Annotated in this window: 50 protein-coding genes (2 of these 50 running past the window's edge); 25 read left to right on the top strand and 25 right to left on the bottom strand. The window is 60.4% G+C overall.

What is annotated here, in order from left to right:
* Positions 1–506, top strand: the 3' end of a protein-coding gene (locus E3O56_RS01910) for a cation:proton antiporter (RefSeq protein WP_248127720.1). The gene continues 1258 nt to the left of window position 1, outside the view; the window shows 506 of its 1764 coding nt (coding positions 1259–1764); its start codon lies beyond the left edge, outside the window; its stop codon occupies positions 504–506.
* A 16-nt stretch (positions 507–522) separates the two neighbouring features.
* Here the strand turns inward: E3O56_RS01910 and E3O56_RS01905 are convergent, their stop codons facing one another.
* The 3 genes from E3O56_RS01905 to uvrD form a co-directional block, all read right to left on the bottom strand.
* Positions 523–930 carry an SMI1/KNR4 family protein gene (locus E3O56_RS01905; protein WP_032878652.1) on the bottom strand — a complete coding sequence of 136 codons (408 nt, stop codon included), beginning with the start codon at positions 928–930 and terminating at the stop codon, positions 523–525.
* Positions 931–1065: 135 nt separating this feature from the next.
* Complete coding sequence (locus tag E3O56_RS01900) at positions 1066–1935, bottom strand: Tim44 domain-containing protein (RefSeq protein ID WP_032878653.1); 870 nt, start codon at positions 1933–1935, stop codon at positions 1066–1068.
* Positions 1936–2208: 273 nt separating this feature from the next.
* Positions 2209–4392, bottom strand: coding sequence for a DNA helicase II (uvrD, locus tag E3O56_RS01895; protein ID WP_032878654.1), 2184 nt, complete (start codon positions 4390–4392; stop codon positions 2209–2211).
* A 279-nt stretch (positions 4393–4671) separates the two neighbouring features.
* On the opposite strand from uvrD, the gene E3O56_RS01890 reads away from it, so the two are divergent.
* From E3O56_RS01890 to E3O56_RS01880, 3 genes are all read left to right on the top strand, one after another.
* Entirely contained in the window at positions 4672–7545 is a 2874-nt protein-coding gene (locus E3O56_RS01890; protein WP_248127717.1) for an EAL domain-containing protein, read from the top strand.
* 163 nt (positions 7546–7708) lie between these two features.
* A complete protein-coding gene (hexR, locus tag E3O56_RS01885) occupies positions 7709–8575 on the top strand; it encodes a transcriptional regulator HexR (protein ID WP_003177007.1) in 867 nt (288 codons plus the stop codon).
* Between the two features lie 211 nt (positions 8576–8786).
* Positions 8787–8984 (top strand): hypothetical protein, encoded by a 198-nt coding sequence (locus E3O56_RS01880; RefSeq protein WP_078822668.1) that lies wholly within the window; start codon positions 8787–8789, stop codon positions 8982–8984.
* Here the strand turns inward: E3O56_RS01880 and E3O56_RS01875 are convergent.
* Positions 8914–9888: a LysR family transcriptional regulator gene (locus E3O56_RS01875; RefSeq protein WP_032878656.1), complete on the bottom strand. Its 975-nt coding sequence runs from the start codon at positions 9886–9888 to the stop codon at positions 8914–8916. The two genes, E3O56_RS01880 and E3O56_RS01875, sit on opposite strands and share 71 nt — an antisense overlap.
* Before the next feature lie 196 nt (positions 9889–10084).
* On the opposite strand from E3O56_RS01875, the gene E3O56_RS01870 reads away from it, so the two are divergent.
* Together E3O56_RS01870 and oadA are read left to right on the top strand one after the other, a co-directional pair.
* Complete coding sequence (locus E3O56_RS01870) at positions 10085–11500, top strand: acetyl-CoA carboxylase biotin carboxylase subunit (RefSeq protein ID WP_003195732.1); 1416 nt, start codon at positions 10085–10087, stop codon at positions 11498–11500.
* A gap of 11 nt (positions 11501–11511) precedes the next feature.
* On the top strand, positions 11512–13320 hold the full coding sequence (oadA, locus tag E3O56_RS01865; RefSeq protein ID WP_248127715.1) for a sodium-extruding oxaloacetate decarboxylase subunit alpha: 1809 nt from the start codon (positions 11512–11514) through the stop codon (positions 13318–13320).
* Positions 13321–13387: 67 nt separating this feature from the next.
* Here the strand turns inward: oadA and E3O56_RS01860 are convergent, their stop codons facing one another.
* The 4 genes from E3O56_RS01860 to E3O56_RS01845 all read right to left on the bottom strand — a co-directional run bounded on the left by E3O56_RS01860 (position 13388) and on the right by E3O56_RS01845 (position 17953).
* Positions 13388–14779, bottom strand: coding sequence for a hypothetical protein (locus E3O56_RS01860; protein ID WP_103734121.1), 1392 nt, complete (start codon positions 14777–14779; stop codon positions 13388–13390).
* 125 nt (positions 14780–14904) lie between these two features.
* Positions 14905–16200, bottom strand: a complete 1296-nt coding sequence (locus E3O56_RS01855; protein WP_032878658.1) for an autotransporter outer membrane beta-barrel domain-containing protein — start codon at positions 16198–16200, stop codon at positions 14905–14907.
* A gap of 164 nt (positions 16201–16364) precedes the next feature.
* The gene (locus E3O56_RS01850; protein ID WP_032878659.1) at positions 16365–17135 is read right to left on the bottom strand and encodes an amino acid ABC transporter permease; all 771 of its coding nucleotides are present in this window, start codon (positions 17133–17135) and stop codon (positions 16365–16367) included.
* Complete coding sequence (locus E3O56_RS01845) at positions 17132–17953, bottom strand: ABC transporter substrate-binding protein (protein ID WP_032878660.1); 822 nt, start codon at positions 17951–17953, stop codon at positions 17132–17134. Before E3O56_RS01845 ends, E3O56_RS01850 begins: the two co-directional genes overlap by 4 nt.
* Before the next feature lie 114 nt (positions 17954–18067).
* On the opposite strand from E3O56_RS01845, the gene E3O56_RS01840 reads away from it, so the two are divergent.
* On the top strand, positions 18068–18970 hold the full coding sequence (locus E3O56_RS01840; RefSeq protein WP_032878661.1) for a homocysteine S-methyltransferase family protein: 903 nt from the start codon (positions 18068–18070) through the stop codon (positions 18968–18970).
* Between the two features lie 42 nt (positions 18971–19012).
* Here the strand turns inward: E3O56_RS01840 and E3O56_RS01835 are convergent, their stop codons facing one another.
* From E3O56_RS01835 to E3O56_RS01825, 3 genes are read right to left on the bottom strand one after another with little or no spacing between them, the layout of a single operon-like run.
* Positions 19013–19684, bottom strand: coding sequence for a GNAT family protein (locus E3O56_RS01835; RefSeq protein ID WP_032878662.1), 672 nt, complete (start codon positions 19682–19684; stop codon positions 19013–19015).
* Between the two features lie 10 nt (positions 19685–19694).
* Entirely contained in the window at positions 19695–20141 is a 447-nt protein-coding gene (locus E3O56_RS01830; protein WP_032878663.1) for a GNAT family N-acetyltransferase, read from the bottom strand.
* Positions 20138–20776, bottom strand: a complete 639-nt coding sequence (locus tag E3O56_RS01825) for an FMN-binding negative transcriptional regulator (RefSeq protein ID WP_103734125.1) — start codon at positions 20774–20776, stop codon at positions 20138–20140. The genes E3O56_RS01830 and E3O56_RS01825 overlap by 4 nt, the downstream gene beginning before the upstream one ends.
* An 88-nt stretch (positions 20777–20864) precedes the next feature.
* Between E3O56_RS01825 and E3O56_RS01820 the strand changes: the two genes are divergently transcribed.
* On the top strand, positions 20865–22403 hold the full coding sequence (locus E3O56_RS01820) for a PLP-dependent aminotransferase family protein (RefSeq protein WP_248127713.1): 1539 nt from the start codon (positions 20865–20867) through the stop codon (positions 22401–22403).
* Between the two features lie 19 nt (positions 22404–22422).
* Here E3O56_RS01820 and E3O56_RS01815 read toward each other — a convergent pair whose 3' ends face one another.
* The 7 genes from E3O56_RS01815 to aspA form a co-directional block, all read right to left on the bottom strand.
* Positions 22423–27030 carry a DUF6543 domain-containing protein gene (locus E3O56_RS01815; RefSeq protein ID WP_248127711.1) on the bottom strand — a complete coding sequence of 1536 codons (4608 nt, stop codon included), beginning with the start codon at positions 27028–27030 and terminating at the stop codon, positions 22423–22425.
* 151 nt (positions 27031–27181) lie between these two features.
* Positions 27182–28273, bottom strand: coding sequence for a polyamine ABC transporter substrate-binding protein (locus tag E3O56_RS01810; RefSeq protein WP_148853780.1), 1092 nt, complete (start codon positions 28271–28273; stop codon positions 27182–27184).
* The gene (locus tag E3O56_RS01805; protein WP_103734128.1) at positions 28270–29304 is read right to left on the bottom strand and encodes a histone deacetylase family protein; all 1035 of its coding nucleotides are present in this window, start codon (positions 29302–29304) and stop codon (positions 28270–28272) included. Before E3O56_RS01805 ends, E3O56_RS01810 begins: the two co-directional genes overlap by 4 nt.
* Positions 29305–29436: 132 nt before the next feature.
* Positions 29437–30429 carry an AraC family transcriptional regulator gene (locus tag E3O56_RS01800; protein ID WP_032878669.1) on the bottom strand — a complete coding sequence of 331 codons (993 nt, stop codon included), beginning with the start codon at positions 30427–30429 and terminating at the stop codon, positions 29437–29439.
* A 49-nt stretch (positions 30430–30478) separates the two neighbouring features.
* On the bottom strand, positions 30479–31456 hold the full coding sequence (locus tag E3O56_RS01795; protein WP_248127709.1) for an asparaginase: 978 nt from the start codon (positions 31454–31456) through the stop codon (positions 30479–30481).
* A gap of 76 nt (positions 31457–31532) precedes the next feature.
* Positions 31533–32978 carry an alanine/glycine:cation symporter family protein gene (locus tag E3O56_RS01790; RefSeq protein ID WP_248127707.1) on the bottom strand — a complete coding sequence of 482 codons (1446 nt, stop codon included), beginning with the start codon at positions 32976–32978 and terminating at the stop codon, positions 31533–31535.
* 392 nt (positions 32979–33370) lie between these two features.
* Entirely contained in the window at positions 33371–34795 is a 1425-nt protein-coding gene (aspA, locus tag E3O56_RS01785) for an aspartate ammonia-lyase (protein ID WP_032878672.1), read from the bottom strand.
* A gap of 183 nt (positions 34796–34978) precedes the next feature.
* Here aspA and E3O56_RS01780 point away from each other — a divergent pair, with 183 nt between their 5' ends.
* The 5 genes from E3O56_RS01780 to E3O56_RS01760 all read left to right on the top strand — a co-directional run bounded on the left by E3O56_RS01780 (position 34979) and on the right by E3O56_RS01760 (position 38914).
* Positions 34979–35887 (top strand): LysR substrate-binding domain-containing protein, encoded by a 909-nt coding sequence (locus E3O56_RS01780; RefSeq protein WP_032881175.1) that lies wholly within the window; start codon positions 34979–34981, stop codon positions 35885–35887.
* A 472-nt stretch (positions 35888–36359) separates the two neighbouring features.
* Complete coding sequence (gene purE, locus E3O56_RS01775; RefSeq protein ID WP_003195648.1) at positions 36360–36851, top strand: 5-(carboxyamino)imidazole ribonucleotide mutase; 492 nt, start codon at positions 36360–36362, stop codon at positions 36849–36851.
* Positions 36852–36862: 11 nt separating this feature from the next.
* A complete protein-coding gene (locus E3O56_RS01770; RefSeq protein WP_032878674.1) occupies positions 36863–37945 on the top strand; it encodes a 5-(carboxyamino)imidazole ribonucleotide synthase in 1083 nt (360 codons plus the stop codon).
* Positions 37946–38054: 109 nt separating this feature from the next.
* On the top strand, positions 38055–38300 hold the full coding sequence (locus E3O56_RS01765) for a GlsB/YeaQ/YmgE family stress response membrane protein (RefSeq protein WP_005792540.1): 246 nt from the start codon (positions 38055–38057) through the stop codon (positions 38298–38300).
* A gap of 77 nt (positions 38301–38377) precedes the next feature.
* Positions 38378–38914, top strand: coding sequence for a DUF3299 domain-containing protein (locus E3O56_RS01760; RefSeq protein ID WP_103734131.1), 537 nt, complete (start codon positions 38378–38380; stop codon positions 38912–38914).
* A 117-nt stretch (positions 38915–39031) separates the two neighbouring features.
* Here the strand turns inward: E3O56_RS01760 and E3O56_RS01755 are convergent, their stop codons facing one another.
* Together E3O56_RS01755 and E3O56_RS01750 are read right to left on the bottom strand one after the other, a co-directional pair.
* A complete protein-coding gene (locus E3O56_RS01755; protein WP_103734132.1) occupies positions 39032–39931 on the bottom strand; it encodes a D-hexose-6-phosphate mutarotase in 900 nt (299 codons plus the stop codon).
* A gap of 59 nt (positions 39932–39990) precedes the next feature.
* Complete coding sequence (locus E3O56_RS01750; RefSeq protein ID WP_003176975.1) at positions 39991–40395, bottom strand: acyl-CoA thioesterase; 405 nt, start codon at positions 40393–40395, stop codon at positions 39991–39993.
* A 405-nt stretch (positions 40396–40800) separates the two neighbouring features.
* Here E3O56_RS01750 and E3O56_RS01745 point away from each other — a divergent pair, with 405 nt between their 5' ends.
* The 9 genes from E3O56_RS01745 (at position 40801) to E3O56_RS01705 (ending at position 51097) form a co-directional block, all read left to right on the top strand.
* Entirely contained in the window at positions 40801–42090 is a 1290-nt protein-coding gene (locus E3O56_RS01745) for an MFS transporter (protein ID WP_248127705.1), read from the top strand.
* A gap of 172 nt (positions 42091–42262) precedes the next feature.
* Complete coding sequence (locus E3O56_RS01740; RefSeq protein ID WP_005792536.1) at positions 42263–43249, top strand: phosphate ABC transporter substrate-binding protein PstS; 987 nt, start codon at positions 42263–42265, stop codon at positions 43247–43249.
* Between the two features lie 417 nt (positions 43250–43666).
* Positions 43667–45700 (top strand): ABC transporter permease subunit, encoded by a 2034-nt coding sequence (locus E3O56_RS01735; protein ID WP_179119858.1) that lies wholly within the window; start codon positions 43667–43669, stop codon positions 45698–45700.
* 15 nt (positions 45701–45715) lie between these two features.
* Positions 45716–47386 carry a phosphate ABC transporter permease PstA gene (gene pstA / locus E3O56_RS01730; RefSeq protein WP_032878679.1) on the top strand — a complete coding sequence of 557 codons (1671 nt, stop codon included), beginning with the start codon at positions 45716–45718 and terminating at the stop codon, positions 47384–47386.
* 164 nt (positions 47387–47550) lie between these two features.
* A complete protein-coding gene (pstB, locus tag E3O56_RS01725; protein WP_005792533.1) occupies positions 47551–48384 on the top strand; it encodes a phosphate ABC transporter ATP-binding protein PstB in 834 nt (277 codons plus the stop codon).
* A gap of 70 nt (positions 48385–48454) precedes the next feature.
* Positions 48455–49216: a phosphate signaling complex protein PhoU gene (gene phoU, locus E3O56_RS01720; RefSeq protein ID WP_017528598.1), complete on the top strand. Its 762-nt coding sequence runs from the start codon at positions 48455–48457 to the stop codon at positions 49214–49216.
* A 167-nt stretch (positions 49217–49383) separates the two neighbouring features.
* On the top strand, positions 49384–50283 hold the full coding sequence (locus tag E3O56_RS01715; protein ID WP_248127703.1) for a response regulator: 900 nt from the start codon (positions 49384–49386) through the stop codon (positions 50281–50283).
* A gap of 186 nt (positions 50284–50469) precedes the next feature.
* Positions 50470–50793, top strand: coding sequence for a type II toxin-antitoxin system RelE/ParE family toxin (locus E3O56_RS01710; protein WP_005792530.1), 324 nt, complete (start codon positions 50470–50472; stop codon positions 50791–50793).
* Between the two features lie 4 nt (positions 50794–50797).
* Positions 50798–51097 (top strand): XRE family transcriptional regulator, encoded by a 300-nt coding sequence (locus E3O56_RS01705; RefSeq protein WP_005792529.1) that lies wholly within the window; start codon positions 50798–50800, stop codon positions 51095–51097.
* A 62-nt stretch (positions 51098–51159) separates the two neighbouring features.
* Here E3O56_RS01705 and E3O56_RS01700 read toward each other — a convergent pair whose 3' ends face one another.
* From E3O56_RS01700 to phoB, 3 genes are all read right to left on the bottom strand, one after another.
* Positions 51160–52500: a hemolysin family protein gene (locus E3O56_RS01700; protein ID WP_005792528.1), complete on the bottom strand. Its 1341-nt coding sequence runs from the start codon at positions 52498–52500 to the stop codon at positions 51160–51162.
* A 208-nt stretch (positions 52501–52708) separates the two neighbouring features.
* A complete protein-coding gene (gene phoR / locus E3O56_RS01695) occupies positions 52709–53995 on the bottom strand; it encodes a phosphate regulon sensor histidine kinase PhoR (protein ID WP_236648093.1) in 1287 nt (428 codons plus the stop codon).
* 81 nt (positions 53996–54076) lie between these two features.
* Complete coding sequence (phoB, locus tag E3O56_RS01690; RefSeq protein ID WP_005792526.1) at positions 54077–54766, bottom strand: phosphate regulon transcriptional regulator PhoB; 690 nt, start codon at positions 54764–54766, stop codon at positions 54077–54079.
* Between the two features lie 154 nt (positions 54767–54920).
* Between phoB and E3O56_RS01685 the strand changes: the two genes are divergently transcribed.
* Positions 54921–55304 carry a hypothetical protein gene (locus E3O56_RS01685; RefSeq protein WP_103734134.1) on the top strand — a complete coding sequence of 128 codons (384 nt, stop codon included), beginning with the start codon at positions 54921–54923 and terminating at the stop codon, positions 55302–55304.
* A gap of 108 nt (positions 55305–55412) precedes the next feature.
* On the opposite strand, the gene ubiA is transcribed toward E3O56_RS01685, so the two are convergent.
* Complete coding sequence (ubiA, locus tag E3O56_RS01680) at positions 55413–56303, bottom strand: 4-hydroxybenzoate octaprenyltransferase (protein WP_148853784.1); 891 nt, start codon at positions 56301–56303, stop codon at positions 55413–55415.
* Entirely contained in the window at positions 56303–56866 is a 564-nt protein-coding gene (locus E3O56_RS01675) for a chorismate lyase (protein ID WP_103734136.1), read from the bottom strand. Before E3O56_RS01675 ends, ubiA begins: the two co-directional genes overlap by 1 nt.
* 195 nt (positions 56867–57061) lie before the next feature.
* On the opposite strand from E3O56_RS01675, the gene E3O56_RS01670 reads away from it, so the two are divergent.
* Positions 57062–57229 carry a rubredoxin gene (locus E3O56_RS01670; protein WP_002555879.1) on the top strand — a complete coding sequence of 56 codons (168 nt, stop codon included), beginning with the start codon at positions 57062–57064 and terminating at the stop codon, positions 57227–57229.
* 36 nt (positions 57230–57265) lie between these two features.
* Positions 57266–57671, top strand: partial view of an FAD-dependent oxidoreductase gene (locus E3O56_RS01665; RefSeq protein WP_103734137.1) — the beginning only. 743 nt of this gene lie beyond the right edge of the window; 406 of the gene's 1149 nt are visible here — the first part of the coding sequence; its start codon is at positions 57266–57268; its stop codon lies off the right edge, out of view.

Here is a 57671-nt window from a genome sequence, read left to right as displayed (position 1 = left end):
CGATGATCCGCAAGATCATCCTGCAAGTCGGGGTGAATCTGGCACTGGTGATCGCGATCTTCTTCGCCGGCAGTTTTTTCGCGGCGCGCATCGGCGGGTATCTGGAAGGCTGGATCAGTGATCAGAGCTGGCAGAAGGCGTTGATCTGGGGCGGGGCGCTGCTGTTGTCGCTGCCGTTCCTGATTGCGGCGTATCGCAAGCTCAAGGCGCTGTCGATGTTGCTGGCCGAGATGAGTGTGAAGCCGGAGATGGCCGGGCGGCATACCCAGCGTGTGCGAAGGGTGATCGCGGAGCTGATTCCGCTGCTCTCGCTGCTGATGATCTTCCTGCTACTGGCAGCCTTGTCGGCCAGCATTCTGCCGACCAACAAGTTGCTGGTGCTGATCGCCGTGGTCACGGCGGCTGTGGCTGCGGTGCTCTGGCGCTGGTTTATCCGGGTGCATACGCGGATGCAGGTGGCCTTGTTGGAAACATTAGATAACCACAAGGATACGCCGGAGCACTAAAGGTTGGGTGTGGGACTCAGCTTTCCAGCCAGACGTCCCGCGCCCAGTGCCACACCGATTCCCAGGATTCTTCGGTGACGATTTCTTCTTCGCCAGACCACAGCACCACGGTGCCGTCTTCTTCGACGCAGTAGTAGTCGTCACCGTCTTGGCAGATTGGGATCAGCTCACGAGGTACACCAAGGTCCCAGGCGTTTGCAGCCACTTCAGGCAGGTAGGTATGGGAGCCCGGGTCAGTAATGGTCACTGGCTCCAAGCTGCCGTACACCACATCACTGACGGTCAGCAGGAATTCCTTAAAGACGAACGGAATATTGATGAACAGCTGTTCTTCAACTTCCACCAGTTGGTCTTCGTCAGGCAGCTCCAAAGGAACCGGGACCGGTTCGTTGGCTTCACGCAATTGTTCGATGATTTCTTCCACGGCCGGGATCCTCTTGCTAGATGGCGCGGTTTATAGGGGCGTTTTATACAGTAGCTCGCTATAAGTGCAACCGTGAAATAGAAAACCCCGGACATGTCCGGGGTTTTTGTTACCGCTTGCTCAAACGCGTGAGTATCAGCTGTTCTGGCGGATACCGGCGACCAGCCATGGCTGGTTCTCGCCCTGAGCACGTTCCATGTTCCAGCTTTCGCTGAACACTTCGCCCTGGTCGAAACGCGACGACTTCGACACGCCGCTGAAGGTCAGGGTGGCGATAGTCTTGTCGGCACGATCATCCACACCTTCAAGCTGTACGCGCAGGTCGTCGATGTAGGTCGACTGGAACGCGTCGCCGATCTCGGCGCGTTCGCGCTTGAGGAACTCCAGCAGTTGCGGAGTCACGAACTCGGCAATCTTGTCCATTTCGTTAGCGTCCCAGTGCTGTTGCAGGGACTGGAAGTGGCTGCGGGCCGCTTCGACGAAACGCTCTTCGTTGAACCAGGCCGGAGCATTGATCACCGGACGGGCGGCGGCAGGTGCTGCCGAACCACCGAAGATCGAACCCATGGCTGGCTTCTGCTCGAACACTTCACGCTGCATCGGCGCGCCGGCTGGAGCAAGGTGCTCCTGCTGCTTGCGGCGACGGGCAGCGATAAAGCGGAAGATCACAAAAGCGATGACGGCCAGGATCAGGATGTCGAAGATCTGCATGCCCTGGAAGCCGCCGCCCATGAACATGGACGCGAGCAGGCCACCGGCGGCGATACCGGCCAGAGGGCCCAACCAGCGCGAAGCACCGCCGGCCTTGGCAGCAGCGCCAGCCGCACCGGCTGCACCCGCAGTTGCGGCAGCACCGCCGGCACCGGCGGAGGGAGCCATTTGACTGGTTTGGTGAGTCGGCGCTGCGCCAGAGCTTTTGCCGCCACCGAAGCGTTTGGCGTTGGCGTCCAGGCTCATCGTCAAGCCGATGCACAACGCCATGGCGATGCTAAGAAAACGTTTCATAAAGGGAATTCCCATTTGTGGATTGCACGCGCGCCATGTTGCACAGGTGTCGTGGCAGTGGCTAGCGGCATAATGTTTCGGGCTTTTGCGTAAGACCAAATCCGAAGGGTCTGTAGGACTAACTACAGATATTGGCCCGTGCTCTTCTAAAACAAGGGTGGGCCAATAATCTTCATGTTACGCAGTGTTTCTTATGGCGAGGGAGCTTGCTCCCGCTGGGCTTCGCAGCAGCCCCAAAAAACGGGCGAGCTGCCTCGCCACAAACAGCTCGCTTCAGACCGCTTCGAGCTTCGCGTAACCCATCATCAGCCACTTGCTGCCTTCGGCGAAGTTCACCTGCACCCGGGCCTGTGCACCGGCGCCTTCGAAATTGAGGATCACACCTTCGCCGAAGATCGCATGTTTGACCTGCTGGCCAAGGCTGAACGGGGTTTCAGGAATCTCGGAACCGGCAAACATAGTGCTGGAGTTCTGCTGCTGGCCGCCCCCGAACGGGCGACTGACGCTGTTGGACAGGCGCACTTCCTGGATCAAGCCTTTCGGCACTTCACGTACGAAACGCGACACCTTGTTGTAGGTCTCGCTGCCATACAGGCGCCGGGTCTCCGCGTAGGTCATCACCAGGTTCTGCATTGCCCGGGTAATGCCCACGTAGGCCAGGCGGCGCTCTTCTTCAAGGCGGCCGGGCTCTTCCAGGCTCATCTTGTGGGGGAACAGGCCTTCTTCCATGCCCACCAGGAACACATAGGGGAATTCCAGGCCCTTGGCGCTGTGCAAGGTCATCAACTGGATGCTGTCTTCATGCTCATCGGCCTGGGTATCGCCGGCTTCCAGTGATGCATGACCCAGGAAGGCGGCGAGCGGCGTCAGCTCTTCATCTTCCTCGGTGTTTTCAAAGGCGCGGGCAGCGCTGACCAGTTCCTCAAGGTTTTCTACCCGGGCCTGGCCTTTCTCGCCTTTTTCCGCCTCGTGGTAGGCGATCAGGCCGGACTGCTCGATCACGGTCTGGGTCATCAGGTGCAGGGGCATTTCTGCGCACTTGGCGGCCAGGTTCTCGATCAGCTCGACAAACACACCCAGCGCCCCGGCCGCACGGCCGGTCAAGCCTTTGTTGGCGATGAGCAAACGCATGGCTTCCCACATCGACACATCGGCATGGCGTGCATGGTCGCGGATCGCTTCAACGGTTTTCTCGCCAATGCCGCGGGCCGGGATATTGATCACCCGCTCCAGCGCCGCGTCGTTACCACGGCCTTCGAGCAAGCGCAGGTAGGCCATGGCGTTCTTGATTTCGGCACGTTCGAAGAAACGCTGGCCGCCGTAGATGCGGTACGGGATACGCTCGCGCAGCAAGGCTTCTTCCAGCACCCGCGATTGGGCGTTGGAGCGGTACAGAATCGCGATATCGCTACGGGCCAGCCCGGTTTTCAGCGCGCTTTCGATGGTTTCCACCACGTAGCGTGCTTCATCGTGTTCGTTGAACGCGGCATACAGGTTGATCGCTTCGCCTTCGCCGCCATCGGTCCACAGCTCTTTGCCCAGGCGCCCGGTGTTGTTGGCGATCAAGGCGTTGGCGGCCTTGAGGATCCCGGCGGTGGAGCGGTAGTTCTGCTCCAGACGGATGGTCACCGCGTCCGGGAAGTCCTCGGAATACTGATAGATATTCTCGATTTTCGCGCCGCGCCAGCCGTAGATCGACTGGTCGTCATCACCCACCACCATGAGGCTGTCGCCGCCCTTGGCCAGCAGGCGCAACCAGGCGTACTGCACGGCGTTGGTGTCCTGGAACTCGTCCACCAGGATGTGGCGGAAGCGCTTCTGGTAATGGGCCAGCAAACCGGGGTTGTCACGCCACAGGTCCAGCGCGCGCAGTAACAGTTCGGAGAAGTCGATCACGCCGGCGCGTACGCAGGCCGCCTCGTAGGCTTCATAAATGCTGCGCATGGTGGCCAGGAACAGGTCGCCGCTGGCCTGGATATGTTGCGGGCGCAGGCCCTCGTCTTTCTGGCCGTTGATAAACCACTGGGCCTGACGCGCCGGCCAGCGTTGTTCATCCAGGCCCAGTTCGCGGATCACCCGTTTGACCAGGCGTTGCTGGTCATCGCTGTCGAGGATCTGGAAGGTCTGGCTCAGCCCCGCTTCCTGCCAATGGGCTCGCAACAGGCGGTGCGCCAGGCCGTGGAAGGTACCCACCCACATGCCGGCCGGGCTGATGCCCATCAACTGCTCGATGCGATGGCGCATCTCGGCAGCGGCCTTGTTGGTGAAGGTCACCGACAGGATGGAATGCGGGGACGCGTTTTCGACCTGGATCAACCAGGCGATACGGTGCACCAGCACTCGGGTTTTACCGGAGCCAGCACCGGCCAGGACCAACTGACGGCCAACGGGGGCCGCTACGGCCTGGCGTTGGGCATCGTTGAGGGAGTTCAGCAAAAGAGAGAGATCATCGCGCATCGACGCATTCTATGGGCCTAAAGGGGCTCGGGCAAATCCCAATGCCCGGTGGTCGACGCAAAACACTTCGCACACCACCCAGCGGGCAAAAATTCTGTCGTGCGGGATGACCGGTTGGTCATGGGCCGCAGCCCGCGCCGCGTCTTGCTCGAGCTGTCTGGGCCAAAGGTTTGCGGCCCATTGCAGGCGGTTTTTTATGACGTGGGGCAGTTTGGCCCAGGCGCTTGCTTGTGTATGCTCCGTCGACGTTTCGGGCTCACCATTATAAGAACATCGCCTATGACCCTTAGCACTGATCTGTTTGGCCCCTCAGTGGCGCCCGCGCAGGTCATCCGCAAACACTATGCAACCCAAATGGCGGTCGAGCGCACACGCCTGCTGTATCAGGGCTCGTTGCTGCCGACGCTGCTGATGCTGGTCAATGGCCTGGTCTGCGCCTGGTTGTTGTGGAATCCCGAGCACTACCTGCTCGACAGTCTCTGGTTGCTCTGGTTACTCGCTCTGGTGGCGATGCGCGTGATCCAGGTGGCGGCTTTTGATTCGGCCATGCCCAGCCGCCAGGCCCAACCGGTGTGGCGGCGTATGTTCATGCTCGGCTCAGCGGTCAGCGGCCTGACCCTGTCCATTGCCGCCATCGCCCTGGTACCCGCCGACAGTTTCATGCATCAGGCCTGGGTGTTCGGCCTGATCGGCGCCGCTACCTTGTCGGCCAGCGTGGCCTATGCCGTGAGCCTTTGGGCCTTCCTGTCATTTGCCTTGCCCTGCCTGTTGCCGGCCATTATTTATCTTTTCTGCAATGGCACCCCACAGCAGCAGGGCTGGGGCGTGCTTGGCCTGATCCTGCTGGCGTCCCTGAGCCTGGTGGCGTGGCAGGTCAACCGCTTGATCCAGCGCGGGCTGTTGCGTCGCTTCCAGAACCAGGCCCTGATCGAGCACCTGCAGCAGGCCCGGCAGCGCAGTGAGCAGCTGAACCTGGAGCTGGTGCGTGAAGTCGAGCAGCGCCGCCAGGTCGAGCAGGACCTGCGCGAAGCCCAAATCGGCCTGCAAGACCGCGTGGCGCAACGCAGCCAGGAACTGGATGCCGCCAGCCTCGCCCTCAATACCAGCGAAGCGCGCCTGGCCATGGCCCTGCAAGCCAGTGAACTGGGCCTGTGGGACTGGAACCTGCAAACCGACGAAGTCCATCACACTCAGCTCAAGGAGCTGTTCGGCCTGGAGCCTGAATACGTCAAGGCGATGCTCAGCCACCTCAAGCCGCGCCTGCACCCCGACGACCTGCCATTGCTCAAGCACGCGCTGGTGGAGCACTTGAAAGGTCGCAGTGAGGATTATCAGGTGGAATACCGGATACGTCATGGCGATGGACATTGGATGTGGATCCAGGACCGTGGGCGTGCGGTAGAACGTGCGCCCAATGGCCGCGTCGTGCGGATGCTCGGCACGCGCCGCGACATCAGTGCCAGCAAGGCGCTGGAAGAACAGCAACGGCTCGCCTCGACGGTGTTCGAGGCGGCCAGCGAAGGCATCGTGATCCTTGATCCCGAGTACGCGCTGATCGCGGTGAACCAAGCGTTCAGCCGTGTCACCGGTTTTGACATCGACGACATGCTTGGTCGCAATGTCGTGGAGCTGCCCAGCAGTCGCGATGCGCGGCGCCACTTCCCGATGATCCGCCAGGCCCTGCTCAGCCATGGCACCTGGCAGGGCGAGCTGGTAGAAACGCGCAAGAACGGCGAGCTCTACCCGCAGTGGCTGCAATTGAATGTGGTGCGCGATGTTCGGGGAAACGTCAGTCATATTGTAGGCTTTTTCGCCGATCTGTCGGCACGGCGCGAATCCGAAGAACGTATGCGCTACCTCACTCACTATGACGAGCTGACCGGCCTGGCCAACCGTTCGCTGTTTCGCGAACGGCTGCACGAAGCCCATCAACGCGTGCGCCAGGGCGGGCGCAGCCTGGCGCTGCTGCATATCAACCTGGACCGCTTCAAGTTGCTCAATGACAGCCTGGGCCATGAAGTGGCCGACCAGTTGTTACAGAAAATGGCCCGGCGTTTGATCAATGCGCTGCCCGAAGCCGACACCATTGCGCGCTTGTCCGGCGATGAGTTCGCGGTGCTGTTCGATGCCTACGGCAATTTGTCGAGCCTGGCGCGCGTGGCGACGCGGCTGTTGGCGAAACTGCGGGTACCGGTAACGGTGGAGGGGCACGAACTGGTGGTCAGTGCTTCTATGGGGGTCAGCTTGCTGCCGGATAATGCGCGGGAGATCTCTGCGTTGGTCAGCCAATCGAATATGGCCATGCAGCACGCCAAGCATCTGGGCGGCAATAATTTCCAGTTTTACACCGACAGTTTGCAAGCCAGCACCCTGGAGCGTCTGCAGTTGGAAAACCACCTGCGCAAAGCGATCGAGGAGCGCCATCTGAGCGTGTTCTACCAGCCGAAGTTGTGCCTGGCGACCGGCAAGCTGAATGCCGCCGAAGCGCTGATTCGCTGGGAGCATCCGCAGTGGGGCATGGTGCCGCCGGGGGACTTTATCGGCCTGGCTGAAGAAACCGGCTTGATCGTGCCGTTGGGAGAGTTCGTGCTGCGCCAGGCGTGCTGGCAAGCTTGCGAGTGGCAGCGCCAGGGGCTGGCGCCGATTCGCGTGTCGGTGAACCTGTCGGTGCATCAGCTGCGTCAGGGCAAGCTGGTCAGCCTGGTGCGTCAGGTTCTGGAAGAGACCGGGCTGGACCCGCAATACCTTGAGTTGGAACTCACCGAAAGCCAGTTGCTCGATAGCGTTGAGCACATCATCGCCACTTTCCAGCAGTTGCGTGACCTGGGGGTGAAGCTGGCCATCGACGATTTTGGCACCGGTTATTCGTCCCTCAGTTACCTCAAGCGTATTCCTGTGGATTACGTGAAGATCGACCAGGCCTTTATCCGTGGCCTCGGTCAGGCGCGTGAGGATGCCGCTATCACGCGGGCGATCATCGCCATGGCCCATGGGCTGGCGCTCAAGGTGGTGGCCGAGGGCGTGGAGGATCAGCAGCAGCTGGATTTTCTGCGCGGTGAACAGTGCGATGAGGTGCAGGGTTATCTGATCAGCCCGCCAATGCACGCCGAAGGGCTGGCGGATTTGTTACGCAAAAATGCAGATTTTTCTTAACGCCGCGTTGGCCGCCTTTATGGCTACATGGCGTCTGCCTGCTGAAACCAGAGGGGAGCAGGGCGATTTAGTGATGCATCGAACGGGCAAAACGACAATTCTTGTAGTATAACTACAAGCTTGCTACATCCCTGGCACCTGCCAATAACAAGAGTCCTGCCCTTTGAACCTGTTGCAACATATCGCCCAGTCGCGCCACCTGTTACGCAAATCGGAACTCAAGGTTGCCGATCATGTGCTGCTTGACCCTGCGGCCGTGATGCACAGTTCCATGGCCGATCTGGCTCACAGCGTGGGTATCAGCGAGCCGACCATCGTGCGCTTCTGCCGCGCCATTGGTTGCTCCGGGTTTCAGGATTTGAAACTCAAGCTGGCGCAAAGCCTGGCGGCCGGCGCAAGCTTCGGCCAGTTTGCCATCCATGAAGACGACTCCGTCGCCGACTACAGCCTGAAAATCTTCGACACCACCCTGCACACCCTGATGGAAGTGCGCGAGAAGCTCGACCCGGTGGAGCTGCAAAAGGCTGTGACCGCGATGTCCCAGGCCCAGCGCGTCGAGTTCTATGGCTTTGGCGCTTCCGGCGCGGTGGCTGCCGATGCCCAGCACAAATTCTTCCGTCTGCTGCTGACGGCCGCGGCCTACAGCGACCCGCACATGCAGGCGATGTCGGCAGTGACGTTGAAGCCCACTGACGTGGCCATCTGTATTTCCCAGTCCGGTCGCTCCAAAGACCTGCTGATCACCGCCAACCTGGTGCGTGAAAGCGGCGCTTCGCTGATCACCCTGTGCCCGAGCCAGACGCCATTGGCGGAGCTGTCCACGGTTAACCTGGCGATCGACGTGCATGAAGACACCGAAATCTACACACCGCTGACCTCGCGTATTGCCCACCTGGTGGTGATCGACGTGTTGGCGATGGGCGTGGCCATGGCTCGCGGCCCGAGTCTGGTCAACCACCTCAAGAGCGTTAAACGCAGTTTGCGCAGCCTGCGTCTGTCACCCAAGTCCGTCAAAGCCCTGGACGACTAAATACCTGCACACAGAACTCAATGTGGGAGGGGGCTTGCTCCCGATAGCAGTAGGTCAGTCAATGAATCTGTGACTGAAACTCCGCTATCGGGAGCAAGCCCCCTCCCACATTAGATTCTCCATGCATCCAGAATCTTCATGAGGCTGTCATCCCCCCGTCATCCGTCGCGCCCATCCTGTACTCCCCCGTACTCGCATTGGGAGACTCCACATGACTCGGCATTACGAAGACAGCAACAGCACCGTCAAGACCCGTCGTCAGCAGGAAGACCAGCGCCGCATGGCGTTCCGTCGCGCCATCGAAGACCGTTGCGAAGAGCGCCAGTTGCTCCAGAGCATCAGTGACTACCCGGAACTCCATTGGCAGGCACCCGTGGCTGCCCAGCGAAACGCTCAGCCAGTGCGCTGATCTGCACCCGTTCGCTGCGGATAAAGCCCAGGAACGCATGGGCCACCGGTGACAGGCGTTTGGCCTTGGCCTGCACCAGGCACCAACTGCGGTACAGCGGCAGTTCTTCCACCGGCAGCTCTTTGAGCCCGCCGGTGGCCAGTTCCAGGTTCAAGGCGTGGCGCGTCAGCAGCGCCACACCCAAACCTGCGACCACGCACTCTCGTTGCGCCTCGGCCGAGGCCACTTCCACGGTCTGTGTGAAGTGCACGCGTTTTTCCTTGAAGTACTCTTCGCACGCCAGCCGCGTGCCGGAACCCGGCTCGCGGATAAGTAGCGTGTAAGGCTCCAGGTCTTGCAGGCGCAGCGGCCCTTGCAGGCTCAACGGATGATCCGGCAGCGCCACCGCGACAATTGGATTATTGAGAAACGGCAGGAATTCCAGGCCCATGTCCTGGGGCACCATGGACATGATCACCAGATCATCGCGGTTATCCGAAAGCCTGCGGATTACCTGGGCACGATTGACCACGGTCAGGTGCAGTTGCACTTCCGGGTGCTGGCGCTTGAAAGCCGCAAACAGGTGCGGCACGAAGTACTTGGCGCTCGATTCCACCGCCAGCTTCAGTTGGCCCTGCAGTGAGCCCTGCATATCCGATAGCTGCATATCGAGGTTTTCCAGGCGCCCGAAAATATCGCGACTGGCCCGTTGGAGGGCTTCGGCGGCCTCGGTCATGTAGAGCTTCTTGCCGACGTAATCGAACAGCGGTTGGCCGATCAGTTCTTCCAGCTGGCGGATTTGCAGGCTGACGGCCGGTTGCGTCAGGGACATTTCCTCGGCGGCACGGCTGTAAGAGCGCAAATCGCACACCTCATGAAAGATCTGAAGTTGCCTTAATGTCAGCCTCATCAATGACTTACGCATTATTTATCCCCTCTCAACCCCGGCCATACCGTCAACTATAAGTCTTTGCTTATGCATGACCCAATAATTATTGATTTTTGTTAATCCCTTGGCGGGCTTAGTGTGTGTCTCGCGACTGTCATGAAACATTTGGTCACGCGCCGACCCACCTCAAGCGGGTCGAAGAACGCAGCAATCGGCTCAAGGGAATTTCCAAGTGATAAAAAAGATCCTGATCGCCAACCGTGGTGAAATTGCCGTACGAATCGTGCGTGCCTGCGCCGAGATGGGCATTCGCTCGGTCGCGGTTTACTCGGACGCCGACCGCCACGCGTTGCACGTCAAACGTGCCGACGAGGCCCACAGCATTGGTGCCGAGCCCCTGGCCGGCTATCTCAACCCGCGCAAGCTGGTGAACCTGGCGGTGGAAACCGGTTGCGACGCGCTGCATCCCGGCTACGGCTTCTTGTCGGAAAATGCCGAGCTGGCGGATATCTGCGCCGAGCGCGGCATCAAGTTCATTGGCCCTTCGGCCGAAGTGATTCGCCGCATGGGCGACAAGACCGAAGCGCGCCGCAGCATGATCAAGGCCGGTGTGCCGGTCACTCCCGGCACCGAAGGCAACGTCGCGGATATCCACGAAGCGCTGACCGAAGGCGACCGCATTGGTTACCCGGTGATGCTCAAGGCCACTTCCGGTGGTGGCGGGCGCGGTATCCGTCGTTGCAACAGTCGCGAAGAACTTGAACAAGCCTTCCCCCGCGTCATTTCCGAGGCCACCAAGGCGTTCGGCTCGGCGGAAGTGTTCCTGGAAAAATGCATCGTCAATCCCAAGCACATCGAAGCGCAGATCCTGGGTGACAGCTTTGGCAACGTGGTGCACCTGTTCGAACGCGATTGCTCGATCCAGCGTCGCAACCAGAAGCTGATCGAAATTGCCCCCAGCCCGCAATTGACGCCTGAACAGCGCGCCTACATCGGCGACCTGTCGGTGCGTGCGGCCAAGGCCGTGGGCTATGAGAACGCCGGTACCGTGGAGTTCCTGCTCGCCGAGGGCGAGGTGTACTTCATGGAGATGAACACCCGGGTGCAGGTGGAACACACCATCACCGAAGAAATCACCGGCATCGATATTGTCCGCGAGCAGATTCGCATCGCCTCGGGCCTGCCGCTTTCGGTCAAGCAGGAAGATATCCAGCACCGTGGCTTTGCGTTGCAGTTCCGTATCAACGCCGAAGACCCGAAGAACAACTTCCTGCCCAGCTTCGGCAAGATCACCCGTTACTACGCACCCGGCGGCCCCGGCGTGCGCACCGACACGGCGATCTATACCGGCTACACCATCCCGCCGTTCTACGACTCCATGTGCCTGAAACTGGTGGTGTGGGCGCTGACCTGGGAAGAAGCCATGGACCGCGGCCTGCGTGCCCTGGACGACATGCGCCTGCAAGGCGTGAAGACCACTGCCGCCTACTACCAGGAAATCCTGCGCAACCCGGAATTCCGCAGCGGCCAGTTCAACACCAGTTTCGTGGAAAGCCACCCTGAGCTGACCAACTACTCGATCAAGCGCAAACCCGAAGAGCTGGCCCTGGCCATCGCCGCCGCCATCGCCGCCCACGCAGGCCTGTGAGGAACATTCCAATGACTAAAAAGATCTTCGTAACCGACACCATCCTGCGCGACGCCCACCAATCGTTGCTGGCCACCCGCATGCGCACCGACGACATGCTGCCGATCTGCGACAAGCTCGACAAAGTCGGCTACTGGTCCCTGGAAGTCTGGGGTGGCGCAACGTTCGACGCCTGCGTGCGCTTTTTGAAAGAAGACCCGTGGGAGCGCCTGCGCAAACTGCGCGCCGCGCTGCCTAACACACGCCTGCAAATGCTGCTGCGTGGCCAAAACCTGCTGGGCTACCGCCATTACAGCGATGACGTGGTCAGGGCCTTCGTGGCCAAGGCTGCCGTCAACGGTATCGATGTGTTCCGCATCTTCGACGCCATGAACGACGTGCGTAACCTGCGCGTGGCCATCGAAGCGGTCAAGGCTGCCGGCAAACATGCCCAGGGCACCATCGCCTACACCACCAGCCCGGTGCACACCGTCGATGCATTCGTGGCCCAGGCCAAACAATTGGAGTCCATGGGTTGCGACTCTATCGCGATCAAGGACATGGCCGGCCTGCTGACTCCTTATGCCACTGGCGAACTGGTCAAGGCGCTCAAAGCCGAGCAGAACCTGCCAATCTTTATCCACTCCCACGACACCGCCGGTTTGGCTGCGATGTGCCAACTCAAGGCTATCGAAAATGGTGCCGACCATATCGACACCGCCATCTCCAGCTTCGCCTGGGGCACCAGCCACCCGGGCACCGAGTCGATGGTCGCCGCCCTTAAAGGCAGCGAGTTCGACACCGGCCTGGACCTGGAGCTGCTGCAGGAAATTGGCCTGTACTTCTACGCGGTACGCAAGAAGTACCACCAGTTTGAAAGCGAGTTCACGGCGGTCGACACCCGTGTGCAGGTCAACCAGGTACCGGGCGGGATGATTTCCAACCTGGCCAACCAGTTGAAAGAGCAGGGCGCTCTCAATCGCATGAGCGAAGTACTCGCCGAAATCCCGCGTGTACGTGAAGATCTCGGCTTCCCGCCGCTGGTGACCCCGACGTCGCAGATCGTCGGCACCCAGGCGTTCTTCAACGTGCTGGCCGGTGAGCGCTACAAGACCATCACCAACGAAGTGAAGCTCTACCTGCAAGGCGGCTACGGCAAGGCCCCGGGCACTGTGAACGAAAAGCTGCGCCGTCAGGCCATCGGCAGCGAAGAGGTCATCGACGTTCGCCCGGCTGATTTGCTCAAGCCGGAAATGACCAAGCTGCGCGGTGAAATCGGCGCGTTGGCCAAGTCCGAAGAAGACGTGCTGACCTACGCCATGTTCCCGGATATCGGGCGCAAATTCCTTGAAGAACGCGACGCAGGCACCCTGGCCCCTGAAGTCCTGCTGCCGATTCCGGAGGCAGGCGGTGTGGCCCGTGCCGGTGGTGAAGGCGTGCCGACCGAATTCGTCATCGACGTGCACGGCGAAAGCTACCGTGTAGACATCACCGGTGTCGGCGTGAAGGCTGAAGGCAAACGCCACTTCTACCTGTCCATCGACGGTATGCCGGAAGAAGTGGTGTTCGAGCCGCTCAACGAGTTCGTCAGCAGCGGCGGCAGCAAGCGCAAGCACGCCACCGAACCCGGCCATGTCAGCACGGCGATGCCGGGCAATATCGTCGACGTGCTGGTCAAGGAAGGCGATGTGGTCAAGGCCGGCCAGGCTGTATTGATTACCGAAGCCATGAAGATGGAAACCGAAGTGCAGGCCGCGATTGCCGGCAAGGTGACCGCTGTTCATGTGGCCAAGGGCGACCGGGTCAACCCGGGTGAGATCCTGATTGAGATCGAAGGCTGATAACAGCCTTCGACACTACCGCTTAATCCTCGGGGGGGCAGGTGCCCTCCTTTTTTTTGCCTGAAACTCAGGCCTCTGTAGAGGGTTTGCGCCTGAAACTGACAAAGACCCCGCTGGGTGTGTAGATCAGCCTCGGCGTCAAGGTTTTAAGGTTGCTGGTGATCCTGTTGAAGCGTCCCTCAATCTGAGCAGCGTCGATAACACGTAACTGGCGGGTAAGCAGTTCGTCGTTTTCGTGTTCGACCTGGATATTCAGTGTTGTGGCCTTGAGGCGGGCGCTGTTGCCGACTTTCAAGGTGCTGTGCGCTTCACCCATGCCGAGGGTGAAGGCCAGGGTCGACCCGTTTGCCAGGTCAAGGTCGTGCTTGATTCGCGTCTGGCTTTTCAGCGCAGGGTCCAGCAGCAGCGTGCCGGCAACGTCAAGATTGGTTACCGTGCCTGCGGTGTAGGTTGCGCCTGCATCAATCGTCATTGTGCCCCCGATGTAACTCTGGTTGATCAGCGTTGCCCCGCGAGAGACTCGGCCTTGCTGATTGGCGTCCAGCGCACCGTCGAGGGTCCAGGCACCGCTGCCTATCCACAGGTGCTGGATACGAAGGGCGCCGTTGAAAGTGCCACCTTGGACATCGTCCAGCACGACGTGATTGGTGCCACTGCCACCGTCTACTTTGCCGTTGAATTGAGCGTTACCGCGCACAGTCAACACATCATCGCCACCCCCCATATCCAGGGCGATGCCTTTGGTGCCGCTTATCAGCCCATCGTTGGTGACTTGGTCATTGTGTTCTCCGATCAGCCTCACGCCGTAGCCGTTGCGACCGGTGATGATGCCCTCGTTGATCAGCGAGGTGCTCCCATAGGCCGGGCCCAAGTCCCCATCGTCCACCAGCACCCCATGATGTGCGCCGCGAATAACTCCACGGTTATAGATTTCGCCGCCGCCCATGGCGATGCCTTCGCTGGTGTTGGGGGCTCCGTTCTTGTCCGCGCCATTGGCCCCGGTGCCTTCAATGAGCCCGTAGTTGTGCACGCGTGCGCGTTTGTCGATGTCCAGGCCATCACCGTCGCCATCATTCTCTTTGGATCGCTGGGCATCCGAGCCCCTGATGATGCGGTAGTTGACGACGTCTGCATTGCCCTTGGATTTCAGACCGGCCCCTTTATGGCCGATGATTACGCCGTGATTGATCAGCGTCACATCGTCGGTGGCTTTGATGCCGTTGCTGCCACCCGCTATCGCTCCGTGGTTGACGATTATGCTTGCTGCGCTGTTCGCGCTTATGCCGCTATACGACTCCTTGAAGCGCGTGGAAGGCCCGGTGGATATGTGCCCGTAGTTGGTAAAATGACCGCCGGTGGCGAGTTCGATAGCGTTACTTTTTTCAGCATAAACAGGGGCTGCTGCCGAACAGCCAGGCAGGGGGATATAGGCCGCAAGCTGGTGGGGTACTCGTAACATTGGGTTTCGACCTCAAGTGTGCTTGAGGTCGAAAACTAACGCAGGTAACAGCCGACAGATGTCGGCTGGCAGAGCAGATGATTGTAAGAAGGCTCGCTGTCGGGATGTCGTCTGACGATGCTCGGTTAAAAGCTCATCGTCCATTGCCCCTTCAAACCCTGGTTGCGGCTATGGGTGCCAGCTTGGCCGCTGTAGGCCAGGCCCAGGGTGTGTTGCTTGGATAACGCAAGATCAACGCCCAAGTTTACGTCGAGGCTATTGCGGTCCAGGGACGTGCCGGTAATGGTGAAGCCATCAAGCGCAACGGGCGCATTGCGATAGGTTTGGTGCACCTGGCTGTCAACCGCGCCGTAGAGGTGTTTCCAGCCGGCGCTGAGGTGAGGCGTGAGGCTGACCTGATCATCGAACCTGTAAACCGTCGCCAAGCGCAGGCCAACGGTGCTGTTAAGGTTCTGCTGGGTCTGCGCGCCGACGTTCAGCGCGGTCAGGCCGCCACTTTCCTTGAAACTGTCGCGGTGATGACGCTGGTAGCCGAGGCCAGCGAAAGGCTCGATGTGGAGGTCCTGGCTGCCCAATTGATAGCCCAGCTCAGAGAACAGCGTTTGGCTTTGAGCATCGTAACGAGACTTGAGCGAGTCCTTGTAAACGAGCAGGTTGACGTCGCGCCGGTTGGTCCCGGCATGGCTGCTGTAAATCGCCCCCAGGCGCAGGGCCAGCGGGCCGTCCTGACGCACCGCGTATGCGCCTAGGTGCAAGCTGTCCAGTTCGGTAGAGAAGCGTTGCGCCTTTAGGTCACTGGCCGATTTTGCCCCCATAACACCCACACGCCAGGCGTTATCCACTGCCCAGTCGGCGCCCAGCATCAGACCCTTGCTATCGTGCTTCAGTCCGGCGCTGCCGCTTCGTTGGTCGAGGTGGCCGCCGTTACTCACCCCTTGTACCCAGAAACGACCGTTGTCATCGTCGGGCAGGTTGCGCAGGGACGAGAGCAATTGGCTGCTGATGTGGCTGGTGACGGCGTGCGTGGCGCTGAGCAGGTTCGCGTTTTGGCTACCGGCCAATTGCTCCAGGGCTGCGCCGATGCCGCCGGGCTGTGCGGCGAGTGCGTCATTTACCTTTTGCAGCTCCTTGAGCTTCTCCGAGGTCAATTCGCCGGACTTGAGCAGTTCAAGCAGTGCGGGCTCCAGCACCTTGGCCACTTGCACGCCATTGTAGGTGGAGGCTTGGCCAATGAAGTAGCCGGGGTAGGGCCCAGGGATTGGCGGCGTATCGACTTCAGGTTTGAAGGCCCCCTCAGCGTCGAGCGAATCATAGGGTTGGTGAGGCCTGTATTCAATATCGCCTCGTGCGTGCGCAGGTTGCACACTGAGGGCAATTACAAGACTGATAAATGCTGCGATTCTTTGCGGTGTAAAGGGCATGAATTACCGACCTCTGATGAATGAGGCCGGGAATGTAGCGGGGGCACAGGCGGATAACTGTCAGGCCATTGACCGCTGGTTTGCGGGAGTTGTCTTTAGTCAGGTGCGATAAAAAGCCCATCTGCGTTTGGCCGACCAAGGCGCTATACAACGGGTGCTGCGCTTTAACTGCGGTGCATATACCCCTTGCCGAAATGCCGCTCCATGCGCGCCTGGATCAGCTCCAGTCCCAGTGACAGTACCCAATAAATGATTGCCGCCGTGGTGAGCATCTCGATGTAGCGGTAGCTGGAGCGGCCATAGGACTGTGCCAGGAACATCACTTCCCATACCCCCATCACCGAGACCAGCGACGAGTCCTTGAGCATCGAGATGAATTGGTTGGTGGCCGGGGGGATGATGGTGCGCATGGCCTGGGGCAGGGTGACGTGCCAGAAAATTTCCCTGTCACGCATACCCAAGGCCAGCGCGGCCTCGCGTTGACCATGGGGCACGCCGAGGATGCCGGCGCGGAAAATCTCGCTCAGGTAGGCACCATAGTTCAGCGACAACGCGATGATCCCGGCGACGATGGCGCCCGGCACCAGGCCCAGTTGCGGCAGGCCCAGGTAAATCAGCAGGATCTGGATCAGCAGCGGCGTGCCACGAAAGAACGAGGCGTAGAAACTGGCAATGCCAAACGCCACCGCGCTTTTCGACAGGCGCCCCAGCGCGGTGATAAAGCCCAGCACCGATGACGCAAGCATGGCGCACAGGCACAGGAATAGCGTCAGCGCCGCACCTTGCAGAAAACCGTTGGGCGCCAGGTGCAGGCCGACCAGGTTGGGCAGCTTGTCGAGAATGATCGAGAACTTCAGGTCAAAGCTCAGGAAGAAACTGGCAAACAGGGCGAACAGCGCCGCCCAGGTCAGGTAAAGCCGTATGCGAAAACTCATTGGCTGATGTCGGCGCCGATCCATTTTTGCGACAGCTTGCTCAAGGTGCCGTCCTGTTTAAGCTGGGCGAAGACCTCACGCACTTTGCTGTCCCACTGCGCGTCGCCTTTCTCGATGGCTACCGAGTTGGGCTCCGAATACAGCGGTGCGCCGGCCAGCTTGAAGCGCTTGTCCTGGGTCAGGCGCGGCTGCGCGGTAACCAGGTTGGTGAGGATTGCGTCCAGACGCACGCCGGCGCCCAGGCCCAGGTCCTGGAACGCCACATTGTCGGTATCGTACGGGGCGATCTGCACCTCTTCGAACGGGTACTGCAGCTGCGTGTCTTCGGCGCCTTCGATGACCAGGTTCTTGTTCAGGTAACTCTCGTAGCTGGAGGCACTGGTGAGCCCGACTTTCTTGCCGCTCAGGTCCTTGGCTTCGTGGATGCGATCATCCTTGGCGTTGACCACGATCACCGCGGGCGAGGCGTAATACTCAACCGGGAAGTCGAACACCTCGGCGCGTGCCTTACTCGGGGTCATGGAGCAGATGCAAATGTCATAGCGCCCGCTCCAGCGGCCAGCGGCAATGACGTCCCATGAAGGCGTTTCCAGGCGCAGCTTCACGCCAAGCTTTTGCGCCACGGCCTTGGCCACATCCACATCGAAACCGTCGAGCTGGTTCTGCTCGTTGAGGAATGAAAACGGCGGGTAGCTTTCCATCAGCACGCCGACCAGTTCCTTCTTCTGCTCGATACGATCCAGCGTGGCACCGCCAAAGGCTTGGGTGGAAGCAGCCAACATCGTCAGGCCCAGGGCCAACAGCGGTCTGAATTTCAAAATCGAACACCTGAATAAAAAAGAGGTTGTTATTAACCGAACGGTACGCATTAAATAGTTATAAGAACGACTCTCATAGTGAGTTATTTTCATAAGCATATGAGTAAAAAGCATATGGGCGCAGCACGCACAGTAATTCTCGATGGTGGCATGGGCCGTGAACTGCAACGCCGTGGCGCGCCGTTCCGCCAGCCGGAGTGGTCGGCATTGGCCTTGAGCGAAGCGCCGCAGGCGGTGGAGGCGGTACACGCGGCCTATATCGACAGCGGTGCCGACGTGATTACCAGCAACAGCTACGCGGTGGTGCCCTTTCATATTGGTGAGGCGCGCTTTGCCGCCGAAGGCCAGGCGCTGGCCGCATTGGCCGGTGAGTTGGCGCGACGGGCGGTGCAGGCGTCCGGCAAGGCGGTGCGTGTCGCTGGCTCCTTGCCGCCGCTGTTTGGCTCGTACCGGCCCGACTTGTTCCTGCCGGAGCGGGTCAGCGAGTTGCTGACACCGCTGGTGCTGGGCCTGGCGCCTCACGTCGACCTGTGGCTGGCGGAAACCCAGAGCTCAATCGTTGAAGCGCGAGCGATTCATGCCGGCCTGCCGCAGGACGGTAAACCGTTCTGGCTGTCGTTCACCTTGAAAGACGAAGACACCGACGACGTACCGCGCCTGCGCTCCGGCGAACCGGTAGCGGAAGCGGCCGAGGCGGCGGCGCAGTTGGGTGTGCAGGTGTTGTTGTTCAACTGCAGCCAGCCGGAAGTGATCGGCGCGGCGATCGATGCCGCGCGGGAGACCTTCGAGCGATTGGGCGTAGCGATTCAGATCGGTGCCTACGCCAACGCCTTCCCGCCGCAACCCAAGGAAGCCACGGCCAACGATGGCCTGGACCCGTTGCGCGACGACCTCGACCCGCCGGGTTACCTGCATTGGGCTGCTGATTGGCAGGCGCGTGGCGCTAGCCATTTGGGTGGGTGCTGTGGCATCGGGCCGGAGCATATTGCGGTGCTGGCGCAGCGCCTGACCAACTGATCCACCGCCCCTCCCACATGGGTTTTGTGTTGCGAGTGAGATCTAGATTCGGCAGTCGGCCAGCGTTTTCAGCTGGCCCGAACCACTCTGGTTCGCCTCAGACAACCAGGCCTCAAATCCCGCGCCCACTTTGGGCCATTCCGAATCGATGATTGAATACCACGCGGTATCCCGGTTCTTGCCCTTGACCACAGTATGCTGGCGGAACACGCCTTCAAAGCTGAAGCCCAGGCGCTCAGCCGCGTACTTGGAGCGGGCGTTGGCGTTGTTGCACTTCCATTCCAAGCGGCGATTGCCCTGCTCGAAGGCGTACTTGGCCAACAGGTACACCGCCTCGGTGCTTTTGGGCGAGCGTTGCATCGGAGCACCGAAGGTGACGTGGCCGATCTCGATGCGGCCTTGCTCGGGCACGATCGACATCAGGCTGAGGATGCCCTGGACCTGGCCGCTCGCGCGGTCGATCACGCTGAAGAAATACGGATCGTTATGGGCCGCGTGATTATTCAGCCAGGCATCGAATGCGCTGCGTTCAGGGAAGGGGCCGTAGGGCAAATAGTCCCATAGCTTGGGATCGGCGCCGGGGCCTTGCAGGGCGTTGAACAGATCATCGCCGTGGCGCGCCGGATCGAGTTTTTCCAGGCGGATAAAGCGCCCTTCAAGCAGTTGAACCGTGGGTGACGGGACGCCTTTCCAGTCGGCGAGGGAAGTGGACATGCTGGGCTCCTTAAAGACCTTGGCGAAATTGGATGAAACCAGGGCGTTCGGCGATGCGTTCGTAGAGTTGGATCGCGGTGGCGTTGGTCTCGTGGGTCAACCAGTGCACTTTGCAGCAGCCATCGGCCTTGGCGGTGGCGTAGACGAACTCGATCAGCTTACGGCCTACGCCGGTGCCGCGTTGGGATGGGTCCACTAAAAGATCCTGCAGGTAGCACGAGTTCTCGATGCTCCAATTGGAGCGGTGATAGATGAAGTTAACCATGCCCACCGCCTTGCCGTCCTGCCAAGCCAACGCCGAGTGGGTCGGCTCGCGGGCGTCTATCAGGCGTTGCCAGGTGCTTTGGCTGACGGCGTCCGGCAGTTCGGTGTTGTAGAACTTCAAGTAGGCCAGCCACAACGGTAGCCAGGCGGCGTGGTCCGCGGCGGTGACTTGGCGGATGTCGATCGGGGTCATTCTGCAACTCCTTGGGGAATGAAACGGGCGAGATTCTGGTCGCGCAGATCAGCGCTGCCGGCCAGGGCTTCACGTACGCCGGCCATATCGGCTGCGCTGCGGTTCTGACTGAGCTTGCGTTTGCCGACCAGGCGGTCGATAGGCAGGGCAAAGCCAACGATGGCCTTGAGCATGGCGTCGATGTAGTCGTCCGGCGCGTCGCCGACGGCCCAAGGTTGGGCGCGGCCGCGTTCGTGGTGATCAGTGAGGGCGCCGACGACCTTGAGTAATCGCTCGCCGTCGTTGAACACGTCGGCCTTGCCGTAGGCGTGCACGGCGAGGTAATTCCAGGTGGGCACCACTTTGCCGTGCTCGGCCTTGGAGGGGTAAAACGCCGGGCTGACATACGCCTCGGCGCCAGCAAAGATGACCAGTGCTTCACTGCCGTTTTGCAGGTCGCGCCACTGCGGATTGGCCTTGGCCAGATGCCCATAAAGCGTACCGTTGGGTCCTTCGTCGGGATTGAGCAGTAACGGCAGGTGGCTGGCCTGCAGGCCGTTTTCACCCACGGTCACCAACTGCGCAAGGCGCGTGTGCTGGATCAGTTGCTGGATTTGGGGCAAATCATCAAGGGCGAAGGCGCGAGGTGTGTACATGGAAAATTTTCCTTGGCGAATACCTGCATCCTAGGCAGGCTAATGGCTCGTTGTAAGAGCCATCTAGCCCTCATTTCATAGGTCCAATATGCCGCCCGTCATCCCCTCGATGTCGTTCGACCCTGCTGGCATCGAGTTGGATCGCCGCCAGGGCCTGACACGCCAGCTGTACGACGCCCTGCGTCAGCGCGTGCTGGATGGGCGGCTGGTCAGTGGCACGCGCTTGCCTGCCACCCGTGATATGGCGGCGGCGTTGTCGATCTCGCGCAACAGCGTGGTACGCGCATACGATCAGTTGTATGCCGAGGGGTTTATTGAAAGCCGGGTGGGAGACGGCACCTACGTCTCACAGCTGCCCACCGCAAAAAAACTATCCACAAAACTATCCACAGGGTTTTCAACAGGCTTACCCACAGCCTTATCCACAAATCGTCTGGATAATGCGCACACTCAGGCCAGCGAAGTTATCCACAGTGGTGGCCTGGACAGGGTCAGACATAACCATTTGGTCCAGCCTCCTTGCGGTCCGCCACGGGCTTTTCGGGTGGGGGTACCGGCCTTCGATCTATTTCCTTTTGAGGTGTGGGCCAAGCTTAATGGGGCGTTCTGGCGCAAGCCGGACCTGGCGCAGTTATGCTACGGCGACCCGGCCGGTGACGAGCGTCTACGTGGCCTGATCGCCGCTTACCTGCGCACTGCGCGAGGTCTGCAGTGCACGACTGAGCAAATAGTGATCACCAGTGGCGCGCAACAGGCAATCAGCCTTTGTGCACAGTTGCTGGTGGAGCCTGGGGATTGCGTGGCGGTGGAAAACCCGGGTTATCGCGCGGCAGGCCATGCCTTTGCGTTGGCAGGTGGTCGATTGAAGGGTGTGCCGGTGGATGGCGAGGGTATTGACTGCGAGGTCTTGAACCGCCTGAAGGATTGCCGGGTGACCTATGTCACGCCGTCCCATCAGTACCCGTTGGGCGTGGTGATGAGCCTGGCGCGACGCCTGCAATTGCTGGCCTGGGCCGAGCGTACTGGCGGTTGGATCGTCGAAGACGACTATGACGGTGAGTACCGTTACACCGGAGCCCCCTTGTCGCCCTTGGCGGCGCTGGACCGTAGTGGGCGCGTGCTTTATGTCGGCACATTCGGCAAGGTGGCATTCCCGGCTTTGCGCCTGGGTTACCTGGTATTGCCGCCGGGTCTGGTAGAGGCCTTTGCTCAGCGCCGCGCCGTGGACATGCGTCATTCCGAAGTCAGCACTCAGGCCGTAATGGCCGAATTCATCGCGGCGGGGCATTTCCAGCGCCATATTCGGCGTATGCGCCGTGCGGCCCTGAACCGCCGCAACGCTTTGTTGGTCGGCTGGCCCAGCGAATTGCCAGGTGTCGGGGCCTTGCCCAGCGTTGCAGCAGGCTTACACCTGACGGTGCGCGTGGACAGCCTGGCCCGTGAGCAAGCGCTGCTTGCCCAAGCCCGCGCGGTAGATGTCGAGATCAACGGCTTGAGCGGCTACTGGCTGGCAGATACCGGCCCACCACCGGACCAGCGTGCCGGACTGGTGCTGGGGTTCGCTGCCGTGCCTGAGGCGGCCATCGCACAGGCGCTGGCCCGCTTGCGTCGGGTGTGGCTGGCTTGAATACGATCCGGCACTGAGGTTACTTCACCTTGAAAAACAACCGCTGGGCCTGGTCCCGGTTTATTTCGCTGAGGTAGAACGCGGTTTTTTGCTGTTCGTTGAGGCCGTCAAGACTGTCGGCATCTACTCCCCGGGCGTGCTCTTGCGGGGTTTTCAAGCGGCCCCTGAGAAAAGCCCTGGCGGGCACCCATTCGGCCGAATAATGGAAGTGTGCATACCACAGCACAGTTTTATCACTGCGGTTACTCAGGGTGTACTCATCCAGGTAGACCTTGACAGGCCCTTTGAGCCGGCGGCGTTTGACGGTTCTCTTGATTACGATCTCGTTGTTTTGCTTAAGCCATTCCACGCTACTGATGGTGGGTGGGCGTTTCTTGATCATTTGCAGTTTCTGGCGAGCCGCCTCTTGATAGAGTGCCTGCGCCGCTTCGCTCAGTTGTTTGTTGACCAGAGCCGCAGAGCCCCCGTTGCTCTCGGTGGAGTTGCTCTGGGTCAGAGCCTGCTCAATGTTTGCAGAGGCCTGTTCCAGTTTTAACGCATGCTGGTGGTACAGCCATTCAATGCCAGTAGCGCTGCGCTCCGGTTTGATCGCCTGTTGGCCAGTGCGCTGCTTGAAGGCCCCCAACCCGTCCAGAAGCTCCTGGGCCTGGCTGATACTGGTGGCGACGTCCAGAGTAGTGGTGGTAGTGGTGGTCTCGACGGGATTGACGTGCTGCACCCACACACCTGGGGTTTTTTCGTGAAAGGTCGCCATGATCTGCTGGTTGAGAGGAGAGATGACATCCACCATGCCGGTTTCATCGCCAGCTTCTGTCAGTCGTGGTACTCCCACCAATACCCCGTTGTAGCGCGTGTGAATGATTTTTTTCTTTGCTCTTGGCGGTGTTGAAGGCGGTGTCGGGCGACTTCTGAGCGTGTCCCGATCCGCGTGCAGCAGTTCCAGGCTACCCAGGGTTTCGCGGTAGAAATCGCGGATTTTTTCGCGCAGGGTCGTGATACGTGCAGGCAGGGTTGCGTCAGGAAACTCGTCCGGAAAATCCTGCAGGCGTTCGTCGATGATCTTGAACTGTTCCACCAGGCTGCCAAGGGTTTCGATGCGTTCATCCAAGCGTGGCTGGCTACGCTCCATCGACGTTTCATGCAAGGCCTGAATCGACAGGTTGGCGGCGTCGACGATGGTGTCAATGGCACTCCAGGCTGACGAGGCTGTGGCGATGCTGCTGCCGTCCAGGCATAAGTTGCGCGCCATCGACACTTGCAAGGCCCTGAGGTCGCGTGCGGTGTAGCTTGGCAATTTACTCCGGTAATTGCGAATTTGCTCGAATCCCAGCTCACCCAGCGCTTTGAGTTGGGTAAGCCGCGATTGGCTGTAGTTCAGGCGCTGGATCATGTCCTGGCTCAATTCGGTCATGATGCGGGCATCGTCGATATGACGTTCCTGGGGATGGCTGATTTGATGTTCGATCTGGTCGAGCACGGTTTTGAGTTTAGGTGTGAAGGCTACTTGCGCCTCGGTGATACCGGTCCGAGTCAGCTCCAGTTGGGCGCTCACGTAGCGGATTGCGTGTTGCTGATAGTCCGCGCTGGGCGAGAACACATTCAATATCTTGAGCTGTTGCAGTGCCTTTTCGTAGTCGCTGCTCTGGCTCTTGAGTTTTTGCAGGTAGGTTTGGCGGCTGATCTCGGATGAAGTGGATGACGCGGTGTCCGACATTGCCAGACGGGCCTGCTGCAACTCCAATTGCGCAGTGGGTTTGTTTTGTTCAAATAGCGTCAGGCGTCTTTTGGCTTCTATCGCGTTGATCTCAGCTTTGGATTTTGACTGCTCCTGCAGCTGCTTGGAACCGGCGCCGCGCAGGCGCAGACGAGTGTCGATGAACCATTGGCCCTGAGCGTTGTGAATCAACGCAGGTCCTGTTCGACCGGGCTGCTTCGGGTCGATGATGACTACCGCTTCATCTTCACCGGCACTGACCTCAAACCAGCGCTCCCCTACGGGGACGTAATACTTCTGTGCCTGATGAAAGAGATGCTGGTATTGGTTTTTTGAGGTTTCAGCCGCGCCGAGGCCTTGCGGTTTGCTGACCTTGAAGCTGTCGAGCACGGTTGCGAGTTCGCTGGGTATGCGCTTGATTGCGCCGCTGGTGTGCAGGTGCGGTAAATGTGTGGCCGGCAGCTCCTTGGTCAGGGTCACCTCTTGTTTGATCGTGACCTGCTTTGTGCTGGTCGCTTTGGTCAGCTTTGGCGTGGTCTTGCGTGGGTAGCCGGTACGGTGGCTGCGGCTGGCGGCGTGCAACGTGATCGCCATGCCGAGGTTCAACAGGACATCGGTGAGTGCCGACCACTCGGCTTGTTTTTCGTCGTGGTCATGGGCTTGCACAAAAGTTTGCAGTTGATCGACCACCTGCCAGATCCAGGCGCCCGTGCCGATGGTGCGCCCCAGAAACGGCAGCACCCCATTGAAGATCACCCAGCCGGCGTGTTTAAAGGTCGCCCAACGGCTTTCGGCGTTGGACACCGATTGGCGGTCGGCCAGTTCTATCAGGGCCTGGGCATTGGCCTTGAACATTGTGGTGAATCGATCACCGTTGAGTACTTCGGTGCCCAGGGTCATTGGCCCGCTCATGGTCCATAGCTTGTCGGGCTCCACCAGGTAATCGGCGACCGCCCAAGGTGAAGGCAGCGAGCCGGGAAATACATAGTTGGTATAGTCGCTGCGGACCGCATCCGGCAGCCAGGCCAAGACCGACTCGCACAAGCTGCTCGATTGCGCGATCGTATAGATGAGGTTGGCCGGCGACGGGAACTGCATCAGGGCTGGCGTGAACAGCGGCCGGTACAAGAGGCATGGCCCGGCCGCCGGGTCTTCGGGGCCTATCACGTACATGTTGGCGACCGTGTCCACAGAGGTGTCCGTGCGTCGGGTGGGCACGAAGGCCAAGGGCCTGAGTACGATGGTTTGCCCGTCCACTTTGCTGTCAGTGGCCTGTTCTTGCATCACCGCGGTCACATAACGGTAGCCCTGCTCGTCAATGCTGCCTTCCTGGCGGATCTTGGCCTGCAAGGCCTGCATCGGCAGTTGGATACGCAGGTGTTGGCTATATAGCGTATTGCGGCGTGCAGATTCCCGAGTGTCATCCAGCAGCTTTTCCTTGATCAGCGCAGGGTAGGTACGGCCAATATCGGCATCGGTGGCCAGCGATTCAAAATAGGCAGGGGTCATCCACTCAGGCAAGTTGGAGCCATTGCTGGTCTTGACCACTTTGTTACCGACGGGCACTGCAATCAGGTTTTGCAGGGCCAGTTCAACCAGGCTGAACGTGTTGCTCTCAACCTGGCCCGGGACGACGAAAGCGCCCCACACGACCGGGCTCTCTATTTGCAGGAAGATCTTCTCCAAGGGCAGGTTAGTGCTATCCGGGTGGTCCTTGATCACCTTTGCCTTGATGACCTTCAACGCGTACGCCTCGATAGTAGGGACGTCGTCCAGGAACGACCGACCGGCATTCTGGTTATGCAGCGCGGCGAGGTCTTTGAGGTGCCGAGCATAGAAATTCGAGTCGCTGGGTGAAGCGTTTGTCAGCCAGTCGGGCATCTGCTCGCGGTACCAGGCCAGATCCGGGCTGCTTTGCGCAGGCGGCGGGGCAGCAGCAGGTGGCGTGCCCAGTGCCATGTCGACGTTGTTGGTTTTGCGCAGGTCGGAGAAGTCGATTTCAGCGATGGTATCGATCTGCAATGACACCAAGGCACAGGCTTGGTGATCAAAGAAGTTGCCGTCCGGTTCAAACAGACGCCATTGGATTTGCGGGTCCGTGACAGAGCCCGACAGGTGCGCGGGCAAGGATTGGCCCAGGTGCTCCAGCGAAGGAAACTTTTCATAACCCTTGAGCAGCGAATGCGTGAGGACTGTGGTTTTGCCTTCGTGTTCGCCGATCAATACCGCGATGATCACATCATTGACGTGCTTGACCTGCCCTTCATCGTCGACTCGGTCGATATCAACCAGGCAAGCCCTGAGCTTGTAGAGGTCGTTGCCCTTTCTGTCGGCTTTGTCGGGGTGAGTGAACAGGGCGCGAGCCATGGCACACTCGGTGGCGGTCCAGTCATCGGCGGCCTCGACATCCCACACCGTGCGCAGCAGGTTCGACAGCTCGTGCCAATGTGGGCCGCTGCCGTTGGTTTGATTCCAATAGTTGATCGTTTGTTGCTGGTAGGCCCGCAGCATCGAAGGCGCCAGTTGGTTGATGGTCTTGGCGATTTCAGTCACGCGCACGGGCAGGTGTACCGCCGGCTCGATGATCGGTTGCTGCGTGAGAAAGTGCTCGCCCTGAAGGTACAGGATCGGCACCGCGAGCACTGCCTGCCTGGCAAGGATGTCACTCAGGGCCTGGTACTCGGTGGGGCCGGCGCTGACCCGGTCGTCATCCAGGTTCCAGGTGGGCGTTGCGAGCATGACGGTGTCCGGGTCGATATCCAGCGTCGGGTACTGCTCCTGTAGCGCCTCGCGCAGCAGCAGGGTTGCAGTCTCCCTGAACGAAGGACCTGTAGAGAATTGGGTGAGCAGCGCTATGCGTGCATCCGGACGCGATGTGTTCGAGGGCGTGGTCGTTGAAGCGGGGGCGTTCATGGTGAGGCTTCCCTGTCTGGCCGTTTGGTGGAACCAGCCCTGAGGTCAAGGCTAGAAATTTCCATGCTAGGGCGCGGCCACACAGAGAGGCGGTGCTTAGATAGGCCACCTTCACAAGCGCATTCGAAGGTACACGTCAAACCAAGGTGCTTCAGGTGCCGGATTTGATCCTGGTCCAGGCCCTTGTCCTGGCGCGTTCGGCTTTGCTGTCCAGGGGGATGAGGGTGTAGAGCGTGGCCATGGCGGTGTCGGTCGGATACAGGTTGGGGTTGTGGCGAATGGTCGGGTCGACCCTCTCGGTAGCGTCCCTGTTTGGATTGGGGTACCCGACGAAGTCACTGATGGGTGCGATCACTGTGGGTTGCAGCAGGTAGTTGATGAAGGTGTAGGCGTCGTTCGGGTTTTTGGCGCCTTTGGGAATGGCGAGCATGTCGAACCAGATCGGCGCGCCTTCCTTGGGCAGGCGCATGTCCACGGTCACGCCATTCTTGGCGTCTTTGGCACGGTTGGCGGCTTGGGAAAAACTGCCGGAATAGCCCACCGCCACGCAAATATCCCCGTTGGCGATGTCGGCCATGTACTTGGAGGAGTGAAAGTAAGTGATGTACGGGCGGATCTTCATCATCAGTGCTTCGGCCTTGTCGTAGTCCTTGGGATTGCCGCTGTTGGGGTCCAGGCCAAGGTGTTGTAACGCCAGGGGCAGTATTTCCGAGGGCGAGTCCAGCAGTGCGACGCCGCATTGCTTGAGCTTGCTGAGGTTTTCCTCCTTGAAGATCAGGTCCCAGCTGTCCACGGGGGCGTTGTCGCCCAGGGCCGCCTTGACCTTGGCTGGGTTGAAGCCGATCAGGATGGTGCCGTACATGTAGGGCACGGCGTATTGATTGCCGGGGTCGTTGGCTTCGATCAGCTTCATCAGCTTGGGGTCCAGGTGCTTCCAGTTGGGCAACTGGCTTCGATCCAGGGGCTGGAACACACCGGCTTCGATCTGCTTGGCCAGGAACACATTGGACGGCACCACCACGTCATAGCCGGAGTTGCCGGTGAGCAACTTGGCTTCCAGGGCTTCGTTGGTGTCGAAGATGTCATACACCAACTTGATCGACGGGTTCTGTGCCTTGAAGTCTTCCAGCGCCTTGGGCGTGATGTAGTCGAACCAGTTGTAGACCTTCAGGGTTTTTTCTTCGGCCTGGGCTGCGCCACTGACAACCACGGCGCACAGGGCGAGCGACTTGAGTATGTTCATTGGGCTGCTTCCTCGAAACCTTCCAGCACGTTGACGGCGTTGATGCCGATTTCCTCCACCGCGTAGCCGCCTTCCATCACGAACAGCGTGGGCTTGCCCAGGCGGGCAATGCGCGCGCCCATGGCCAGGTAGTCCGGGCTGTCGAGCTTGAACTGCGAGATAGGGTCGTCCTTGAAGGTGTCCACGCCCAGGGACACCACGATGATGTCGGCGGCGTAGCGCTCGATCTCTGTGCAGGCTTGTTCAAGCGCTGCGCTCCAAGCCTCCCAGCCTGAACCTGCGGGTAGCGGGTAATTGAAGTTGAAACCTTCTCCGATGCCTTCTCCCTGCTCATCTGCATACCCGAGGAAGAACGGAAACTCTGCCTCCGGATGGCCGTGGATCGAGGTGAACAGCACGTCGCTGCGTGCATAAAAAATCGACTGTGTGCCGTTGCCGTGGTGGTAATCCACGTCGAGGATCGCGACCTTTTTGCAGCCCTGATCAAGGAACGCCTGGGCCGCGATGGCTGCGTTGTTGAGGTAGCAATAACCGCCCATCAAATCGCTGGCGGCGTGATGCCCAGGCGGGCGGCACAGCGCGAAGGCACTGTGGGCGCCTTGCGCGATGGCGGCCTGGGCTGTGAGGGCGACTTGCGCGGCGCTGTAGGCTGCTTGCCAGGTGCCGGCGGTAATCGGCGCGCCACCGTCGAAACTGTAATAGCCCAACTGGCCGTGCAGGCTGGTGGGAATCACGCGGCGCAACGTGCGGGCGGGCCAGGTGTAGGGCAGCAGGTCGCCGTCCTGGCCGTATTCGGTCCAGCGTTGCCAGGCGCCTTTGAAGAAATCCAGATAGTCGCGGCTATGGACGCGTTGCAGCGGCGCCAGGCCAAAATCCTGCGGGGCCTGCACGGGGCCAAGTTCCCGCGTCTTGACCCGTTGCAGCACGTGGTCGGCACGCGAGGGCATTTCAAAGCAGGGCATCAGTTGCCCGTCCATCAGTTCACAACGGCCGTGGTGCAGGTGGTGATCGTCCGAGTAGATCGTCAGCATTTGTTGTTCTCCGCAAGCTGTATCGGTGTATGCAGTCTTGCGGTGGGCGCGGTTTATGAGAACGTCAGGAGCGGCCAAAAGGGGATCAATATGGCCAAAGTGTGTGTCCGCAATTCGCCCCTCATTGGCGCGTCATGCACGAAATTGGCTCGGCGTTACGCCGCTCCAGCGCACGAAGGCATGTCTGAAACTCGCCGTTTCGCTGAACCCCAGCGTCTCGGCAATTCGGTGGATCGGCCACAGGTTGTCAGCCAACAACTGTTTGGCGCGTTCAAAGCGCAACTCATCGAGCAGTTCCTGATAGCTGCAGCCCAGGTCATGCAGGTGCCGGCGCAGGGTGCGCGCCGAACAGTTCATCTGCTGCGCCAGGCCATCGAGCCCAGGGGCGGCGTGCAGTTGTGCGGCCAGCAACTGGCGGATTCGCCCCAGCCAGGCCTCGCGCCCGGTGAATTCGGTGTTTTGTTTGCGGCAACGTTCGACCATGGCCTGGTGGGTGACCGTGTCGGCCAGGGGCAACGGTTGGGCAAGCCAGCGTTTATCAAAGGCGAACGCGTTGGCAATAGCCTGAAACTGTAGCGGGCAGTCGAAGCTCTCGGCGTAGCGCGCCTGATAATCCGGCGCGTCGTGCTCAAAACGAGCGCCCAGCAAGGGCAGGGGATGGCCGAGCAGGTCGTCACAGATGACCTTCAGTGATCCCAGACACAACTCGACATTGAAGGCGGTCAGGGCCGGGTTTTCGCGGTAGTCGCCGGCCGTGAACCAGATACGTTCGCCGTCTTCCTCCAGGCTCAGTTCGAAGAGTGTTCCCAACAGCGCCGGATACCGCAGGGCCAGGTGCAAAGCGTCACCGAAAGTGGCACTGGTGAGCAGGGCATAGCCCAGTATGCCGTAGGAAGAAACATGCATACGCCGGCCAACGATCAGGCCGATATCGCGCTGACGGGCCACGGCATTGGCGCACACTTGCATCTCCTGGTGCGTGGCGATGCGCGTGTCGGCGCGGCTCAAGTCCGCCGCGCAGATGCCGCTGCCGGCCAGCAACGCTTCGTGGGGCAAGCCTTCGGCCTCGAAGGTACTGAGTACCAAGGACACGGCATTGAGGGTGGTGAGGTGGGAGTGCAGCATGGGAACTTCCAGCCAGGAGAGGCTGGAAGTAGAGCAAGTTACATGCCGGTCAGCTCAGTTCGCCGCACAGGTCCAATTCCACCAGGCGACGGATTTCGCTGGTCTCCAGCCCGGCACCGAGCAGGGCGTTGAGCTTGCCGAACGCTGCCTCGCGGGTCATGCCGCCACCGGACAGTACGCCCACATCGCGCAGGCGGCTGCCGGCCTCGTACACGTCCAGTTCCACGCCGCCTTCATGGCATTGGGTGATAGCAACCACCACCACATCCTGGTCCTGCGCACGTTGAAGGCTGGCCAGGAAGGCTGGGTTGTCACTTGGCCCGGTGCCGCTGCCGAAGCATTCGAGCACCAGCGCCTGGATGCCGCTGTCGACCAGTGCATCCAATAGGTCGGCGGCGAGGCCCGGCACCAATGGCAGGACGCCGACCTTGGCGATGGACTTGGGTTGGCGGTAATGCAGGGCGGCAGGGATCATGTCGGCTTGGGAGACGCCGCCGTTACGTTGCAAGGCTGCAAATGGATGGCGACCAAAACTGCGGATCTTCGCGCAACGGGTTGGCGCCATGAGTGCACCGTGGAAGTACAACTGCACGCCGGGTGCCAGGCCTTCCCTGAGTGTTGTCAGCGCACCGCTGACGTTTTCCCAGGCATCACTGTCGGGTACGCCTGCCGGCAGCATCGAGCCGGTGAATACTACGGGCGCTGGCAAGCCCAGCAGTTGAAAGCTCATGGCCGCCGCGCTGTAGGCCAGGGTGTCGGTACCGTGCAGGATCAGCACGGCGTCGCAGCCGTCGTCTACCGCCTCGACCACGGCACTGCGCAGGCGCTGCCAGTACGCAGGGGTCATGTTGGCGCTGTCGATCAGTGGCGACATTTCCCGGAAGCGCCATGTAGGTACTGGTGCATCGGCAAACTGCTCGCGCATACGCGCCTCAAAACCTGAAGCGGGCGCAAGGCCATTGGCGCTGGCCTGCATACCGATGGTGCCGCCGGTGTAGAGCACCATCACATTGTTAGCTGGTTGCATGAGAAATCTCCTGAACGAAAAACGCCGCCGGGCCCAGAGCATGCCCAAGGCCGGGCGGCGTGTCATCTAGCGGTGATCAACGTTGCGTTTGAGCGCTCAGTTCAGCCGAGGGTGCTGCTTCAGGCTTCACCGGATTGGCCGGCCAGGCCTTGCGGTCCAGGTCCAGGTCAGGGAACTGGCTGGAGTCGAACACCGGGGTCTTGATGCCCGCCGCGCGCTGGTTGTCGTAGTCGTTGAGGATGCGCATGGCGATCTTGAACAGGAATGCCAGGGCGAACAGGTTGACGAACGCGAGCATGGTCATGGTGATGTCGGCAAAGGCGAACACGGTGCTCAGGTTCTCGATCGAACCCCAGAAAATCAGCACCAGCACCAGTGCGCGATAGCCCATCAGCACCTTGCGGTTATTGCCGACCAGAAAGCGCAGGTTGCTCTCGCCCAGGTAGTAGTTGTACATGATCGAGGTGAACACGAACAACGCCAGGGCCACCGAGATGAACATGCGGCCCCAGTCACCGACCACCGCCGCCAGGGAGTTCTGGGTCAGGGCAATGCCGTCGCCTTCAAAGCCTGGGGTGTAGAAACCCGACAGCAGGATCAGCAATGCGGTGCAGGTGCAGATCACGAAGGTATCGAGGAACACGCTGAACGCTTGCACCACGCCCTGGGCGATCGGATGCTCTACCGAAGCCACCGCGGCTACGTTAGGCGCACTGCCCAGACCTGCTTCGTTGGCGAACACGCCGCGCTTTACACCCATGATGATCGCGCTGCCCACCAGGCCACCGAAGGCTTGGTCGAGGCCGAACGCGCTCTTGACGATGGTCGCGAGCATGGCCGGCACGTGGTCGAATTGCAGCACGATCACGTACAGGGTCACGGCGATGTACACCAGGGTCTTGACCGGTACCAGCAGGTCGGCAATCGACGCAATACGCTTGATCCCGCCGATGAACACCAGGCCCAACAACACCGCCAGCGCGAGGCCGGTGTAAGTGGTGTCGAGGCCAAAGGCGTTATTGAGCGAGTGGGTCACGGCGTGGGCTTGCAGGCCGTTGAAGGCAAAACCGAAGGTCACCAGCAGCAGGAACGCCATGACCATCCCCAGCCAACGCTTCTGCAGGCCGTGTTGGATGTAATAGGCCGGGCCACCACGGTAGGTGCCTTCAGCGTCGGTGCGCTTGTACAACTGGCCGAGGGAGCACTCGATAAAGCTCGAAGACATGCCCACCAGCGCGGTGACCCACATCCAGAACACCGCCCCCGGACCACCCAGGGTCACAGCAATACCGACACCCGCGATGTTACCGGCACCCACGCGTCCGGCCAGGCTGAGCATCAGCGCCTGGAACGAGCTGAGTTGACCGGCGCTGCTCTTGAGGCTGTCTTTAAACACCGAGAACATGTGGAAAAAGTGACGCAATTGAACGAAACGCGAGCGGATCGTGAAATAACCGCCGAGCCCGACTATGAGCACGATCAGTACTTTCCCTGAGAGGAAGTCGTTGATGACTTCGAGCATGGAGTGTTCCTCGCTGATTTTTCTGATGGCAAACGCAGGACGGTCCGACGCATCGCTCAGCACCAGGCAGTGCACGACGCTTCGATCCCCATCCTTTTGCGGGTGTTGTTATTCATGCGGTTTCGCGTGGTACCCGGGCCTCGTTACCGATGGCCGCAGACGCGAGAGGGGCGGCACTATACCTAGGCGAGACTGATCCGTCTGCACGGGCTGATTAAAGGTTTCAGCCACGCGGTGGCAAGCAAGGTGGGTTTGCAGGGCGATATTGGAGTTTTTATGGGCTTCATTTCACAACCTTGAGGCAAAAAAAAGGGCCTGAAGAACGAGCCTTCAGGCCCTCAAAAGGTGAGAGGTGTCTAGTCCCTCAGCCTGGTGAGCGGTGCAACAAACGCTTAGGCCTTCAGCGGGACCAAGCGTGGAGCGATCATGTTTTCCGGGCGCAGGATGTCGTTGAGCATGGCGTCGTCGAGCAAGCCTTCTTCACGCACCAGTTCCAGCACGCCGCGGCCGCTTTCAAGAGCGATACGCGCGATGCGGGTGGCGTTTTCATAGCCGATGTAGGGGTTCAGCGCGGTGACCAGGCCGATGGAGTGCTCCACCAGTTCGCGGCAGCGTGCTTCGTTGGCGGTGATGCCGACGATGCAATGCTCGCGCAGCATGTCCATGGCGCGTTGCAGCAGGCGGATCGAGTCGAAGATCTTGAAGGCGATCAGCGGCTCCATCACGTTCAGTTGCAATTGGCCGCCTTCGGCCGCCATGGTCAGGGCCAGGTCGTTGCCGATGACCTGGAATGCCACCTGGTTAACGGCTTCCGGAATCACCGGGTTGACCTTGCCGGGCATGATCGAGCTGCCTGGCTGGCGCGCCGGCAGGTTGATCTCATTGATGCCGGTGCGTGGGCCGCTGGACAGCAGGCGCAAGTCGTTGCAGATCTTCGACAGCTTCACCGCGGTACGCTTGAGCATGCCGGAGAACAGCACGAAGGCGCCCATGTCGGAGGTGGCTTCGATCAGGTCGGCCGCCGGTACCAGCGGCTGACCGCTGATGGTGGCCAGGCGTTGTACGGCCAGGGCCTGGTAGCGTGGGTCGGCGTTGATGCCGGTGCCGATGGCGGTGCCGCCCAGGTTCACTTCGGTGAGCAGCTCCGGCGCCAGGGTCTTCAAGCGCGCCAGGTCTTCACCCAGGGTGGTGGCGAAGGCGCGGAATTCCTGACCGAGGGTCATCGGCACGGCGTCTTGCAATTGGGTACGGCCCATTTTCAGCACATGGCTGAACTCGGCGCCTTTGGCGGCGAACGCCTGGATCAGGCTGTCGAGGCTGGCCAGCAGAGCGTCATGGCCCAGCAGCAGACCCAAGCGGATCGCGGTCGGGTAGGCGTCGTTGGTCGACTGCGCCATGTTCACGTCGTTGTTGGGGTGCAGGTACTGGTATTCGCCTTTCTGATGGCCCATGGCCTCCAGCGCGATGTTGGCGATGACTTCGTTGGCATTCATGTTGGTTGAAGTGCCAGCGCCGCCTTGAATCATGTCCACCACGAACTCTTCGTGGAAATCGCCGCGGATCAGGCGGGCACAGGCTTCGCTGATGGCAGCGTGCTTGGCTTCGCTGAGCTGGCCCAACTCGCGGTTGGCGTCAGCCGCTGCTTGCTTGACCATTGCCAGGCCGACCACCAATTTCGGGTAATGCGAAATCGGAACGCCCGAGAGGCGGAAGTTGTTCACCGCTCGCAGGGTCTGGATGCCGTAATACGCTTGAGCAGGTACTTCGAGTACGCCAAGCAGGTCTTTTTCTGTACGGAAAGATGCAGCAGAGGACATGACGGAAATCATCTCGATATGGACCCGGAACTGGCCGGAACGCTGCGAATGCTAGGCTTGTAGAAGTTTTTGGGCCAATGCTGTTAAACACTGGGCTATGCACAAACGGCATAATGTGGATGTGACCCAGCCATGATGGCGGGCGTGTGTGCCAAAATGGTGCATTCGGCGTGGGAGGCAATGATGAACCTTGAAAGCAAATGGCTGGAAGACTTCAGCGCCCTGGCGGCGACGCGCAGCTTTTCCCAGGCTGCGGAGCGGCGTTTTGTGACGCAGCCGGCGTTCAGTCGCCGTATTCGCAGCCTTGAAGCCGCGTTGGGCCTGACGCTGGTCAACCGCTCGCGCACGCCCGTGGAGCTGACAGCGGCGGGGCAGTTGTTCCTGGTGACGGCGCGCACCGTGGTCGAACAGCTCGGCGAAGTACTGCGGCATTTGCATCATCTGGAAGGCGGGCAGGGTGAAGTCATGCAGGTGGCGGCCGCACACTCGCTGGCACTGGGGTTCTTTCCACGTTGGATCGCACAGCTGCGCAACGAGGGGCTGAACATCGCCACGCGATTGGTTGCCACTAACGTCGGCGACGCTGTGCACGCCCTGCGCGAAGGCGGTTGCGACCTGATGCTGGCGTTTTACGACCCGGATGCCGCCATGCAGATGGACGCCGAGATATTCCCCTCGCTGCACCTGGGCAACACCGAAATGCTCCCGGTGTGCGCCGCCGATGCCGATGGCAAGCCGCTGTTCGACCTGGAAAGCGAGGGCAGTGTGCCGTTGCTGGCCTACAGTGCCGGGGCGTTCCTCGGCCGCTCGGTGAATTTACTGCTGCGCCAGCGGGCCCTGCGGTTCACCACCATTTACGAAACCGCCATGGCTGACAGCCTCAAGAGCATGGCTCTTGAAGGCTTGGGCATCGCCTGGGTGCCTCAACTGAGCGTGCGTGCCGAACTGGCTCGCGGCGAACTGGTGGTGTGCGGCGGGCCGCAATGGCACGTGCCCCTGGAGATTCGCTTGTATCGCTGTGCGTTGGTGCGCAAGGCGAATGTGCGGTTGCTGTGGCGCAAACTGGAAGGAGGCGCGGCGCAAAGTACCTGAGCCTGACACAGATCCAATGTGGGAGGGGGCTTGCTCCCGATAGCGGTGTGTCAGGCGCTGATTAGGCCGCTGAAACACCGCTATCGGGAGCAAGCCCCCTCCCACAAGGTTTTGCGGTGTAGGGGACTGACTCAAGAGTCAATAAAACCGCCGGTTTGAGCGGCTAGACAGATGGTCATTCCAGGGGCTGTTTATCTGGATTATTACGGTATACTGCGCGGCCTTCGGCCGGTCCAACCGGCCGCGTTTCGAGGTCAGAACTCGCCGAGCGAAGATCAGGCAAGGCAAAAACAAGCGAGGAAGCGGAGTTGGCTTTAGCCAATGAGCATTCCGAGTTTGTTTTTAACGCAGCCTGACTGAGCGCAGGCAGTTCTGGCCCGAAACTAATTCGTACAACAAGCCACGCCGGTCTCCCGCGTGGCTTGTTGTTTTTTGACGCGCCTGCGGGCGCCCAGAGAGAAGAGGCACGACGATGAGTGCATTGGTTGGCGTGATCATGGGCTCCAAGTCCGATTGGTCCACCCTTAGCCACACCGCCGATATGCTGGAAAAACTCGGCATTCCGTATGAAGTGAAGGTGGTCTCCGCCCACCGCACCCCGGATTTGCTGTTCCAGTATGCCGATGAAGCAGAATCCCGTGGCATCGAGGTGATCATCGCCGGTGCCGGCGGCGCGGCGCACTTGCCAGGTATGTGTGCGGCCAAGACGCACCTGCCGGTGCTTGGCGTGCCGGTGCAGTCGTCGATGCTCTCGGGCGTGGATTCGCTGTTGTCCATCGTGCAGATGCCGGCCGGTATCCCGGTAGCGACCCTGGCGATCGGCAAGGCCGGCGCGATCAACGCAGCCTTGCTGTCGGCCAGCATCCTGGGCGCCAAGCACCCGCAGTTCCATGCGGTGCTGAAAAAATTCCGTGCTGAGCAGACAGACAGTGTGCTGGACAATCCAGACCCACGCATCGCCTGAGGTTGTTGACGATGAAAATCGGTGTAATCGGTGGCGGCCAACTCGGTCGCATGCTGGCCCTGGCGGGCACTCCGCTGGGGATGAACTTCGCTTTCCTGGACCCGGCGCCAGATGCCTGCGCCGCCGCCCTGGGTGAACACCTGCGCGCTGACTACAGCGACCCGGATCACCTGCGCCAACTGGCCGACGAAGTCGACCTGGTGACGTTCGAGTTTGAAAGCGTCCCGGCCGAAACCGTGGCCTTCCTGTCGCAGTTCGTACCGGTGTACCCGAGCGCTGAAGCCTTGCGCATCGCCCGGGACCGCTGGTTCGAGAAGAGTATGTTCAAGGACTTGGGCATCCCCACCCCGGCCTTCGCCGACATCCAGTCCCAGGCAGACCTGGACGCCGCTGTCGCCAGCATCGGCCTGCCGGCCGTGTTGAAAACTCGCACCCTGGGTTACGACGGCAAGGGCCAGAAAGTGCTGCGTACCGCCGCCGATGTGGTTGGCACCTTCGCTGAGCTGGGCAGCGTCGGCTGCCTGCTGGAAGGCTTTGTGCCATTCACCGGTGAAGTATCGCTGATCGCCGTGCGTGCCCGTGATGGTGAGACGCGCTTTTACCCGCTGGTGCACAACACCCACGACAGCGGCATCCTCAAGCTGTCCGTGGCCAGCACCGACCACCCACTGCAGGCCCTGGCCGAAGATTATTCCAGCCGCGTGCTCAAGCAACTGGATTACGTCGGCGTGATGGCGTTCGAGTTCTTTGAAGTCGACGGCGGCCTCAAGGCCAACGAAATCGCCCCGCGTGTTCACAACTCCGGGCACTGGACCACCGAAGGCGCCGAGTGCAGCCAGTTCGAAAACCACCTGCGGGCGGTGGCGGGCTTGCCGTTGGGCTCCACGGCCAAGGTCGGCGAGAGCGCCATGCTCAACTTCATCGGCGTAGTCCCGCCGGTTGAGCGGGTGATTGCCATCGATGACTGCCACCTGCATCACTACGGCAAGGCGTTCAAGGCCGGACGCAAAGTCGGGCATGCAAACCTGCGCTGCAAGGATCGCGCAACGCTGCAGGCGCAGATCCTCAAGGTCGAAGCGCTGATCGCCGAGTAATAAGCCGGGAGTCGGCGGGAACCATTGGTCACCGTCGTCTCTCTGATTGCAGGATGATAAAGCCTGACTAGGCTTTGTCATGACTCACATTCAATCAGAGGGAAATGCCATGGGTATCATTGGAACCATCTTTATCGGCTTGATCGTTGGCCTGCTGGCGCGTTTCCTCAAGCCGGGTGACGACAGCATGGGCTGGATCATGACCATTCTGCTGGGTATCGCCGGCTCCCTGGCCGCGACCTATGGCGGCCAGGCACTGGGGATCTACCAGGCAGGCCAGGGCGCGGGCTTCATCGGCGCGCTGGTAGGTGCCATCGTGTTGCTGGTGATCTACGGCCTGATCAAAAAGAAGTAATCAGCCGACAAAGTCCTCTGCGCTGCGCAGGCGCAGAGGGCTAGAATGCTCGGCACTTGTATTTGCCGAGCCTCTCCATGCGCCGTCTATTCTTCACTCTCCTCCTGCTGGGCTCTGGCCTGGCGCACGCTGGCGAACTGCCGGAAACCGACTGGCTCGACCTGATGCCGCTTTCGGACCAGAAAGCCCTCGAAGCCATGCCCGAGATCGACCATAACTCCCCCGAAGCCCAAGGCACGTTCACTGAAAAAGGTGGCTTGAAGCAGAGCAAAGGCTTGCCCGCGGTGATGTATTCCACCAAGACCGTGGCGGCCATGAACGGCAAGAATATCCGCATTGGTGGGTATCCGGTGCCGTTGGAAACCGATGCCAAAGGCCGCAGCACGCTGTTCTTCCTGGTGCCGTATCCGGGCGCCTGCATCCATGTGCCGCCACCGCCGCCTAACCAACTGGTGCTGGTGCGGTATCCCAAGGGGTTGAAGCTGGATGATATCTACACGCCGCTGTGGGTCACGGGCATGTTGAAGGTGGAGAAGGTCAACAATGACTTGGCCGATGCCGCGTATGCGCTGGAGGCGGGGAAGGTGCGGGTGGTGAAGGAGTCCGATCTCTAACTGGCGCTACCAATCCCTGTGGGAGCGGGCTTGATCTGCGATGCAGGCGACTCGGTGTGTCAGTTGCACTGAGGCGATGCTATCGCAGGCAAGCCAGCTCCCACATTCTGACTGGGTTTACAAAGTGATATTGGTGATACGAACGCCCAAGGTGTGGCTTTTACCGGGGGCCAGGCTTACCACATCATCCAACACATTCGCCGTCTCGATGCACAACATGCCCTGCCAGCCGTCATCGGCCATGTCATCAAGCGCTTTGGCTCGTTCGGTCCACGGGTTCCAGATCACGGTGGACTTCGAGCCTTCGCTGATGAGTTGGACGCGGCGCTGCCAGTCTTTATCCACAATGCTCAACTGCGCTGGCGTATCCAGGTAGATACGATCAGTTTCGCCAGTGAAGTGCAGCAAGCCGGATTGCTGCTTCTCGGTCCACCCATCAGCAGTGTCGATATAGGCCAAGCCATCCACCCCCTCGACCTGCACGTTGCGCACGTCGCTCACAGCAAAGTAGGTGTGCAGTGCCTGGCTGAAGGTCACGGTGTCGGTGCCACGGTTGTGGCTGGTGAGGCGGATATGCAGTTGCTCGTCCAGCAGCAGGCTCAGCGTCAAGTCAACCTGATGGGGCCAGCCGGGAAAGCCGTTCGCAGGAGTCGGCAGCACCAGCTCGATACGCAGGGCTTCACCTTCGATTGCCGTCCCGGCCAACTCCCAGAGCGCGGTGCGCACAAAGCCGTGGGCGCCGGCAGGCTGATCGCTTTGGCGCATGGCTTTTACGCTCTGCGGGTTACGGTCGAAAACACCAAACCACGGCCAGCACACCGGCACGCCGGTACGGATGCCTTTGCCCCGCTTGAACACCGCCGCGGGGTTCGGCCATATCAGTGGCTGTTCGCCCTCGCGCTGGTAACTGAAGATATGCGCACCCTGTTGGGCCACCATCAGCTCGGCGCCGTTGTGGCGGATGCGCCAGCAGTCCAGCTCGTCGATTTTCATCGTCTCAACGTGGGGCGTAGGCATAACAAAGCTCTCTCAAGTGGCAGGCAATGGGGCAATTGACCGTTAAAACCCGGCGAGGTTTAACGCGCCCGTGACGGTACCGAACGGGTGCGACCGCTGCCGTCGATGGCGACGAACACAAATACCGCTTCGGTGACCTTGCGCCATTCGCTGGACAGCGGGTCATCGCTCCACACTTCGACCATCATCTGGATCGAGCTGCGGCCAATTTCCAGAGCCTGGGTATAGAAGGAAAGCTGTGCACCCACGGCTACCGGTACCAGGAAGGCCATGCGATCAATGGCGACGGTGGCTACGCGCCCGCCGGCGACCTTGCTGGCCATTGCCGTGCCTGCCAGGTCCATCTGCGCGACCAGCCAGCCGCCGAAGATATCGCCAAAACCATTGGTTTCACGCGGCAGTGCAGTGATTTGCAGGGCGAGATCGCCTTGCGGGATAGGATCTTCTTGTTCGAGTTCGATCATGCCGAGGGTGCCTCTGACCCGTGACGCTTCATGGGTATTTGAAGTGGATAGCCGTCTTCTGGAAAAACGTTTCAGCACCAACATACACCGCTCGATGCGTTTCTCGTAAGGCGAACTAAAGGGAAACTCTGCCAAATCGGCTGGACGGTACCCAACAACGTTTTGGCACAGCAGCCCCTCAAGACAGCGGGTCTGGCGCTTGCACTGGCGAGTATATCGAGACCCTGGCGCCACGACGACCTCCGCACGCTCATTTGGTCGGTAAATAGACGCTGTATCGGGGCTTTTGCGCGCAACTGTGTTCCTGGCGCTGTGCTTTTTCAGGCGATTTGCTATCTTGCCAAACCCGCCGCAAGTCACGGGCGTGCAGTCCTTTACGATGATTACTATAAGAGAAGCCTTGCCATGTCCTCCGTGCCCGCAAGCAGTGCGCAGCCCTCGCGCCCGCTGACCCGCAACGACTACAAAACCCTGTCGCTGTCTGCCTTGGGCGGGGCGCTGGAGTTCTACGACTTCATCATCTTTGTGTTTTTCGCCACCGTGGTCGGAAAACTGTTCTTCCCCGTCGACATGCCCGAATGGCTGCGCATGATGCAGACCTTCGGCATCTTCGCCGCCGGCTACCTGGCCCGCCCACTGGGCGGCATCATCATGGCGCACTTCGGCGACCTGCTGGGGCGCAAGAAGATGTTCACCCTGAGCATCTTCATGATGGCCGTGCCCACCCTGATCATGGGCCTGCTGCCCACCTACGCGCAGATCGGCTTGTGGGCGCCGCTACTGCTGCTGCTGATGCGCGTCATCCAGGGTGCGGCGATTGGCGGCGAAGTACCGGGCGCCTGGGTGTTCGTCTCCGAGCACGTTCCGCCGCGCCACATCGGCTACGCCTGCGGCACCCTGACCAGCGGCCTCACCGCCGGTATTCTGCTCGGCTCGCTGGTAGCTACTGCGATCAATACGGCCTATACCCCGGAGCAGGTCTCCGATTACGCCTGGCGGATCCCATTCCTGCTTGGCGGTGTATTCGGTCTGTTGTCGGTGTATCTGCGCCGCTGGCTGCATGAAACGCCGATCTTCGCTGAGATGCAGCAACGCAAGACCCTGGCTGCCGAGCTGCCGTTGCGTGCAGTGCTGCGTGACCACCGTGGCGCCATTGTGTTGTCGATGTTGCTCACCTGGCTGCTGTCCGCCGGCGTCGTGGTGGTTATCCTGATGACGCCGACCGTGTTGCAAACCGTCTACCACTTCAGCCCCACGATGGCACTGCAAGCCAACAGCCTGGCCATCGTGACCCTGAGCCTGGGTTGCATCGCCTCGGGTGCCCTGGCCGACCGTTTTGGCGCCGGTCGCGTGCTGGTCACCGGTTGCGCACTGTTGCTGGCGACCTCGTGGACGCTGTATCACAGCCTGATGGCCCACCCGGACTGGCTGTTTCCGTTGTACGCATTGACCGGTTTGTTCGTGGGCACCATCGGCGTGGTGCCCTACGTGATGGTCAAGGCCTTCCCGCCGGTGGTGCGTTTCAGCGGCCTGTCGTTCTCCTACAACGTTGCTTATGCCGTGTTCGGCGGGTTGACGCCATTGGCCGTGTCGCTGCTGATGAAGGAGAGCCCGATGGGCCCGGCTTACTATGTGGCCGTCCTGTGTGTGATGGGGATGTTGGTGGGTGGGTATCTGTGGAAACGCGGCCGCTGAAACCAATTTGATCCAATGTGGCGAGGCGTTCATTCAACGTCTCGCTCCTCATCAGCCTTTGCTTCCCGATAGTGGCCTTTCATCTAATTGTCACATTGCAGACATAGAGTGTTCACACGGCCTCTCGATACTTGGCCCCGATCCAATTATCCCTATCTGCTAGGAGCAAGGCATGAAACTGAAACGTTTGATGGCGGCAATGACTTTTGTCGCTGCTGGCGTTGCGACCGCCAACGCGGTGGCCGCTGGTGTTGATCCGGCAATCCCGGCGTACGTCAAGACCACTGGTGTGTCGGGCAACCTGTCCAGCGTCGGCTCCGACACCCTGGCTAACCTGATGACTTTGTGGGCTGAGGGTTACAAAAAGGAATACCCGAACGTCAACATCCAGATTCAAGCTGCCGGTTCCGCCACCGCGCCACCTGCGCTGACTGAAGGCACCTCCAACCTGGGCCCGATGAGCCGCAAGATGAAGGACACCGAACTGGCGGCCTTCGAGCAGAAGTACGGTTACAAGCCAACCGCTATCCCGGTTGCCGTGGACGCCCTGGCGGTGTTCGTGCACAAGGACAACCCGATCCAGCACCTGACCATGGAGCAAGTCGACGCGATCTTCTCCTCGACTCGCCTGTGCGGCGCCAAAGCTGACGTTAAAACCTGGGGCGACCTGGGTGTGACCGGCGACCTGGCCAACAAGCCTGTGCAATTGTTCGGTCGCAATTCGGTATCCGGCACCTACGGCTACTTCAAGGAAGAAGCCCTGTGCAAAGGCGACTACAAGCCTAACGTGAACGAACAACCTGGCTCGGCTTCTGTCGTGCAGTCGATCAGCTCCTCGCTGAACGGCATCGGTTACTCGGGCATTGGCTACAAGACCGCCAGCGTGAAGACCGTGGCCCTGGCCAAGAAAGGCAGCACTGACTTCATCGAAGACAGCGAAGAAAACGCCCTGAACGGCAAATACCCGCTGTCACGCTTCCTCTACGTGTATGTCAACAAAGCCCCGAACAAGCCGCTGGCCCCGCTGGAAGCCGAGTTCGTGAAACTGGTGCTGTCCAAGCAGGGCCAGGAAGTTGTCGTCAAGGACGGCTACATCCCACTGCCTGCCAAAGTGGCCGCCAAGGCCTTGGCTGAGCTGGGTCTGAAAGAAGGCAACTAAGCCTGCGATACCCGGTGTAATACCGGGCCCGTGTGGGAGCCCGCTCCCACACAAAGCCCGGTTACATCCCTAATTTTAAGTCCGCTGCCAGCTTTGCTTCGCGGCGGATTTGTTGCGTCACTGCACTGTCATCTTTCTGTCATACAGGATCGCTAGGGTGTGCGCATGAATGATCTGGCCAATTCCACCATGACGACAACTTCTCCCCCCAAGCGCATTGATTTCAATACGCCTGAGCTGCAACGCAAGCGCCGCATTCGCGCGCTCAAGGATCGCCTGACCCGCTGGTATGTGCTGGTAGGTGGCCTCGCCGTCCTTGGCGCCATCACCTTGATCTTCTTCTTCCTCGCCTACGTCGTTGCACCTCTGTTCCAGGGCGCCTCGTTGACCAAGGAAGACGCGCTGACTCCCGCCTGGATGCAGGACGCCGGCAAGCCGTTGATGATCTCCCTTGAAGAACAGAACCAAGTTGCCATGCGGGTTTCCGACAAGGGCCAGGCGCTGTTCTTTGAAGTGGACTCCGGCGCCGAGCTCAAGCGTGTCGACTTGCCGCTTCCGGCCGGTGCCAGCGTTGCTTCTATTGGTGAAGACCAGCCGGGCAGCCCGCTGGTTATCCTTGGTTTGTCCAATGGCCAGTCCCTGGTGTTCCGCCACACCTATAAAGTGTCGTACCCGGACGGCAAGAAGACCATCACCCCAGCGATTGAATACCCTTACGGCGAAACGCCGATCGTGTTGGATGAGGCCGGTCGCCCACTGGAGCATGTCGCCCTCAACGCCACTGACTCCACCTTGGTGGTGGCCGGTTCGGCGGGTTCGTACCTGAACGTGCTGTCGTTGAGCCGCGAAGAAAACATGATGACCGGTGAAGTCACCAGCGAGCAGAAGCGCATCGAGCTGCCGCAGATGACCGAACCGGTGAAAGCCATCTTTGTCGACCCACGCCAGCAATGGCTTTATGTGATCAACGGTCGCGCCCTGGCCGATGTGTTCAGCCTGCGCGACAACAGCCTCAACGGTCGCTACAAACTCCTGGAAGACGGCGCAGCCGAAGTCACCGCCAGCACTCAGTTGGTGGGCGGTATCTCGCTGATCGTCGGCAACTCCAAGGGCGGCCTGGCCCAGTGGTTCATGGCCCGCGACCCGGATGGCGAGCAACGCCTGAAACAGATCCGCACCTTCCAGATGGGCACTGCGCCCATTGTCGAAATCAGTGCTGAAGAACGCCGCAAAGGCTTCACCGCGCTCGATGCCTCCGGCCAGTTCGGCGTTTTCCACAGCACCGCTCACCGCACCCTGCTGGTCGACCCGGTGGTCGACGGCCAGGGCCTGTTCGGTATGTCGCCACGGGCCAACCGCGTAATCGTCGAGGCCGGCGGCAAGCTGCAACCGCTGTTGCTCGACAACCCGCACCCGGAAGTCTCGTGGAGCGCGTTGTGGAGCAAGGTCTGGTACGAGAACTACGACGAGCCTAAATACGTCTGGCAGTCCACCGCCGCCAACACCGACTTCGAACCCAAGATGAGCCTGGCCCCGCTGACCTTCGGCACGTTGAAGGCTGCGTTCTACGCCATGCTGCTGGCCGCGCCACTGGCGGTTGCGGCGGCGATCTACACCGCGTACTTCATGGCCCCGAGCCTGCGCCGCAAGGTCAAACCGGTGATCGAACTGATGGAAGCCATGCCGACCGTGATCCTCGGCTTCTTCGCCGGCCTGTTCCTGGCGCCGTACGTGGAAGGGCACTTGCCGGGCATTTTCAGCCTGCTGATGCTATTGCCGATCGGCATCCTAGTCGCCGGTTTTGTCTTCAGTCGCTTGCCCGAGTCGATTCGCCTGCGGGTGCCGGACGGCTGGGAAAGCGCGATCCTGATCCCGGTAATCCTGCTGGTGGGCTGGCTCTCGCTGTACATGAGTCCATACCTGGAAACCTGGTTCTTTGGCGGCGACATGCGCATGTGGATCTCCCACGACCTTGGCATCACCTACGACCAGCGCAACGCCCTGGTGGTCGGCCTGGCCATGGGTTTTGCGGTGATCCCGAACATCTACTCGATCGCCGAAGACGCCGTGTTCAGCGTACCCCGCGGCCTGACCCTGGGCTCCCTGGCCCTGGGCGCCACGCCGTGGCAGACCATGACCCGCGTGGTGATCCTGACCGCCAGCCCGGGCATCTTCTCTGCACTGATGATCGGCATGGGCCGTGCAGTGGGTGAAACCATGATCGTGCTGATGGCCACCGGTAACACCCCGGTCATGGAGATGAACCTGTTCGAGGGCTTGCGCACCCTGGCGGCCAACGTCGCGGTGGAAATGCCCGAGTCGGAAGTCGGTGGCAGTCACTACCGCGTGCTGTTCCTCTCGGCGCTGGTGCTGCTGCTGTTCACGTTCATCATGAACACCCTCGCCGAACTGATTCGTCAGCGTCTGCGCAAGAAATACTCGTCGCTTTAAGAAAGGTAGAAGTCTGTGAAACAGAACTCCCTGAATGGATGGTTCAAGAGCGGCGCCCCAGGCGTCTGGATCAGCGGTGGCGCGGTGTCCATCGCGGTCATCATGACCATTGGTTTGCTGGCTGTGATTGCCGTGCGTGGCCTGGGCCACTTCTGGCCGGCCGACCTGATCCAGGCCAACTACAACGTGCCGGGCCAGGCCAACCATATCGTCATCGGCGAAGTGGTACAGAAAGAAGAAGTGCCGCGTGAGCGCCTCAAGAGCGCCGGCCTGCCGGTGCCGGACCAGGGCCCGGAATTCATGACCCGCGAGCTGATCAAGGTCGGCAACCGCGACTTGAACGGCAACGACTTCACCTGGATCGTCGGCGAATGGTTGAAGGACCAGACCAAGCCGGCCAACCTGATGGCCATTGAGCGTCGTGAGTGGGGCAACTTTTACGGCACCCTGGTCAACGTCAAGCAGGACGGCAAGGTCATCGCTGAAGGCGAGGCCGCATGGCCAGAGCTGCAAGCTCGCGTGGACCGTGTCAACAAGCTCGCCGCCCAGCTCAAGACCCTGGAAAAAACTGATATCGGTGCGATCAACGCCGGCCTGGAACGCATCCGCCTGCACGGGCGCAAACTGGAACTGGAAGGCAAGCTCGACGCCGCCGCCCAGGCCGATATGGATGCCGACCGCGCCGAACTGAATGCCCGCTACCAGGACATCGAGGCGCGCCTGGCTGACCTGCACGCTCAGTTCAACCGCGACGCCCTGACTGCCCGCGACGGCAACGGCAAGGAAGTGGAGATCGGCATCGGCAAGGTGGTGCACGCCTACCAGCCTAACGCCATGGGCACCCTGACCAAGATCGGCTTCTACTTCAGCAAGGTCTGGGAATTCCTCAGTGATGACCCACGGGAAGCCAACACCGAAGGCGGGATTTTCCCGGCCATCTTCGGCACCGTGATGATGACCCTGATCATGGCGATGATCGTGACCCCGTTTGGCGTGCTGGCGGCCGTGTACCTGCGTGAGTACGCCAAGCAGAACACCCTGACGCGGATCATCCGTATCGCCGTGAACAACCTGGCGGGCGTACCGGCCATTGTCTACGGCGTATTCGGCCTGGGCTTCTTCGTCTATGTATTGGGTGGCTCGGTTGACCGTCTGTTCTTCGCCGAAGCCCTGCCGGCCCCGACCTTCGGTACTCCGGGCCTGCTCTGGGCCTCGCTGACCCTGGCGCTGCTGGCGGTGCCGGTGGTGATCGTGGCCACCGAAGAAGGCCTGGCGCGGATCCCTCGCACGGTGCGCGAAGGCTCCCTGGCACTGGGCGCGACCAAGGCGGAAACGCTGTGGAAGATCGTGCTGCCGATGGCCAGCCCGGCCATGATGACCGGCATGATCCTCGCCGTGGCCCGCGCCGCCGGCGAAGTGGCGCCGCTGATGCTGGTGGGCGTAGTGAAGCTGGCGCCGTCGCTGCCGCTGGACGGCAACTATCCGTACCTGCACCTGGACCAGAAAATCATGCACCTGGGCTTCCATATTTATGACGTCGGCTTCCAGAGCCCTAACGTCGAAGCCGCAAGGCCGCTGGTGTACGCCACCGCGTTGCTGCTGGTGCTGGTGATCGCCACGCTCAACCTGTCGGCGGTGTGGATCCGTAACCACCTGCGCGAAAAATACAAGGCGCTGGACAGCTAACACGGCCCCCTGTGGGAGCTGGCTTGCCTGCGATGCAGACGACGCGGTGTATCAGTAAGACCGCAGTGATGCCATCGCAGGCAAGCCAGCTCCCACAGACACAGAATTTGAGTAAGCCGCCCCGGCGGTTCAACGAAACGAATTGGTAGCACAGGGAGCATCCCATGCAACACGAAAACCAACCTCACGGCATCAACATGTCTGCCCTGGGTCGCGACAAACAGAGCCTGAGCCTGGCCCAGGAAACCGTGGCCATCGAAGTCCCGGGCCTGAGCCTGTACTACGGCGAAAAACAAGCGCTGTTCGACGTCAGCATGAACATCCCCAAGCAGCGCGTGACCGCCTTTATCGGCCCGTCCGGCTGCGGCAAGTCGACATTACTGCGCACGTTCAACCGTATGAATGACCTGGTGGACGGTTGCCGTGTGGAAGGTGCGATCAATCTCTACGGCACCAATATTTACCGCAAGGGTGAAGACGTGGCCGAGTTGCGACGCCGGGTGGGGATGGTGTTCCAGAAGCCCAACCCGTTCCCCAAGACCATTTATGAAAACGTGGTCTATGGCCTGCGCATCCAGGGCATCAACAAGAAGCGCGTCCTCGACGAAGCGGTTGAATGGGCTCTCAAGGGCGCCGCGTTGTGGGACGAGGTCAAGGACCGTCTGCACGAGTCGGCACTTGGCTTGTCCGGCGGCCAGCAGCAGCGTCTGGTGATCGCCCGTACCATCGCCGTAGAGCCGGAAGTGCTGCTGCTCGACGAACCGTGCTCGGCGCTCGACCCGATCTCGACCTTGAAAGTCGAAGAGCTGATCTACGAGCTCAAGTCCAAGTTCACCATCGTTATCGTGACCCACAACATGCAACAGGCGGCGCGGGTTTCGGACTACACCGCGTTCATGTACATGGGCAAGCTGGTGGAGTTCGGCGATACCGATACCCTGTTCACCAATCCGGCGAAGAAGCAGACCGAAGACTACATCACCGGTCGCTACGGCTAGGAAGCTGTGGTTCTGATTGCACTGACGCTGCGGTTCTCCGCACCTTACCGGACGCTCCAAGGACGCCAACATGATTAGCAAAGAAGGCCTTACCCATCACATCTCCGCGCAGTTCAACGCCGAGCTTGAGGAAGTGCGCAGCCACCTCCTGGCGATGGGCGGGCTGGTGGAGAAGCAAGTCAACGATGCCGTCACCGCGCTGATCGAGGCCGACTCGGGCCTGGCCCAGCAGGTGCGCGAGATCGATGACCAGATCAACCAGATGGAACGCAATATCGATGAAGAGTGCCTGCGCATTCTTGCTCGTCGCCAGCCGGCGGCCTCGGACCTGCGTTTGATCATCAGCATCTCCAAGTCGGTGATTGACCTGGAGCGCATTGGCGACGAAGCCACCAAGATCGCCCGGCGTGCCATCCAACTGTGCGAAGAAGGTGAAGCGCCACGCGGTTATGTGGAAGTGCGCCATATCGGCGACCAGGTGCGCAACATGGTGCGCGATGCCCTCGACGCGTTTGCGCGTTTCGATGCAGACCTGGCGTTGTCGGTGGCTCAGTACGACAAGGTCATCGACCGCGAGTACAAGACCGCCTTGCGTGAGCTGGCCACCTACATGATGGAAGATCCACGCTCTATCTCGCGGGTCTTGAGCATTATCTGGGTGCTGCGCTCCCTGGAGCGGATCGGCGATCACGCGCGTAATATCTCGGAACTGGTGATCTACCTGGTGCGCGGCACCGACGTTCGGCACATGGGCCTCAAGCGCATGAAGGCCGAAGTTGAAGGCTCCGCCGATCAAACGCCTAATGTTCCAGGCGAACCTGACGATAAGTAAGGTTGCCCGTGAAATTAACGCCCGGCCATTGGCCGGGCGTTTTCGTTTGTGGCAGCTGAATTTTTTGCGCGGGCGGCGAATAAAGTCCGAACGTGACTGCAAGGTTTTGGCAAAATGCCATCAGTCAGGCGTACTGCCAGCCGAGGTTTTTATAGGATGAAGGGTCGATGAGCAAAGTCAGTGTATTGGTGGTGGATGACGCCTCGTTTATTCGCGACCTGGTGAAGAAGTGCCTGCGCAATTACTTCCCCGGAATCAAGATCGAAGATGCGGTGAACGGCAAAAAGGCGCAATCCATCCTGATGCGCGAAACCTTCGACCTGGTGCTGTGTGACTGGGAAATGCCTGAGATGTCCGGTCTTGAGCTCTTGACCTGGTGCCGCGAGCAAGCGCATCTGAAGGCCATGCCGTTCGTGATGGTGACCAGCCGTGGCGATAAGGAAAACGTGGTTCAGGCGATCCAGGCCGGCGTTTCCGGCTATGTCAGCAAACCGTTCACCAACGAGCAACTGCTCAACAAGGTCAAGCAGGCCCTGCACAAGATCGGCCGCCTCGACGCACTGATCGCCAGCGCGCCGACCAAGATGAACTCGGCCTTCGGCAACGACTCCCTGAGCGCCCTGACCGGCGGCAGACCCGAAGCGGTCAAGCCGGCCCCGGTGGCGGCACCCAGTAAAGGTCTGCTCAACACCCCACCCGTGAAGGCCCCAGCAGCAGCGGCGCCGGCTGGCAGTCGCGGTCAGGGCCAGTTGCGCCTCTCCAGCGGCACTCAGCAATGCGTGATCAAGGCCCTGAGCATCAAGGAAGCGTTGCTGGTGGTAAAGCGCGGCGACGTCCTGCCTCAGGTACTGGAAAGCGCCGTGCTCGACCTTGAGCAGGGCGACAACGCCGAAGTCGCACGCCTCAACGGCTACCTGCATGCCATCGTCGCCTACGAGCCCAAGCCCGACAGCGACTGGTTGCAACTGACCTTTCGCTTTATCGACCAGGATGCGCAGAAGCTGGACTACATCTCGCGCCTGATTGCGCGCGGTACGGCGCAGAAGCATTTTGTGCCGGGTGCCTGATGGCCTGAATCAAGCAATCGACCGGTTGTCTGATTCCTGCTAGATGGCTTGATTTATATCTGTTCCGATATAGGCTCTCGATAACGCTTCAGTGTTGTCGAGCCTTTGCTATGCCTTGAAACAAAGCTGCACCGCCTTTGGTTGAGTCGTCGATTACGCTTTTTCTTTCCAGGAAAGGAGAAGTCAATGCCAAGGCACAAGGATGTGGTGTTTCTAGGAAGCTCGCTCAAGGATCTCAAGGATTTTCCTCTCGACGCCCGAAGGGCAGCCGGTTTTCAGTTGGATCTGTTGCAACAGGGTGAGCAGCCCTTCGATTGCAAGCCGATGAAAACGATCGGGAGGGGCGTCAATGAGATTCGGATCACTGAAGAGTCGGGAGCGTTTCGAGTGTTCTACGTGGTCAATCGGCCTGAAGCTGTCTATGTGCTGCACGCGTTGCGCAAGACCACACGGAAAACCGAAGGGCGGGATATCGAATTGGCGCGTGCCAGATTGCAGGAATTAGGTTAAGCCCATGACAAATCAAAAGTTACATACCGAACGTTTCAACTCTGTGTGGGATGCTCTGGAGGACACGCCAGCGCAAGCCGCCAATATGCGCCTACGCTCAAAGCTGCTGTTGGAGTTGTGCAACACCATTCGTAGCTGGGAGCTGTCCCAGAAGGATGCGGCGCTAAGGCTGGGTATCAGCCAGCCTCGCCTGAACGACGTACTTAACGGCAAGATCGACAAGTGTTCTCTTGATGCGTTAGTCAATCTGTCGGCCGCGGCGCAGATGAATGTGGATATCTGTTTCAACGCGCTGCCTGCGTGACGATCGTTTAGGTCGTCACGACGCTTGGGATATTGCCCAATTTTGCATTGGGCAATCGAAGGTCAGTCCAGCAGCAAGACCTTGGCCAGTACTATCTTGGGCCCTTTCATCTTCTTGATGATGATCCGCAAGCCTTCCACTTCCAGCACTTCCTCTTCTTCCGGCACGCGCTTGAGGGTGTCGTAGATCAGGCCGGCCAGGGTTTCGGCTTCGATGTGGTCCAGGTCGACGCCCAGCAGGCGTTCGACTTTGAACAGCGGCGTGTCGCCACGTACCAGCAGTTTGCCGGGCTGGTAGGCGAGGATGCCGCGCTCGGCCTTGCGGTGTTCATCCTGGATATCGCCCACCAGTACTTCCAGCACGTCTTCCATGGTCAGGTAGCCGATGATCTTGCCGTCGGCTTCCTCCACCAGGGCGAAGTGCGCGCCGCCTTTGCGGAACTGCTCCAGCAGTTGCGATAACGGCATGTGCCGCGAGACGCGTTCCAGCGGGCGGGTCAGTTCGGCCAGGTTGAAGGATTCGGGAATATGGTCCAGGGCGGCCAGTTCCAGCAGCAGATCCTTGATGTGCAACAGGCCCACGAACTCATTGCGCACCGCGTCATACACCGGGTACCGGCTGAATTTGTGGCGACGGAACAGCGCGAGGATTTCCTTGAGCGGGGCGTTGAAATCCAGGGTCACCAGGTCTTCGCGGGAGTTGGCCCAGTCCACCACTTCCAGTTCGCCCATTTCCACCGCAGAGGCGAGTACGCGCATACCTTGGTCGCTCGGGTCCTGGCCACGGCTGGAGTGCAGGATCAGCTTGAGCTCTTCGCGGCTGTAATGGTGCTCATGGTGGGGGCCAGGCTCGCCTTGGCCAGCGATGCGCAGGATGGCGTTGGCGCTGGCGTTGAGCAGGTAGATGGCCGGGTACATGGCCCAGTAGAACAGGTACAGCGGCACTGCCGTCCATAGCGACAGCAACTCGGGCTTGCGAATCGCCCAGGACTTGGGCGCCAGCTCACCGACCACGATGTGCAGGTAGGAAATCACGAAGAACGCGGCAAAGAACGACACGCCCTTGATCACTTCCGGCGACTGCACGCCGATCGCGCCCAGCATTGGCTCGAGGATGTGCGCAAAGGCCGGTTCACCGACCCAGCCCAGGCCCAGGGACGCCAGGGTGATACCCAGCTGACAGGCCGACAGGTAGGCGTCGAGCTGGCTGTGTACGGTACGCAGGATCTGCCCGCGCCAGCCGTTTTTGTGGGCGATGGCCTCGACCCGCGTGGCACGCAGTTTGACCATGGCAAATTCCGCCGCAACGAAGAAACCGTTGAGCAGTACCAGGATCAGTGCAAAAAGAATCATGCCGAAATCGGCGAAGAGTGTAGCGAGGGTAATGCCAGGGGAAGGGTCCATGATGGGGTTTTGCAGGTTCCGTGTGTTCAATAAGGGATGACAGGTGAGCCTGAAAGGCAGGCGCAAGTCGGCCAATGTAGCGGCTGACGGGGCGCTTGCCTAGTGCCCGCTGCCGGGCGGGGCAAGGAACCTGTTCTCCAAAAGCATACAAATCCAATGTGGGAGGGGGCTTGCCCCCTCCCACATTTAGATTTGTGCTGTATTTGAGTTATTCATCATTGTCGATCACTGGCGAACGCGTTACCTGCGTTGTCGGAAAATGGCAGGTAAACGTACTGCCATGCCCCAGCACGCTGCTGATTTCCAGGCGCGCCCGATGGCGCAACAACACATGCTTGACGATCGCCAGGCCGAGCCCCGTGCCGCCGGTGTTGGAGTTGCGGCTGGAGTCAACGCGGTAGAAACGTTCGGTGAGGCGCGGCAGATGCTTGGCGTCGATGCCGATACCCGAGTCCTGCACGCTCAGGTGCGCGCCCTGTTCGTCGGCCCACCAGCGAATACGGATATTGCCCTTGTCCTGGGTGTACTTCACCGCGTTGAACACCAAATTGGAGAACGCGCTGCGTAACTCGCCCTCACTGCCCTTGAGCAGCACCGTCGGGTCGGCTTCCAGGGTGATCTGCTGGCCGCGTTCGCCGGAGAGCGCCTGGGCGTCATTCTTGATGGTGTGCAGCAGACTTTGCACTGCCACCGGGTGGTTATCCGAAGGGTAATCGGTGGCTTCAAGCTTGGCCAAAAGCAGCAAGTCGTTGAGCAGGGTCTGCATCCGCGAGCCTTGCTGCTGCATCTGCTGCAGGGCGCGGCTCCAGCGCGGGTTGATCTCGTCGACGTTGTCCAGCAGCGTCTCCAGGTAGCCGCAGATCACCGTCAGCGGTGTGCGAAGCTCGTGGGAGACGTTGGCGACGAAGTCCTTGCGCATCTGTTCAAGCTGATGGATGCGGGTCACATCACGCACCAGCATCAAGTGCTCATTGTTGCCATAGCGCGTCAGGTACAGCTGGATGCGTACGCGGTCGTTGGTGGGCGACGGGATTTCCAGGGCTTCTTCGTAGTTGTCCTGCTCGAAGTATTCCTTGAAGCGCGGGTGGCGCACCAGGTTGGTCACCGGCTGGCCGCTGTCTTGTGGCGTCTTGAGACCCAGCAGGGTTTCGGCGGCGCGGTTCCACCATTCCAGATTGCCGTCGCTGTCGAGCATGATCACGGCGTCCTTGAGCGCCGCGGTGGATTCCTGCACCCGGTCGATCACCGCTTGCAGGCGCCCGCGTACCCGTTGGTCGCGGCGTTGCAGGTGGTAGATGCTGTCGAACACCTCACCCCACAGGCCATAGCCATCGGGCGGCGCCTCGTCGGGTTTGTGCTGGCGCAGCCATTCATGCAGGCGCAGCAATTGTTTGAGGGTCCAGCCCAGGTACAACGCGATGCCGGCGGCCAGGCTCCAGCCGTAATAGCCACTGATCAGCCCGACCAGCAGGCAAGCAGTGATCAACAGAAGCATGTGGCGGATCAGGGTGCCATGCCAGTTCTGGTTCACTTAAACATGCGTCCTTGTCAGCTGTTAAGGGAGGAAGGGGCTGGCTCAGCTTTTGGTGGAAAACCGATAGCCGGTGCCGCGCACGGTTTGTACCAGATTCTCGTACGCGTCGCCCAAGGCTTTGCGCAAGCGGCGAATATGCACGTCCACGGTGCGCTCCTCCACATACACATTGCCGCCCCATACCTGGTCCAGCAATTGGCCGCGGGTGTAGGCGCGCTCCTGGTGGGTCATGAAGAATTGCAGCAATCGGTATTCGGTCGGGCCCATCTCGGCGGGCTTGCCGTCGATGGTCACGCGGTGGCTGATCGGGTCCAGAATCAGGCCGTCGACTTCGATCGGCGCTTCGCCATCGGTCGGTCCGGCACGGCGCAATACGGCTTTGAGGCGCGCCACCAGCTCCCGAGGGGAAAAAGGTTTGGTGATGTAGTCATCGGCGCCCACTTCCAGGCCCTGGATCTTGTTGTCCTCTTCACCCTTGGCGGTGAGCATGATGATCGGGATATCCCCGGTCAGTTCGTCACGCTTGAGGCGCCGGGCCAACTCGATGCCGGACGTGCCGGGCAGCATCCAGTCGAGCAGGATCAGGTCCGGCTTGCGGTCGACGATAATGGCGTGGGCCTGCTGGGAGTTTTCCGCCTCCAGGCAGTCATAGCCGGCCATTTCCAACGCAACGGCGATCATCTCGCGAATGGGCGCTTCGTCGTCAACAATCAGAATGCTCCTGCCAACCATGCTCAAAATCCTCTTGTCATTTAACTGTCTTGCGCCGCATTAGATAACGGAATTATTGCAGTCGTGTGACAGTAATTTAGTCGCTTGGGCAATTCAGGGCACTCTGGACTACCCTTTGGGTCCGAATCCTGACAACCACAAAAGGAAGGTTCCGATGACTTACAGCACGATTTCCTGGAAAGCCCTGCTGCTATCCGCAGCCTTGGCGCTGCCAGGCCTGGCGTTTGCGGCAGAGCCTGCGATGACTAAAGACGGGATGTGGGTGGATCACAAGGGCATGACGCTCTACACCTTCGACAAGGACGCCGATGGCAAGTCAGTGTGCAAGGACCAGTGCGCGACCAACTGGCCGCCGTTGAAGGCCGAGTCCACCGACACCACGACCGGTGACGGTGAGTGGACGGTGATCACCCGCGACGACCAGACCAGCCAGTGGGCCTACAAAGGCAAGCCGGTCTACACCTACAAGGACGACAAGAAAGCCGGTGACAAGACCGGGGATGGCAAGGGTGGCGCCTGGCACATCATCAAGCCTTAAGTCTGCGGCGCTGCTGAATCCATCGGGGGCAAGCCCCCTCCCACACTTGAATGTATCCACACATCAAAATGTGGGAGGGGGCTTGCCCCCGATGGCGTCAGTCCTGCACTACCGAACCGCGTAATCCACCACAATCCCGACAAAAATCGCCAACCCGGCCCAATGGTTATGCAAGAACGCCCTGAAGCACTTCATGCGGTCCCTGTCCCGCGTGTACCAGAACTCCCAGGCAAAACAGCCCGCCGCCGCCAGCAACCCCAGTTGGAACCAACCCCCCAGTTCAAACCGCGTGCCGGCCAGCAACAGGCACACCAGCGACAGCCCTTGCAGGGTCAGGATGATCACGCGATCAGCATCACCAAACAGAATGGCGGTGGATTTCACCCCGATCTTCAAGTCGTCATCACGGTCGGTCATGGCGTAATAGGTGTCGTAGCCCACGGTCCACAACAGGTTGGCGATATACAGCAACCACGCGGTAGCGGGCAGATGGCCGGTCTCGGCGGTAAACGCCATCGGCATGCCCCAGGAAAACGCCGCGCCCAGCACTACCTGCGGGTAATAGGTGTAGCGCTTCATGAACGGGTAGCTGGCTGCCAGCGCCAGGCCGCCCAGGGATAGCAGGATAGTGCTGGCGTTAGTCAGCAGCACCAGCAGGAAGCTGATACCCATCAGCACGGCAAAAAACACCAATGCCTCTTTCGAGCTGATCTTGCCGCTCACCAGTGGGCGTTGCTCGGTGCGCTTCACATGGCCATCGACCTTGCGGTCAGCCCAATCATTGATCACGCAGCCACCGGCGCGGGTCAGCACCACGCCCAACACGAAAATCACGATATTAAGCAGCGACGGCGAACCCTTGCCGGCGATCCACAGTGCCCACAATGTCGGCCACAGCAACAGGTAGATGCCGATGGGCTTGTCCATGCGCGTCAACTGAATGAAATCCCAGGCCCTGGGGTTCAGGCGGTTCAAGGACTTGAGCAAACGTTGATACATCAGCAGTTCTCCGGATGGTCATGCAGCGCGTGCCAGAAACTCGGCAGGAAGACTTCTGCCACCAGCACGCTCAGCGCGCCGCGATCGAAGCGAGAGCGGCGCGCCCACAAACCGTCGGTCTGGTCCGCTGCCGGCAGGCATGGGCGAGGGTAATGGCACACTTCGATGGCCTGGCGGGTAAAGGCGCGGTCGCAGAACAACAGCTCCCCCAGCGAGCGACTGCCCAGCTCGTCCATGTGCAGCCCGTCGCCCTGCAAGGCACTGCGCGCCGCCACGCTGCGGGCAAACACCCACGGCTGGTCATGCCCACGCAGGTACACCTCGCGCACCCAGCCGATGCTGGCCGGGGCCAGGCCCAGGGCGGCACATTCATCGTCGCGCAATGGCTGCCAGCCTTCGAACAGCGGCGTCACGCTGAAACCGTCGTTGGACAGCCCTGTCAGCCGTCGCGTCAGCGAGCCTTCGTCAAACAGCCAGTTGAGGGTCAAGGGCGTGGGCAAGGGACTCAGAAGGCTCTGGGTCAGCCATTGGCAAGCATCGGAAGGGGCGATTGAGTGCGGCACGGTGAGTCAGTATTGGCAGCAAAAGAGGCGGCGAGCTTACCATGGCACCCTGAACTTTTGCCGCGCCAAACCGGCCGTTTGCGTCGATCGTGCTTGCATCTGCCGGCCTCGATCAGTACAAAACGCCCTGAGCCGTGCGGCAACGCTGGATCCATCGACCGCCGGCCAAAATGCCTGGACTTGAGGAAGCACGTAATGAAGAAGTGGCAATGTATCGTCTGTGGCTTGATCTACAACGAAGCGGACGGCTGGCCGGATGACGGAATTGCTCCGGGCACGCTGTGGCAAGACGTCCCGGAAGACTGGCTGTGCCCGGACTGCGGCGTGGGCAAAATGGATTTCGAAATGATCGAAATCGGCTAATTCTTAGTTTAAGACACGTACTACAAGGAGAAAGGAATGAACGCACCCGTCGTGATCATCGGCACAGGGTTGGCCGGTTACAACGTAGCCCGGGAGTTTCGCAAGCTCGACAGCGAGACCCCATTGCTGCTGATCACCGCGGATGACGGGCGCTCCTACTCCAAGCCCATGCTCTCCACCGGCTTTGGCAAGAACAAGGAAGCCGATGGCCTGAGCATGGCCGAACCCGGCGCCATGGCCGAGCAGCTCAAGGCCGAAGTGCGCACCCATACACGTGTCAGCGGCATCGACGCAGGCCACAAGCGCCTGTGGATCGGCGAGGAAGCGGTGGCCTACCGCGACCTGGTCCTGGCCTGGGGCGCAGAAACCGTGCGCGTACCGGTTGAAGGCGATGGTGCTGAACTGATTTTTCCGATCAACGACCTGGAAGACTACGCGCGCT

Source organism: Pseudomonas sp. W2Aug9 (genome assembly GCF_023127755.1).
GTDB lineage: Bacteria > Pseudomonadota > Gammaproteobacteria > Pseudomonadales > Pseudomonadaceae > Aquipseudomonas > Aquipseudomonas synxantha_A.
This window is presented reverse-complemented; position numbering and strand designations above follow the sequence as displayed.

Coding starts and splice junctions, on each gene's coding strand:
- E3O56_RS01800 (WP_032878669.1), bottom strand. CDS start 30,429: ATGCTGCACTCCCACCTCACCACCCTCAATGCCGTGTCCTTGGTACTC.
- E3O56_RS01850 (WP_032878659.1), bottom strand. CDS start 17,135: ATGAGTTTTCGCATACGGCTTTACCTGACCTGGGCGGCGCTGTTCGCC.
- E3O56_RS01710 (WP_005792530.1), top strand. CDS start 50,470: ATGCCAAGGCACAAGGATGTGGTGTTTCTAGGAAGCTCGCTCAAGGAT.
- phoB (WP_005792526.1), bottom strand. CDS start 54,766: ATGGTTGGCAGGAGCATTCTGATTGTTGACGACGAAGCGCCCATTCGC.
- E3O56_RS01715 (WP_248127703.1), top strand. CDS start 49,384: ATGAGCAAAGTCAGTGTATTGGTGGTGGATGACGCCTCGTTTATTCGC.
- E3O56_RS01780 (WP_032881175.1), top strand. CDS start 34,979: ATGAACCTTGAAAGCAAATGGCTGGAAGACTTCAGCGCCCTGGCGGCG.
- E3O56_RS01740 (WP_005792536.1), top strand. CDS start 42,263: ATGAAACTGAAACGTTTGATGGCGGCAATGACTTTTGTCGCTGCTGGC.
- E3O56_RS01770 (WP_032878674.1), top strand. CDS start 36,863: ATGAAAATCGGTGTAATCGGTGGCGGCCAACTCGGTCGCATGCTGGCC.
- E3O56_RS01705 (WP_005792529.1), top strand. CDS start 50,798: ATGACAAATCAAAAGTTACATACCGAACGTTTCAACTCTGTGTGGGAT.
- E3O56_RS01875 (WP_032878656.1), bottom strand. CDS start 9,888: ATGCGTAAGTCATTGATGAGGCTGACATTAAGGCAACTTCAGATCTTT.
- E3O56_RS01670 (WP_002555879.1), top strand. CDS start 57,062: ATGAAGAAGTGGCAATGTATCGTCTGTGGCTTGATCTACAACGAAGCG.
- pstB (WP_005792533.1), top strand. CDS start 47,551: ATGCAACACGAAAACCAACCTCACGGCATCAACATGTCTGCCCTGGGT.
- E3O56_RS01860 (WP_103734121.1), bottom strand. CDS start 14,779: ATGTTACGAGTACCCCACCAGCTTGCGGCCTATATCCCCCTGCCTGGC.
- E3O56_RS01755 (WP_103734132.1), bottom strand. CDS start 39,931: ATGCCTACGCCCCACGTTGAGACGATGAAAATCGACGAGCTGGACTGC.
- E3O56_RS01830 (WP_032878663.1), bottom strand. CDS start 20,141: ATGACCCCGATCGACATCCGCCAAGTCACCGCCGCGGACCACGCCGCC.
- phoU (WP_017528598.1), top strand. CDS start 48,455: ATGATTAGCAAAGAAGGCCTTACCCATCACATCTCCGCGCAGTTCAAC.
- E3O56_RS01700 (WP_005792528.1), bottom strand. CDS start 52,500: ATGGACCCTTCCCCTGGCATTACCCTCGCTACACTCTTCGCCGATTTC.
- E3O56_RS01760 (WP_103734131.1), top strand. CDS start 38,378: ATGCGCCGTCTATTCTTCACTCTCCTCCTGCTGGGCTCTGGCCTGGCG.
- E3O56_RS01795 (WP_248127709.1), bottom strand. CDS start 31,456: ATGCAACCAGCTAACAATGTGATGGTGCTCTACACCGGCGGCACCATC.
- E3O56_RS01735 (WP_179119858.1), top strand. CDS start 43,667: ATGCAGGACGCCGGCAAGCCGTTGATGATCTCCCTTGAAGAACAGAAC.
- aspA (WP_032878672.1), bottom strand. CDS start 34,795: ATGTCCTCTGCTGCATCTTTCCGTACAGAAAAAGACCTGCTTGGCGTA.
- E3O56_RS01685 (WP_103734134.1), top strand. CDS start 54,921: ATGACTTACAGCACGATTTCCTGGAAAGCCCTGCTGCTATCCGCAGCC.
- E3O56_RS01805 (WP_103734128.1), bottom strand. CDS start 29,304: ATGCTGACGATCTACTCGGACGATCACCACCTGCACCACGGCCGTTGT.
- E3O56_RS01750 (WP_003176975.1), bottom strand. CDS start 40,395: ATGATCGAACTCGAACAAGAAGATCCTATCCCGCAAGGCGATCTCGCC.
- E3O56_RS01825 (WP_103734125.1), bottom strand. CDS start 20,776: ATGTACACACCTCGCGCCTTCGCCCTTGATGATTTGCCCCAAATCCAG.
- E3O56_RS01815 (WP_248127711.1), bottom strand. CDS start 27,030: ATGAACGCCCCCGCTTCAACGACCACGCCCTCGAACACATCGCGTCCG.
- E3O56_RS01835 (WP_032878662.1), bottom strand. CDS start 19,684: ATGTCCACTTCCCTCGCCGACTGGAAAGGCGTCCCGTCACCCACGGTT.
- E3O56_RS01810 (WP_148853780.1), bottom strand. CDS start 28,273: ATGAACATACTCAAGTCGCTCGCCCTGTGCGCCGTGGTTGTCAGTGGC.
- E3O56_RS01745 (WP_248127705.1), top strand. CDS start 40,801: ATGTCCTCCGTGCCCGCAAGCAGTGCGCAGCCCTCGCGCCCGCTGACC.
- E3O56_RS01900 (WP_032878653.1), bottom strand. CDS start 1,935: ATGAAACGTTTTCTTAGCATCGCCATGGCGTTGTGCATCGGCTTGACG.
- E3O56_RS01880 (WP_078822668.1), top strand. CDS start 8,787: ATGACTCGGCATTACGAAGACAGCAACAGCACCGTCAAGACCCGTCGT.
- E3O56_RS01820 (WP_248127713.1), top strand. CDS start 20,865: ATGCCGCCCGTCATCCCCTCGATGTCGTTCGACCCTGCTGGCATCGAG.
- ubiA (WP_148853784.1), bottom strand. CDS start 56,303: ATGTATCAACGTTTGCTCAAGTCCTTGAACCGCCTGAACCCCAGGGCC.
- E3O56_RS01890 (WP_248127717.1), top strand. CDS start 4,672: ATGACCCTTAGCACTGATCTGTTTGGCCCCTCAGTGGCGCCCGCGCAG.
- E3O56_RS01765 (WP_005792540.1), top strand. CDS start 38,055: ATGGGTATCATTGGAACCATCTTTATCGGCTTGATCGTTGGCCTGCTG.
- phoR (WP_236648093.1), bottom strand. CDS start 53,995: ATGCTTCTGTTGATCACTGCTTGCCTGCTGGTCGGGCTGATCAGTGGC.
- purE (WP_003195648.1), top strand. CDS start 36,360: ATGAGTGCATTGGTTGGCGTGATCATGGGCTCCAAGTCCGATTGGTCC.
- E3O56_RS01855 (WP_032878658.1), bottom strand. CDS start 16,200: ATGCCCTTTACACCGCAAAGAATCGCAGCATTTATCAGTCTTGTAATT.
- uvrD (WP_032878654.1), bottom strand. CDS start 4,392: ATGCGCGATGATCTCTCTCTTTTGCTGAACTCCCTCAACGATGCCCAA.
- E3O56_RS01840 (WP_032878661.1), top strand. CDS start 18,068: ATGGGCGCAGCACGCACAGTAATTCTCGATGGTGGCATGGGCCGTGAA.
- oadA (WP_248127715.1), top strand. CDS start 11,512: ATGACTAAAAAGATCTTCGTAACCGACACCATCCTGCGCGACGCCCAC.
- E3O56_RS01790 (WP_248127707.1), bottom strand. CDS start 32,978: ATGCTCGAAGTCATCAACGACTTCCTCTCAGGGAAAGTACTGATCGTG.